Origin of the sequence: Vibrio cholerae, assembly GCF_008369605.1 — a bacterium.
Classification (GTDB): domain Bacteria; phylum Pseudomonadota; class Gammaproteobacteria; order Enterobacterales; family Vibrionaceae; genus Vibrio; species Vibrio cholerae.
Window position 1 is genome coordinate 1,107,231 of record NZ_CP043554.1, and the last position, 57,671, is coordinate 1,164,901.

Genomic DNA, 57,671 nt, shown 5'->3' on the forward strand with positions numbered 1-57,671 from the left:
CGCCTGAGGTAATGGTAAATGCAGGGCTAACACTTGATGGCCATCTAAAATTTATTAACTCTTCAATATTATGCAATGGAGAGCCATCAGAGAGTTTTACTGTTTCCCAATCCGATCATGTGACTTGTGTTCTTAAAGCTGACGGTACACCAGTTGCTACCTTTTATTCCCCGTTCGATTCTAACGCAACAGGACAACCAAGTCGTACCCTAGAATATCTGAAACTAATTGACGCTGAAGAGTATAAATCTAGTTCAACTCGTATTGAAAATATCCAGACTTTGATCAAAGAAATGGGGACTATTCATGGAAATGATCTCGATCTTAGCTTAACGGATACGGCAAATCGTCTTATTTTTAAAAACTACTTAAATAATCAACTTGATCTTGAGCATAATGCTTTTAAAAAGTTGATCCAAGAACGTTTAAGTAATGATGCCCAAACAGACAAACAGCCATCAACACACACTCCAGATGTTGAACCAGCTTTAACTCCTGGAGCGTCTAATGATCTTAGTCAAGCATTTGTTTCTGCGAATGCAGAGCAAAATTTAGAGTACAAACCTAAAGAAATTATTCTAACAACAGGATACTTAGTTGATAGCAAGGAGCGTCCGGTTAATGGAATTGCTTACTTCACTTCTAAAGGGCGAGGCTTGACCGGCTATAAAGATGGCAAATTTATTGGAGATGGCTCATTAGAGTTTTCATGGGGAGATACGATTAACTTCGGTATTGATACTTTTGAATTAGGGAGCACTAGAGGTAATAAAAATAAGATCAAATTACAAGATCTGGGAACTGGTAATGAAAGCAAAAATATCGAAAATCTAGTGATTCGTTTTGCTGAGGTAACAGACCAAGAGATCACTATCACAGATAAAGTGACAGAGGTATTTGCAAAGTATCCGAATGTCATCAACGAGGCAATTTCTCTTTCATTGTCGAGTGAAGATATTCAATTAGATCTAGGTAACGGTCATACTCAAGTGGTTGAAGCTGAATTCGATAAGCAATTTGAATCAGGTTTAGCAGCGGAGATTGACAAAGAATTAGGCAAAAAAGTCGTCACATTCTGGAATTATTTTTCTGAGCCCAAGCAAATAAAGGCGGTTGACTCAGAGGCTCAAAACGTTCAAAAGGATGTTGAGCGTTTATGGGGCGCTACACAACAGGCACAGAGTGAGGGCTGGAAAAAAGTAGAGCGCTTCCATATTTTCCATGATAGTACAAACTTTTATGGAAGTACCGGTAATGCTCGTGCTCAAGCAGCAGTAAACATATCCAATCGCGCATTTCCTGTCCTAATGGCACGGAATGATAAAAACTATTGGCTCGATTTTGGTAAGCCACAAGCTTGGGATGGTAACGGTCTTGCTTACATTACTGAAGCGCCATCAAAAGTTGTTCCAGACAAAGTCGATGGTTCAAATGCGACCTTTAATCTTCCTTTCATCAGCATTGGTGAATTAGGTAAAGGAAAAGTAATGGTCATGGGTAATGCACGGTATAACAGCGTGCTAGTCTGCCCAAATGGCTTTAGTTGGAATGGCAGTGTGAATAACCAAGGTCAGTGCAATGTTTCATCAGATAGTGATGATATGGCTAATTTCTTTGAAAATGCCTTTAAGTATCTGACCGGTAAAAGTGCTGGTACATTCAATGTAGCTACCAATATTCCAGATGTCTATTTTAAGCGTGGAGGACAGGTATTAGGAAGCAAAGCAAGCTACCAAATAGATAAACGTTTTGCTCAAAACACGCAGTATTTAGAGTCCTTTGCTAGCCTTGATCCTAACGATACTCCGCTAGTTATTGTGAATGCATATGGGTATTTAGGTGAGCAAGGTGGGTTAGGGGCATATGATCTGCCAATGCAAGCAAATATTGATGATCCTAAGCTCACACAACAAGATATTTCAGATCTGATTACCTATGTGGAGCGAGGTGGCAGTGTCTTGATGATGGAAACAATCAAAGGTCAAAAAGATTCAGGTGTAGTGTCACGTTTATTGGATGCTGCTGGTATTGCTTTTGGCATTGGGGAAAGTGTTGCGTTAAATGGTAACGGCCCAAATGGAGGCTACCCAGATCGACCTCGTAGTCAACGGCAACAAGGTATTTGGGTACTGGAACGTTATGCAGCCGAAGATAGTAATAATGGAGATAAGCCATCTTTACCTTATGTAATTAAAGATGATGGTAGTGTTGAGTGGAAATACATTGTTGACAACCGTCCCGATGATAAACCCAAGCTAGAAGTAGCTCGTTGGACAGAAGTAGATGAGGAAGGAAATAGCAAAGAGCAATTAGCGTTCATCGATGAAGCAAGCTTCTATAAAGATGGTCAGCTTGATAATGCTGCTCTCACAATTGCTAAAAATCGCATTTTAGATGCATTTAAAGATGCTTCTGGAAAGCGAGTGTATGAAGAATGTAAGAAAAATGACTATCACTATGAAATCAACTGCCTAGAATATCGTCCAGGCAATAAGATTCCTGTTAGTGGTGGATTGTATGTGCCTCATTATACCGAGATGAAATTAGGTGAACATGAAGCAAAAGCGATGGTCAAGGCGGCCAATATTGGTAGTAATATTGAAGCTTTGTATCAACACGAGCGCTATTTTAGAACACGAGGGAAGCAAGGGGCTCGTTTAAATAGCGTGGATATGAATCGCATCTATCAGAATTTATCAGTATGGTTATGGAACGATCTGTCATACACATATGATAAAAATAAAGATGATGAGCTAGGTTTTAAGCGTTTTACAGAGTTTCTTAACTGCTATACAGACGACAAAGCTGATGGAAACACGACTTGTCCAGAAGAGTTGAAACTCGAACTTCAGCAAATGGATATGATTTATGCTGAGGGGGAGTTTGCTGGCTATATGAATCCAAGTTATCCACTGAACTATATGGAAAAACCATTGACTCGTTTGATGCTTGGTCGTTCATTCTGGGATCTGGATATTAAAGTTGATACTCGACAATTTCCGGGAGTAGCATCATCAACATCAAGTTCAGGAGGCACTATTACTCTAGATATGAGTAATAATGTAACAGCTTGGTTTGCTGGTAACCGTCAAGCGACGGGCCAATGGGCACAAGCTCATGTTCCATTTACGGTAAGTGTGAGCGGTGAAAAAGCCCCAGTAACCATTACGGTTGCATTAGCGGATGATTTGACTGGTCGTGAAAAACATGAAGTTGGATTAAAACGTCCACCAAGAATGACCAAGTCATTTGTTATTGGTGGCAATCGCGCAACAAGTGAAACAATCACTGTGCCTTATGGTGGCTTGATTTATGCTCAAGGTGGTGACTCTGAAAGTGTTCAGTTGACCTTTACTGGAACACTGGCTGCCCCATTGTACATGGATGACCGCTGGGTGAACGATATTAATTCGCCGGCCCCAGTGGGGGATATTGTAAGTAAGTCCTTTATTTACACTGCACCTAAGGCAAATCTTCATGCAGAAAACTATCCAGGAGGAGTGGGGCAGTTTGCTAAAGATTTAGATCAGTTCGCATCGGATCTCAACGATTTCTATGCGAGAGACGAAGGTCTTAATGGTCAAGCGAACCGCAAAGTGACAGGGGATGAGAATCCAAATAGCCGCCATCATTTTGTTAATGATGTGGCAATCAGTATTGGTGCAGCGCACTCTGGTTACCCTGTTATGAATAGCAGTTATAATCTGAACAGTAACAATATTAATACTACACCACTGAATGATTGGTTGTTATGGCATGAAGTGGGCCACAACGCCGCAGAGGCTCCATTTGTAGTAGAAGGTGCGACAGAGGTAGTCAATAACTTGCTAGCTCTGTACATGCAAGACCTGCATACCGGAAAAATGACGCGAGTTGAGCAGGATATTCGGGTTGCACCTGAGTTTGTTCAAGCTGAGCATGGCCATGCTTGGGCTGCTGGAGGAGCCGCCGAACGTTTAGTTATGTTCGCGCAACTGAAAGAGTGGGCAGAAAGAGAGTTTAATATTCGTGACTGGTATCAAGGCGATTTACCTAGCTATTATTCTGAGGTTGATGGTGTAAAAGGTTGGAATTTATTCAAGTTGATGCATCGATTAACACGTAATGAAAGTGATGGAATTTTCGATCTCAAGAATAAAAATGTATGTCGCCTACAAGGATTAAATAAGAGTGATCAGCTTATGGTATGTGCTTCTTATGCTGCACAAACTGATTTGACTGACTTCTTTAAAGCATGGAATCCAGGGTCAAAAAGTTTTGTTTATCCAGGAAGTTCACAACCAAGTTATGAGGGAGGGATTACTCAACAAGGTATAGATCTAGTGAAAACACTTGGATTGAAAAAGCCCAAACTGCAACCAGAAGCGATAAATACAATTACGATTAGATAATAACCTTAAAAGCCCAAGCCAAAGCTTGGGCTTTTAAATAGATTAATAGAGGTGAATTCTATGATAGATTTTTTGTATGTAAGTACACTAAAGGGATGCTTGGATGAGTTGCAATATGGATGTTCAGATTTAAATAAAATGGATATAAAAAAGATTACCAATGTGTCTAAATCTATAGACACAAAGGAACTAAAATTTTTATTAAATAGGAAAAAAAAAGCGTTTGATGATAGTCCAGGAATAGTAACAAACAAGCTATTTCCACAACTACCGTTACCTAAAGATGTAATAGGCACATTAGTAAAAATTCAAAACGATGGGTATTTGATCTATCCAATGGATGGATCAACCCCAAAAATACCAGAAGGACAAGTAGATTTTATCATATCCGCTGATGAACCACTGAGAGTATTGTGTTTCGAAAAAAATACTGTATATGAGAGAAAAGAGTTGAGAGATAGAGCTATTGGAGCAATTAATTATGGACATTCATCACTAGCTTTTAAAGAGGACGGGGTCAGTATAGCTACCAATCCTAAATTATCGATGGAAAGAAGAAAGTCCTTATCTACAGAACCTGTACTATTAGCGGGAACAATATTTTTTCCTGATCATGATAATCCAGTTGTCGGAGGAGGGGAGATGCTCTATTGGACTAATGATAGTGGTCATTTTAAACCAACGCTTAAAGAAGTTTTCAACAATAGAATAGGTTTTATTAAAGATATTTTACCTATGGAGAAATTCATTCCATTTGATAGTAGTGAAAAAGAAAATTCTCGAATTGTAAAGAAAAGACTATTTACTATTTAGAGTATTTTAGCTACTCCAAGAGGTTCTTTAAGTTCTTTAAATACTTCTTGGAGTAGTGTAGAAAACTAACTTTTTGTGAGTGATCTATTTAAGTGTGAAGGTAAACAACTCTCATTAAAACGCCAATGTGTTGCTCCTAAGACTGCAACATCATAATATTCATTTGATAGATTTTTAAATTCATCATTGTTAAATATTGACTCTGGTAAAGACTCCATAAAGGAACCTGGTTTATATGGAATTCCAACTTTTTCCGCCACAGCCATAACTTCATGATAGCTATGCATTCCTCCACCAACCAAATACCCTAAGATAGCGGCACAGTATTGTTTCTTTAACTCTGTAGTTTGAAGTTGTCCGAATGCTTCTGCAGCCTGAAATAAGGTTCCCGTCGTACCGGATATACCTGCACCAAATAACAAATTTCTTGTATCTAAGTCATCGTAATAGTCATTAGCTTGAGGATGACTCAGTCTTTTCTCATCACGTATGAACATATCTATTGCGCGTTGTCTGGACTGTACTTTTTCCGGTTGATTTAGATGTGAGTCAGAGGGTAATAAACCAATAGTTTCACAAGGAAGGACTGGAGATTTTTTACGTATTCTTCCTCTGGTCTGAGGATCATCGAACCAGTCTTGTCGAACAGTTTCTGCTAATGAAAGGTATTTTTCTCTTTGCTCACATTCATAAGATAGTAATACCTTTCTTCCGATAGCATCATGTATGGCTAATTTTTGTTCTATTGTCCCAGTTTTAAGAGTCTGAAGAATAGTTTTTAAGACATCTTCCGAATCGATGGATTCTACATTATCCAATGATATACGACCAAAACTGGAACGACCATTCGTCCAAAAATAGTGGCCAATTGTTTTTTTTATGAAATCTGAAAAGACCCTACCGTTTTCGATATGTTTTAATTGAATAAAATTGATAATGCCTGCTGATACATTGTCAACAGCATCTTTTGTGATAGACGGCTCTTTGAGTATTAGAGAAGTAAGCAATGACTGATATTCTTTTTGGCGAGATAAACTAGTCTGACAATCGTATGGCTTTAATCTTACTCCATCAACATTATGGTTGAAGCCGAGATGCTCGCCATAATTTGAATAAATAACTTTTCTTTCATCTGTTATAGCGTATGGAACAAAACATCGTCCATCAGTACAAATTCGATTTATATTCTTTAATACTCTGGAGTGATTTTCAAAGGAAAGTAAAAGAAAGGGCCCTTTCGGGTTTTCGATGTTTTTTATCATTAAACCTGATTGTGGATTTTCATTTTGTGACTGAGAGTTATCAATACGATTATGATGCGAGTGTACAGATTTTAGCATAGATAAATCCTATAAAAAACGACTTCCATGTCGTTAATTAGCCATGTCCATAATAGCGGATATAGGGCGACGACGTTAAAAACACAACATCACTAGGAGATATTATTTCCCGATATTATACTTTTGGAAAATATCAAAAGCTTCTTTGCTTGACAGATAATCATAAAAAGCTGTGGCTTCTTCTGATGCACCTTGCTTTATAGTAACATTGAGATCACGATATATTACACGATCTGGTTCAATTTCAATCATGTCAGCTTTTTCTGTATTAGCATGATACCATTCTGGCCAAGTGATCCACGCATCTGCTTTTTCTTGTTGTTGACTACCTAGGAATGCTTTAGCAGCTGCGCCACTGCCTGATGCTTGATAAACAATTTTCGAACGAAACTTCTCAACATCTTCAAGCTTACCTTTCCTACCAACGATGTCCTCCCAAAGTGCAGTAGCAGACGTTACAGATTTAAGTGTCTGATTATTAACTACAATTTTTTTGACTTCTGGATTGTTAATTAAATCTTCAATTCCATGTATATGTTTAGGGTTACCCTTTTGAACTAAAATGACAGCAGGTCTTAAATAGATAGATTTACTAAGTTTCGACGTAAAGCCGTACTTCTTGAACTCATCTTCTAAGACGGCATAATAGTTTTCAGATGTCCCCCATAGAATATCTGCAGGGCCTGTATTGCAGCTTTTATCTAGTCCTTTCGCACAACTTTCCCAAGTTGTATATGGTCCTGGATTAATATTAATTTTGATGTCTTTAAACCGATCATTTTCTTTAAATTTTTGTACTATTTCATTTAATGCATGGTGAGGGCCGCCAGCACCATATAGATTTATTTCGGCAGAAATGACCGAATGGCTTACTGATAAAGAAAACAAACTAAGAGCTAATAGCTTACCGTTCATCGACTACTCCTATAGCACATATTCAATTCACTGATGAGCGAAGTTTCACTTAGTTTTGATCAAAATCATAGAATAACAAAAGTGAATATTTTTGTAGTTTTGCGTCGAGCATTTCTGCATCTTTTTCTTTGAAATTACCCTTGGCGTCTTTTGTATTCATGTTATTTCAGTTTTTGTCAGGTTGTTGTTCTGTACAATTACACGCGTAAAAATATGTACTTCATTATAGGTGAGAATGTATGCCGATAATATCTAGTATACCATTAAGATATACTTTGGGTATGAGCGTGACTACAAGCACGATTGACAGTTTTGCTAAAGATATAAAATCAATAACACAACAATTAGATGAAGATAAAAATAAAAAATTGATTTCCATGATGGAAAGATACCTCTGTCGTGGGAGAAATGGTATAAAAAAAGAAAAAATTAATAATATTTTATCGAATATTAATAATGGACCCCCCCCAAAAAACGTCTTAGATTCAATCATTTCTGAACATGCAATTCCTTGTTGTCTATCATTGTTGGAAGAGGGCGTGTCTTCAGGAAGGATAAGTAAATTTGAAGGTACACATAGAATTGTCTATATCGATGATGATACTGGGTTCGGTCTGAAAATTTTAAAAAATGACAGCTCATGGTCCAAATGCTTTGCTGCTGATCTCCGACTAAACGAACTTTATCAAGATAAGAGATTTTATTCTGGTAGGTACGCAGCCTTTTCAAACTATAAAATAGTGCATATAGAAGATGACGTTTTTGATGGCAAGTTTATAAAAGCAATTTTCTTCAGGAAAATTCCTGGTTGTGAGCCATTGAGTAGATGGGATCAAATACCACTGTCAATACTCTTGAAATTAGAGTCTATGGGATTCATGCCTTTTGATATAAAACCAGATAACTTTGTTAAAGTTAAAAATGATAATGACCAATACGAGTATGTTCCTATCGATGCTAAGTTAATTGGAAAAATTAATACAGGTAGTTTTAGAACGGTAAGGGTTTTAGAACTACGTGAACAACAAGGTCCATATTGTTATTCAGGGAAATATGTAGATGTTGCACAATGATCTTAAAAGACTTAAAAATCGAGTGAAAAGAATTCGGCAGGAAGTCAAAGATTCTATTGAAATGGATAGGGATATAAGCGTTATTAACCAAAAGCTAGAAAAATTAGATGCGGCCCAAAAACAATATGAAAGAGCTTATGCATTTTGGTTTCAATCTAAAATTTCTAATTCATACACGGTAATACATTAAAAAAAGCCCCTTTTGGGGCTTTTTATTGTCATCCCTAAACCACCGCTTTTAGCGGTGGTGATTGTCCCTAGGGGCTTTTGCCCGAAAATGCGCCCATGTTAGAAGACAAACTCTTATTCACCATAAGTAAGAGGATTCAAATAACATGGGTGACTACAGAAGTTCATCACACGTCTATTGGCGTTGCAAATATCATATCGTTTGGACACCAAAATTTCGTTTTAAGATCTTAAAAGGTAATGTAGCCAAAGAGCTAAATCGTTCGATCTACATTCTTTGTAATATGAAAGATTGTGAAGTTTTGGAACTCAATGTTCAGCCAGATCATGTCCACTTAGTTGCGATAATTCCGCCCAAAGTATCGATTTCGACGTTGATGGGAGTTTTAAAGGGTAGGAGTGCAATTAGGCTATTCAACAAGTTTCGACATATCAGGAAAAAGTTATGGGGAAATCATTTTTGGGCGCGAGGCTATTTTGTGGATACGGTAGGTGTAAATGAAGAAATCATTAGACGGTATGTACGGCATCAAGACAAAAAAGAGCTTGAGCAAGAGCAGCAGTTAGAGTTATTGAGAGACTAACATGTACTAATTCAGACCTGATCTGACAGTTACCCACTTTTCGACTTGGTGCCTGTCAGATTATATCTGGGCTAGATTCTTTTCAGCCCAGATTGATTTCCCATCCTTTAATGTTTCTATCGGCGTTCTGCCACAGCACATTTTTCCTTGATGAGTACGGTGATTGTTGTAGTAGTCCATCCATTCGTCCAGATCTTTCTGCAACTCTTCGATAAAACCATACAGTTTCTTTCTGAATGTCACTTGGTAGAACTCATTCAATATGGTCTTGTGGAAGCGCTCGCAGATACCATTTGTTTGTGGTGACATCGCTTTAGTTTTCGTGTGGTCGATATCATTAATGGCTAGGTAGAGCTGGTAATCGTGCTGTTCAACACGACCACAGTATTCAGTGCCTCGGTCAGTCAAGATTCGCAGCATTGGCAGTTCATGCGCCTCAAAGAACGGTAGAACCTTATCATTCAACATATCCGCTGCTGTGATTGGTGTTTTCGTTGTGTAGAGCTTGGCAAAGGCGACTTTACTGTAGGTATCAACGAAGGTTTGTTGATAGATGCGCCCAACACCTTTCAAGTTGCCAACATAGAACGTGTCTTGAGAGCCGAGATAACCTGGATGCGCTGTTTCTATCTCACCACAAGCCTCATCATCGTGCTTCTTACGCTCAAGAGCCGCGACTTGCTCGTCCGTTAGGATAATACCGTTCTCTGCGACCTGTTTCTCCAGTGCGATAAGACGTTTCTTGAAGTTCTCTAGGTCATTGCGAAGCCAGATTGAGCGTACGCCACTTGGAGAGATAAACACCCCCAGTTTACGTAATTCATTACTCGTTCTAACTTGTCCATGAGCTGGGAAGTCGATGGCGTATTTGATAACGGCTTGCTCAGTTTCACTATCAACACGGTTCTTTAAGTTCGGTGCTCTTCGGCTCTGGTTAATCAGAGCATCAATACCGCCCGTCTCAACCAACTCTTGATAACGGTAGAAAGTATCTCTTGATACCCCCATAACCTTACAGGCTCTAGATACATTACCGAGTTCTTCTGCAAGATTGAGAAGGCCCGCTTTGTGTTTGATGATTGGATTGCTAGTATGAAGCATGAGAGTTACCTCTTTTTGTCTTTGACTAGTGATTAAGCACCTTTAATCAAAGTGGGTAACTCTCTTCTTTTCAAATTGAAGTGTCAGATCTAGTCGGAACTAATACAACTAACAGCGTCGTGGCCCCCTTTTAGGGGGCTTATATTAAAACCGCCTTCTAAGAAGGCGGATTTTTTTATCCCCTCCTACTTGAAGCTGCAGCGGTGTTAGCTACGTTCGTTCACCCCAATCACATAGTTTGCCTATGCTCATGGGGATTCACTTACTTGCCGACTACCTGCAACGCCAAGTTGTTTGGGTATACTCCTATTTTGTAGTAAGTGCTGCCAATTGAGCTTCTAGTTGTGCAACACGGCTTGTCAAACCTAAGTAGCTATATCCTGAAAATCCCATGGCTAAGTTTTCCTTCATGAAACGAGCAATATCTTGCTGCGCGGTATCACCACTTTGAATTGAACTATAAAAAGCAAGACGCAGAGCAATAAATGCCGCTTTGCCGTTTTGTTCTGCAAAACCTTCCATACAAGGCAATTCACTAAACACTTTGAAAGTTGCTGATTTTACATTGCTTGAGAGCAATGCAGACTTTTGTTCAGCAGTCATTACAGAGCGTGCAGCATTAATTGCGCTTTCCAGAATCGCTTCACCTTTTTTCAACTCATTGGTGCCTTTTGCATCAATAGTGCTAAATAGGCGGTTACGACCAGCCTGTAGACGTTTGAGCGCGACATCAATAACAGAGCTTGGTCCGGCTTTGGGGGATTCTGGAGATGCTACGTCAGCGGATTTGTAACAGTCTGGGAACTTCAAGATTTCATCACAAAAAGCCTTGACATATTCTGGTGCTTGTTCAAGTTGACTTTTCAGTGAAGTTGCTTGTGTTGACCCCTTAGTCTGTTCCGCGATGACTTGCATCCAATCGATATCAGCAGCTTTAAATAGATAGTCTGCTAGTGAGTCTGCAAGGGTATTTAATTCCGTTTCACTGAGTTTAGGACTTAAGTTGAACATCTCGTCAGATAGCAGTAGATCATATGCTTCAGGCATTGATGATTCAGCTACTGTCGGTTGAGATACATTCAACGTTTCTGACGACCCCGCTTTACGTAGTCGATCTTTAGAGAACCCAGCAATCTCAGATAATAGTGCACTACGGCCATCAGTAGGTTTGCTAGCAAATGCTGCAGGCAGTGGCGGTGGCACAGGAATATCTGATGTGCTTACTTTTTTTAGTTTAGCTCCATGATTAATGAGTTCCTTCATCAACTTCGAATGGGGATCTGATGCGCTTTTTTCGGTCGAAGATGATTTCGGGGTTGCTCTTAATTTTACACCTTGGCGAATTTCTTCCATTAACTTGGAACGATTATCGCTAGTCTGCGCTACAGACTCCGTTGTGGCTTTTTGTTTAGGTAGTCCTGGAGCCGTAGGAATATTACCAGCGCTAGGAAGTGGCGGTGCTGGTGGGATATTCCCTGGCAGTGGTGGCGCAGGTGGAATTGAGCCATCTTGTTTTACGATTAACTCAGAACTGGATTCGATAGTGACAAAAACAGAGTCATTATCTTCCAAATTGACGGCAGTCAAATCCTCATGAGATGAACTTGATGAAAGCACGTCACTGGTAAGCAATGAGCGTGATGAGCCAAGTTCACTATCACTTTTTGTTAATGAAGATTCACGAACAGTAGTTGTTGCTTGTTCAACAATCTGCTTTTTGCTTACTGTGTGCTCTTTAAGCTCTTGGCTAAAGCGGCGGCATTTCTCAGCAAGAGTGTGAAGCTTCTTACTGAGAGACTTATTGCAAATAGACTTGATTGAGATTTTAAGAGATGAGCGTTGTGCCATGTCACTGGTAGACATGACGTTCGCTTGTTGGGATACGCTAATTTTAAACATAGAGACTCCTCTGTTTAGTTACAGGAGTAGTCTAGCTCGCTGATTTTCTCAAAAGCACCATACTTTTTGTGATATAGGAGAGAAAAATCATGATGTTGGATTTTTGTAAGTAATGGCCCTTGTGAAAAATGTCGAAAGATAGCGAGGATGGTCGGATCACTTTCGGATAAAATGCATTTGACTTTCACGATCTTTCATGAAGCTTTTTATCGTGTTGCAGCTAAAATCAATGTCAACAAAGGAGAGGCGATCTATAGAAGCCTCAAAATTAAAGTAGATTGAAAGAGATATGAGCAACATGATGAAAATAAATAACATTGAGCATAGTAATGTCGGGCTGCAACCCACAACAGAAACGACAAAACCTAACTTAGAAATTCGCGCTATAGAACATACCTCTAAACGGTTCGACTTTAGCTTTCTAAAGTCGAGCAAATCCTACAATGTGCATCGCTTGGAGCAACAACAGTACGAGCGCGAATACCGATTGATCGAAAAAGCCAGCATTTATGGACGTCGCGATGTCTCAAAACAGCTATCGCATGTCAATATTCGTACAACTCCAGCGGCATTTTCACCAACCCCTAATGAGATTGGGACTCACATCTTAGCAAGATTAGGCTCCCAATCTGCGTATTGTGATGAAGGCGTGATCTCAATTAAAGGCTCAACGCTACAAGCTGCGATTGCTGTTAATCGTGACAAGCAAGAGATTGTGCTCGTTTTAAATCGAGATCAAAAAGCAACGGGCATTAAATCTTGGTTAAATAAAGCAACGAAATCACAGAGCGATTACCTATACGCCAGCAATATTGCTCAAGTACTAGTTAAAGTTCGTAATAAATGCTACAGCAGCTACGCGATTACAATTACGGGTGAGCATAAGGAGAGTAAGCTGATTAAGTATGCGTTAGAGTCTGCATTTAAGGTGAAAAGTTAATCGTTCTGCCCCAGTGTTCCGGGCAAATTAGTAAAAAGGTGAATCAGACGACATTCAGTTTGATTCACCTTTTCTCATTAGAGAGGTGAGGAAAGTTGAAGTAATGTGCGCCTATTCAAAACCAGACAGATGAGGGCAAAGATGTTTGATCTAGGTATCCAAGGTATTGATGTAACACAACCGTCAGTAATGGAGAAAACATACAACAGTGTTGGTGAAAGTTTTGAGCAAATACTCGCCACTATTGATTCTATTGAATCTAGTGGTGGTGGTATGTCGGCAGTGGATGCTTTACGTCTACAACAAGAAGTATTCCATTACTCAATATATCAAGAGACGGTTAGCAAGATAGCGGCAAAAGCGGCTAACGCAATCAATGAGGTGATGAAGGCGCAATAAAATGAAAAAACTATTACTTTTGATTTTTGCTCTGATCGTCTCAGGTTGTAGCGAATCTGGGATGACTCAGGTAGCAAAGTTTGAATCGGCAGATCTCTCTAACAAAGTGATCGTGCTGCTGAATAAAAATCAGGTCAACGCTAAGCTAACCCAACTAAAAGATGGGTATGGTGTATTAGTTGATGATGCTCAAGAAATGAAAGCTCGTGAGCTATTGGCGTATTACAACTTTTACTTTGAGCGAGAAGATCTCAATGACTTGCTTGAGTCGAAGTTTGCTAGCTTAAGTAAACTTGAGATGGTTAAAAGTAATTTCTTACAAAGTAGAGAGATCTACAACAAGCTCAGCATTATGCCTAACATCTTGCGAGTTAGCGTTGTCGTTACAGGAGAAAAAGCCAAAAGGATTTCGGTATTAATTTTGAGTCTGAGTGAGATTTCTGCTGAGAACAAAAGTAATATCGAACGTTTTTTGAAAGGGGTCTTAAACGAAGAGGATAAGCTAACCATTAGCTATTTTGTACAGGCGGTGTAAGTTGAAAAGATCTGAAAAATGGTACTTTAAACTTAAGCACCATTGCTTAGCCAAAGAGCGTTTAACGGCCGAGCAGTTTGAGGTACTCACAGGATTAACTCAAACGGAGATCGAGTGTTATTTTAAACAATCAAGTCGACATATTAAAAAGCGCTTACTCCGTTTAGGTAAAGTGGTGCGATATCAAAAAAGTAAACAAGCTGAAATAAGTTCTGATTGGCTAACGCTTCGCCGTGAGTTAGGGCAAAAGCTATGTCTGTATTCTGATGCGATAGGTATACAAAGAGTTACCCAAGAAGCGCATGACCTTGAATATGGTTTAGCACTGCTTGCCTCTATTGATCGTAGGAAAGCGATTATTTGGTCAATTCGTCTGAGAAAGGCAATGCCTGAATTCTCAGTCAAGGTCGCCAGTGTTCCTCGGTTGACACTTTTATTTAATCAGCTTAACAACGATTAAGTAGATAAACATTATAAGAGAGTAATCAAATGAACGAGTTTGAGGTCGAGACACATAAGTTATCTGAAGATTTTTTTGAATTGCTCGAAGGAAAAGTGATTGAAGAGCATATCAATAAAATCAAAAAAGAGAAAAAAATCACAATTGAGATTCTTAAAGAGTTGCTTGATTTGGCTGATTCGCTATACCAAAAATATCAGCTGAAAGAGGCAGAGATTATTTATCTTGCGTATACAGGGCTTTGTCCTTTCGATCATCGTGGACCTGCTAGCTTGGCCTCTATTTATCTAGAACAAGCACAGTTTCAGAAGGCATTGGATATGCTCAATATTGTGAAAACCTATCCAACAGCAGATTTTGATGAAACCTTAGTCAATATGGCATTGTGTCACTATAAGTTAAAGCAATACCTCGAGGCTGCGGCTGTGTTTATTATTATCAAAGCTGAAAAGCTTAATGAATTTAATCAAAAACGTTACGATTTTTTACGTAAACAACTCAATCCTTACTTATAATAGGCTAAGATATGAATGTAAGTATCTATGATTCTCTCTTAAAAAGAGAAAGCATATTAAACAATCCATCTTTAAGTTTGAGCTCAGTATCTACATCGGATATTGATGCTGCTGAAAATGAGTTAGATTCTCTTAGTGAAGATAGTGATTTAATTTTTGTACTTGAAAAACAAAGAGAAGCAGTAAAAGCGGTATCTCCAAGAAATACTGAAACTGATATTAGTAATGCTCTTTTAGGTAGTATCGATGAAGCTGCTTTAGAATTGGAATTACTTAATGCATGGACAGAGGGCGGTGTAAATGTTATAGCTCCAATGCTGGATATGATGCTATCTAATATTACTAATGACGGTAGGATTGAAGGAACGGAAATAGAAGATGTTATACAAATTATTCTAATAGATTTAATGATAAATAACAAAACTGAAGGTATTTCTCAGGATGAAATTGCATGGCTAACTGAGTTTATTGGTAGTGGTGCTCATAAAGATAGGATTGCTGATACAGGGATAACTCAACAAAAACTTATCGATGCGATGAAGAAGGTCTATCAAAAAGGATTAGAGGATGAAAATAGTATTGCCGCGAAAGCCGCTCAGATACTATTTAATACATATGGTCGGGATGTAGAAAATAAAATTTCTGAAGTAATGAATCCAGAAACCTATTGGAGCGATAAAAATGGATTTTATCTAGGTAACGATGGTTACAGTCAGGAAAACGAAATGGGTGATGAGAACTGCACTAGACTCAGTCCAGTTCTGAGGTTAATTGTTTTATCTACTGCAGCTCGTAAAGATAATGATTTAAGCCCAAATGATTGGGATAAAATTTTACAATCCACACCAAAGGAAATCGAAAGAATACTGAATGATAATATTTTTGACTTTATTATTTTGAATACTGGTGATAATAAATGGCAAATATTTAATCCAGAGCAAAGTGGTGGTGCTCATTTTGGCCAGGATCGATGGTGGTTGGATTACATCGGTACAGGGATTGATTTTTCATATCTATCAGAAATATTTGATAAGTTTCCATCAAGGGTTCTTACTGATGATGAACTAAAACAAATAAACCGAATTGGTGATAACGTTAAAATGATAATGCAAACACTGAAATATTGGTTTCAGATTCTTCGGGATGAAAGGGTTGCAATTGCGAGAAATATTTAGTAGTTAATTGGTGTCAATTATGATTGTCCAAAATAATTTTACAAGAAAAATTGATTTAGATTCTGGGTCTTCATTAAGTATAGCTAATGAAGAAGATAGTCTTATTGATAAAGACTATGTTTCTGATTATTCAAATCTATATTCAATTAAACAGGGGCTTGATAATGCAAAATCTGATATTAATCAAGTGATTAGTGATGATTCTAACAAAGAGCAGAGTATTAGTGATGCTCTTTTAGGTTCTATCAATGATGCTGCATTAGAATTAGAGATTCTTAACGGTTGGACTGAAGGAGGAAAAGCAATGTTTTCCTCTATAATTAGTGGAATGTTTGATGAAATCTCAAAAGACGGTATTCAAGGTATTGAATTAGAAGATACTTTGCAGTTGATTATTCTTGAGTTAATGGTTAATTCAGATAAATATGGACTTTCTGAATGGATAAATGATCCAAAAATTAAGCCTTGTATTGAGCACTTATTAGAAAGTATTGGTAGTGGTTCTCATGGCTTACATGAGCATGAGAACCAATGGGATCAGGTAGAAACACTAGCAAAAGCAGCTGGATTCTTATTAAATGAACTTAATAAGAAAGGGCCATTTGATTCAACAACATTATTGGGTAGACTTTTAACTCAATCGGGCTTTGATAATTCTGATGGGATCGAAAAATTATATAATAATATAAATAATAATTATCATCATGGTGATGGTTGGCTAATTTACGATAAAGAACAACAGAATGGTTCCTCAGCAGCTAAAAAGGTAAGTCCTCTGATTGCCATGATGATTATGTCTGATATTCTAAAGATACATCCGGATATTACAAGGGAGGATATGGAAACTTTATTATCCAGAGATATTTCTGGGATTGAAAAAATAATGGCTAATACACTTAAATCACCAGCAAGCATAAAGGAATGGATTAATCGAGATGGTGATAAATGGCAAATTCAAACAGGTGAACACGATAAAGGTGGCCATGGTGGTCAGTTGGATTGGATAGGAAACGGTTTAAACCTAAAAGATCTTGAAAACATTTATAACAACTTCCCTTCACGTGTCTTATCTGATGAAGATATTAAAGAAATCAACCGTATTGGTGATAATGTAAAAATGATCATGCAAACTTTGAAATATTGGTTTCAGATTTTGCGTGACGAACGTGTTGCGATTGCGAGAAACATTTAGTTTCAGGAAAAGTCAGCTTTTTTCATGGGCTGTTATGGTAAGTTTATGAGAAAAGTTGAGAGTAATTTGATTTCCTTGAAATATAAGGACGTTGATAAGGAATAAGATTGGAAGATCAAAAAGAGAAGTTTTATGAGGTATTGAGATCTTTAAATCAACAATGCCTTACTTTAGACGTATTATATCGACGTCGTCGAATTAGTAACCCAGTTAATAAAAGTAAAGAATTCGCGCATCTGCCGAAGTGCGCCACATCTTGTTCAACGTTACAAGATGACTCTAGCGAGGGTGAGTTAAATGTTGTTCTATTTCGCTAGGAATATTCGGTAATCATTAATCGTTAATAGGTAAAGATCATGAAAACATCATTAGTGAATATCGCAGAGAACCAAGAATCTCTGTGGGGTCAAGCTAATAAAGAGATCGAACAAAAGCAGAACCAACCTCAGCAACAAGCTGAAGAGGGTTCTGTTGTACCTGGTCAACCATTGCCAGGCAGTTCGCTATCGTTAAATGACCTTTGGCGTACTATTCGTGAAAGCATGAAGCAAGTTGCGGAATCTGTTTCTGGTGCTGGCCAAGAAAAAGTAGCAACCAAAAAAGGTTTGATTGAGTTACAAAAAGACTCACAAATCGCCATGCTGAACGAGCGTGCTTCTCAACTCGAAGAGCAGAAAAAAGCACAACAAACACAAGGCATTCTTGGCAAAATTGCCATGGCCTTGGGCTTTATTGCCGCGATTATTATGGCTCCTTTTAACCCAGTCATGGCAGCCATCATGATCGGTGGCATGGTTGCAAGCCTCGTTATCCCGAAAATTGCTGACGAAATTATGAAAGCGGCAGGCGTTGATGAAAAAACGCGTGGTATGGTCAAAATGGGGTTAGATATTGCGATTGGCCTTGGCACTATGCTGCTCAGTTTTAACCCAGCTGGTATTGCCTCTTCTGCTGGTAAAGCAATTGCAGGTGGTGCTGCTAAAGCAGCTACGTTGGTGAAGCGCGGTGTCGATGCTGCAAAAACGCTGAAGTCATTTACTGCCATTTCATCAAAAGCGGGAAGCTTAGCTGAGAAGGTTCGTAAAACAGCGCAACCGCTGTTAGATAAGATTCAAGAGTTTGCCAAAGGTGGCCAAATGACGGCTGCACGTATTGGCCAAGCTTCTTCAGTGGGCTCTAACGTAACCTCAGTAGTCAGCACAGGTTATGGTATTAAAACTGCCGATATCTCTAAACAAATGGAAGTCAATCAAGCTAAGCAAGATGAGTTGCAAACACGAATTGAGCAAGTACTAAAAATGCTCGATCAAGCAATGCGCTCCGTTGCTCATTCGTTTGAGTCTCTGATTAAAACAAACGAAGACTACCGTAGCTTTAGCAAAACCATGACTTCAATTCATATGTAAGGAGATAACTATGTCAATTAATGCTGTTAATTCTGTAAATCTAGCGCAACCTATTGTTTCAGAATCTTCTTCTGCTGGTGTCTCTATTGATACTAATCAGTGGAAGGGCTTTGAGAAGTCTGTTGAAAAGATTTCTGAAGGTGGTGTGAGTATGTCTGAGCTGCTGGCTCTACTTGCAGAGATCATTAAAGCTTCTAAAGAGCTTCGTTCTCAAGTGATGAGCAATAAAATTACTGAGGCTAAAGCAACCACAGATCTTGCTGTGCATCTCGCGGCGGATCGTAAGCATGACGCACAAGTGAAATTTGGTATTACCTTGGCGGCGAGTGTGGTCAGCATGGCGATCACATCAGCATCTTCTGTGCGTATGGGGCAAACCAAAACATTGAAAGATAAACACTTGTCTTCAATGTCTGGTGATTCAAACATGCGTGTTGCTGATCTATCGGCTAAAGACATCAATAAGTTTAGCGCTCAGTTGCAACAAAGCCGTACAGCTAAGTACAACACAGTTGCGCAAACTGGCACCATGGCCAACTCCATGGTGGGTAACATCAATGACATGCGAAATGCTGAAGAAGTGAAGCATCAGGAAGAAGGTACTGCAAGCAAGCAACTGAAGGAAAAAGTGGATGCAATGCTTGATGGTTACTTGCAAGACTTAACTCAAGCTGCTGTTAAGTTGAATGAAATTCTGGATGCAATGCAACGGGCAAGTCTGGTTACTAACCGTTAATAGCTTAAAGGAGGAGCGGGTTAGAAACCCGCTCTATTTTTCTTATGCGCAATGTTTCTTTTGTTATGCCATTGAGGGCCGAACGTGTATCTGATGTTTCGAGCCCTAAAAATATTCGCGAAGAAGAGCAAACTAAGCGTGTTCGCGATGTTAAAGAATCGGAAAAACAGGAGAAAAAAAGACATCGGATTTTCCGAATTCGCAAAACGCCGATGACGCCTCAGCAACAGCGTCAATTTGCTAAGTTGCTGAACAGTTATCAACTACGTGCAATGCGTGATTGGTATAGTTTTGCAAGTCAAGTGGATGCTGAGTCACTGAATGATGCTCAGCTATGGATATTACAAGCTGCTAATCAGAGCCAGCATTTGTACCCGAAGTCTGTTCGTAAACAGATTAAAGAATTTTTAAATACGGTAAACATTGACACGGGACAGACTGAAAATCAGCCTGATAGTGAAGCAGTGCAACAATTGGTTGCTTATGAGCACTATTTAGAAGGGTTGATTTCCATGTTGGTTTTGTGTCGACGCTTTGATAAGCGTGAGAAAAAGAATCGAGACAAACTAGGTTATGGTTCATACGACGATGAAGCATTTCAATCTGAAACAGACGACGCTGGATCCCTATCAGATCCTGAAGAGTAAATCGAATCGAATTAGCTGGAATGGTTTATCTGATACCCAACAATATATAGATAAAACAGCCGTCATTGAATGGTTTAGTTTACTTCGTGGTTACTCGGAAGACCTTGTAAAAGCAATTATTGTTGATGGAATTCTGGAAAATGAATTTCATAAGATTACGTTTATATTGAATCTTGTTCAGAGCCCAGAATTTCAATCGATGAGTTCAATGCAAGTTTATCAATTGCTTTACGACTTTGTGTGTAAAACTCCGCAAGGAATCTTGGCTTGGATAGACGAAAAGGACTTTTTAATGAGTCGCGATGTATTAGCTATCTTATCTAGAAATCGTTAAAGGAGTTGTTATGAGTAAGTCATTATTTTCTATACAACCTGCTTATTCTTTGACTAATGAAACTTTTAACAAAGTCAATCTTGTTGCCGGCGCATCATTTGATAACGGGATCATTAGTTTGTCTTTTTGTGGAGGTATTGTACGTGACTTCAAAGATGAAACTTTGATTCAATGTAAATTGCACAGTCTGGACTTAGATATAACATTCTACGTTTATGCGTCAGAGATAGAACGTATAACAGGTATCGAATTCAGTCATTTGGATGAGAAATATCTTGCTTATCTTATCTCTCAGCACTTATTAAAATATGGTATCTCATTTGAGAGAGTGACAGTCGGATGCTTAGATTTTTCTAATCAACCACTTTTAACTAAAGCAATATTAACAGCTGGTAATAATAATTTTGTAATCTTAGTCGATTTGGATAAAAGTCATATAGATAGGGGAGGATTATCGTATCGAAAAAATAAGTTGCCTGGCACATTACGCTTTAAAACATCATTAAATCTTTTTGATACCGTATTAGATACAACCGAAATTGCGTCACTAACAACAGATGATGTTGTTTTGGTTTACCCTAAGTGAAGACAATGAGATTAAATGACATAGAGCAATTTCTTCTTAAGTTAGAGAAGAATGAACAGCTCGTATTTAATGATTGCCCTGATGATAGAATTTTGCCACTCATCCCGTTTTTTCAATTAGTTCATGTGCTGAATTTAGATGAAATAATACGGTTTCTTATTTCACTAGAGCAATCACTGCAAGGGAAACTGGTAAGATCAGAGGGTTATCTAATGATAACGCTGTCTGACGATGTATATGATGAAGAAGAGTTGCGAAGATTAACAATTCAGCTTCTAGAAAAAATGAGGTTTTGATATGCCGCATAATATTTCGCTGAACAATATCACACCAATGACAGCTCCTGCTCAGCAGGAGCTGTCTGATATTTCGCTCCAGACAACCGCGAGCGTATTACCGCGAGTTGAAACTCAGCCGAATATGAGCGAACCAGCACTTCCACAAACGCTCTCGCTCACTGATAGTTGTCTCGAGAATGAGGAAACGTCCTCAAATCAGCAATCTGAAGTGAAAAAAGAGCAGGCGGAGAAAAAGAAAAAAGTCCATAAGAAATCTAACAAATACAGTAACCATACAAAAGCGAAAGGCCACTTAGCCGCGATTGCTGGGGCAACAACACTTGGTGCTGTATTAGCTCCATTTACTGGTGGCTTAAGCCTACTGCCTACGGCTTTTGTTGTCTTATTTGGTAATGCGACTGCACTAGCGATGTACGGTGGTTCTGAATTTGTTCTGGGACAACAAGGAGCTAACAATCAACTAGAGGACAAAAAAGAGCCTGAGGAAAATAAACAACCAGAAGACTTGGTCCCGTTACCTCCAAGACCTATGCCTACTTATGAGTTCCACGGTTTTGATGAAATTGATGGGCGTCGTATTCCGGATGATAACGAACCTGGGGAAAAAGGAGCTGATGGTAAAGGCAATACGTTTAATTATTCTCCGGTATTCAATTTTAATTTAAATTTTGGTGATCTAAACATTAATCAGTTTAATACCCAAAATAACAATCAAAGTAATACGCAATTTAATAATCAAAATAATACTTATAATGTTAATCAGGGAGGCACTAATCCTCAACCAACGTTGATTGAACAAGCTATTGAACGATTTGGTGAGCATCCAGTAATCAGTGTTGTAGAAATTACTAAAGAGACATTGATTCGCGAGTTGCGTGGGCAAGAGCCGATTATAGGATCTGAGCCAGAAATCGATGAGATGGTTGATGCATTAGTTTCATTCCATGAACAAACTAATGAAGCTAAGTTGATTCAAGTAAACTTTGAGGGCGGGCATAAAGCTTATATCGGTGGGATCCCGGAAACGGAAGAGTTGCCTGATGTTCAGCCAGTGAAGGCAGAGGTTGTTGTAGAAAAAGAGAAAAAACAATGGCCTGAAGTTAAGCCCGCTCATCGCTTAATCACCACGTCTGGTAATGCGACTGTTGCGAGTTACTCTGGGTATCAGAATGCAAAAGTTGTTCAACAAGGACATACTATTGGCTATGCCAATGTGGAGAACATTGCTAAAAATCCTCAGGTAGCTTCAACGCTTGAATTCCAGAAGGTCAATGAGAACCAGGATCGTAAACAGTTTGTTGAACACTCTTCTGAACAGAATCATGTTCAACAGGGGGTGGATGGTCAAGTCATCATTGATTCTGCCAATATGCAGAAAGTGACGGGACAGCAAGTTAAAAAGTGGCCAGAAGTTGCTCCTGCACAACGAGTGATCACTAGTGCGGGTAATGCCAAAGTGGATGGTAACCCGGGTTATGCGAATAGCCGTATCGAAGTCAATGGCCAAACCGTTGGTTATGCACGCAGCGAACGAGTAGGAAGCCAGTCTCAACTGGCAGGATATGCCCGTTCTATTGCAACTGACTCACATGGTGTGGAGCAAGGACAGGTAACGACAGAAAACAGATCGACTCAATCCAGTGTGGAGTCCAGCTCAACACAGACGTCAGTCGAGCAAAACTCTGTTACGACTCAAACGTTTGCCGAGAATGGTACTCAAACGGAAGCGGAAACTTCACCAGCGAACGGACACCATACCTTACAAGGTGTTGCCGCAGAGTGGGTGACAGAGGGGGCACAAGTTGAGCATGCACAAACAAACGGTGTCAAAAAGTGGCCAGAAGTGGCGGCTCCACAACGGGTTATCACTAGTGCGGGTAATGCCAAAGTGGATGGTAACCCGGGTTATGCGAATAGCCGTATCGAAGTCAATGGCCAAACCGTTGGTTATGCACGCAGCGAACGAGTAGGAAGCCAGTCTCAACTGGCAGGAGATGCCCGTTCTATTGCAACTGACTCACATGGTGTGGAGCAAGGACAGGTAACGACAGAAAACAGATCGACTCAATCCAGTGTGGAGTCCAGCTCAACACAGACGTCAGTCGAGCAAAACTCTGTTACGACTCAAACATTTGCCGAGAATGGCACTCAAACGGAAGCGGAAACTTCACCAGTGAAAGGGCACCATACCTTACAAGGTGTTGCTGCAGAGCGGTTGACAGAGGGGGCACAAGTTGAGCATGCACAAACAAACGGTGTCAAAAAATGGCCAGAAGTGGCAGCTCCACAACGAGTGATCACCAGTGCGGGTAATGCCAAAGTGGATGGTAACCCGGGTTATGCGAATAGCCGTATCGAAGTCAATGGCCAAACCTTTGGTTACGCACGCAGCGAACGAGTAGGAAGCCAGTCTCAACTGGCAGGAGATGCCCGTTCTATTGCAACTGACTCACATGGTGTGGAGCAAGGACAGGTAACGACTGAAAACAGATCGACTCAATCCAGTGTGGAGTCCAGCTCAACACAGACGTCAGTCGAGCAAAACTCTGTTACGACTCAAACGGTTGCCGAGAATGGCACTCAAACGGAAGCGGAAACTTCACCAGTGAAAGGGCACCATACCTTACAAGGTGTTGCTGCAGAGCGTGTGGCAGAGGGGGCACAAGTTGAGCATGCACAAACAAACGGTGTCAAAAAGTGGCCAGAAGTGGCGGCTCCACAACGGGTTATCACCAGTGCGGGTAATGCCAAAGTGGATGGTAACCCGGGTTATGCGAATAGCCGTATCGAAGTCAATGGCCAAACCGTTGGTTATGCACGCAGCGAACGAGTAGGAAGCCAGTCTCAACTGGCAGGAGATGCCCGTTCTATTGCAACTGACTCACATGGTGTGGAGCAAGGACAGGTAACGACAGAAAACAGATCGACTCAATCCAGTGTAGAGTCCAGCTCAACACAGACGTCAGTCGAGCAAAACTCTGTTACGACTCAAACATTTGCCGAGAATGGCACGCAAACGGAAGCGGAAACTTCACCAGTGAAAGGGCACCATACCTTACAAGGTGTTGCCGCAGAGCGTATGGCAGAGGGGGCGCAAGTTGAGCATGCACAAACAAACGGTGTCAAAAAGTGGCCAGAAGTTGCTCCTGCACAACGAGTGATCACTAGTGCGGGTAATGCCAAAGTGGATGGTAACCCGGGTTATGCGAATAGCCGTATCGAAGTCAATGGCCAAACCGTTGGTTATGCACGCAGCGAACGAGTAGGAAGCCAGTCTCAACTGGCAGGAGATGCCCGTTCTATTGCAACTGACTCACATGGTGTGGAGCAAGGACAGGTAACGACAGAAAACAGATCGACTCAATCCAGTGTAGAGTCCAGCTCAACACAGACGTCAGTCGAGCAAAACTCTGTTACGACTCAAACGTTTGCCGAGAATGGCACGCAAACGGAAGCGGAAACTTCACCAGTGAAAGGGCACCATACCTTACAAGGTGTTGCCGCAGAGCGTATGGCAGAGGGGGCGCAAGTTGAGCATGCACAAGTGAGTGTAACCAACATTCAACCTGAGATTAGTTCGCAGTTTGAAGTTGGTAAAAATGATAGTCAGCAAATTCAAGGTAATGCGGCGAAAGTGTGGCCTGAAGTGGTTCCATCGCAACGTGTAATCACCTCTGCTGGGAACGCTAAAGTCGATGGAAATCCCGGATATCAAAATTCAAAAGTTGATATTGCCGGTTCAACCTATGGTTATCAGCGCGCCGAACGTTTGTCGAGTCAAAACTCACTTTTTGAGGGTGTGAATCTTCCACAAACCCATCAGGAAGCTGAAGGAATTAAATCGGGCTCGACGGACGTAACCAAACTTGTTGATGTTACAGCTCTGCCATCAGCCTCAGAGACAAATCAAAGTGAGCCGAGACGTTTTGTTTCTAAACTGCATATTACGCTGAAAGGTAAGTCTTCCGCGGATAACAATCCGATGAACACTCAAGCTCAGCATGAGACATTACAATCTTGGTCATCTAATTTGGTGAGTCACGCACCAAATATGAAACAGGCTCAAAAAATCGTTGTTCAGCAAGCTCAAAATGACACTGAATTACAACAGAAAGTAGCCAATTTAGAGGCAACGAAGGCTCCGACGATTGTGAGCAATATTACTGGGAAAAAGTGGACAGTTACTATGCCAACGCCTGTTTTAACAACTCAGGGAATGGCGAGCGGTCGAGGTAAAAACTATACCCAAGGATTATTCCACAATATTCGAGATATCAATCTTACCAAGAAGCAACTTGAATCAAGTTTACCCTTGATGGAGATTGCTCAGAAAAGAGATGTTTCAGTTGTAACTATGGGAGAAAGAGTCTTACCAGTTAAGCCAGCAGAAATCAGTAATCTCAAGCTCGCATCATAATGACATAAAGTCAATTTAACTGAAAAAAGACTAAATCAGTGTCGTTCAGATTTAGTCTTTTTTTTTCTTTTGATGGGGTGGAGCGCTGCGGATAAAGTCTGAATAAATTTGAATAGTGAGGTGTACCTTGTATATCGAATTAGATGCGTCGCATAAAGCGATTCCCAAAGTGGGTTTTGTACGTCCACGTCATTCTAACCTGATTAAACGTTCAGAATTAGCGACCTATCAGGAGTCTAAGGCGTTAATAATGGCTTTAGAAGAGAAGGTAAAGGAATATCAAAAGCTACTTGAGGAACAGGTGCTCTTGATGTTGGAGGAAAAAGAACAGCTTTTAAATAGCGTTATAGAGGAGGAGTATCAAAAGCTCGCAAATGCTTGGAAAGAGCAACAGATAGAATGGTTCAAAGTGGCTGAAAACGAACTTGCTCGTCATTTAAAAGAGCAGGAAGAAGCAATCTTAGATGTTAAACGTGAATTAAAACATCAAATTGCTAGTGAAGTTCAAGCACGACTGACCAAACTGACTCAGAGCGAGAAATTAATTTCCCATCTGGTGGAAGTGTTACACAGTGAAATGGATGACGCTTGTAAAGCGCTACAGGTTGAGACTGAGCAGCACGAAGATGGCGTCACGTTGAGTATTGAGAACGAAGACAGAATCATCTCCATAGACAGTAAAACAATCATTGAGGAACTCAAAAGAGGATTAGAATCGATATGATGGCGAAGCTACGTAAATCATCACTATTGTTTAATCCCAGTAGTGTCATGATTGCGTTTTTATTACCGACAATCATTCTAGTGACACTTCCTGGGGTGGTGATCGATTTCTTTTTGATGATCAGTTTTGTCAGCTCTGCACTGTTATTGGTCATCATGCTAGAAAACGATCAGCCTTTGAAAGTAACATTTCTACCTACAATGGTACTTTTGCTGACTACGTTTCGCTTGCTGCTCTCAATTGCAACAACACGAAATATCATTGCAAATGAGGATGTTGGTCAGGTAATCGAAACCGTCGGTCAGTTTGTAATGGGGGGGAATCTGCTCTCTGGGTTACTGATTTTTATCATTATTACTATTGTACAGTTTCTTGTAGTAACCAAAGGTGGGGAACGAGTTGCAGAAGTAGGGGCTCGTTTTTCTCTAGATGCGCTGCCAGGTAAACAAATGACCATTGATGGTGATTTAAAAAGTGGCCTCATTACGGGGGAACAAGCGCAAAAACTACGTGCAGATTTAGGTACAGAAAACAAACTATTTGGCTCACTTGATGGGGCGATGAAATTTGTTAAAGGCGACGCAATCGCAGGTATCTTGATCAGTTTAGTTAACTTGTTTGGCGGAATTTACGTTGGTATTAACCAGTTCGAACTCTCGTTAGCAGACAGTGTTAGCCGCTTTTCGGTGCTAACCGTTGGGGATGGTCTGGTTTCACAAATTCCGAGTTTGTTACTTTCGATGGCTTGTGGTGTGTACTTAACACGCATCAAAGGTTCGGATGAAGAGTCGAGCTCATTTATGGCTCAATTGATGCTACAAATTCGAACCTTCTGGAAAAGTTTGCTAGTGATTGGCGGTATTATCATTGTCTTGGGTATCACTAATCCTAATTTGTTATATGTGTGCTTGCCTCTTGCTGTGCTTTGTGCGGCTTTAGCGATTTGGTTATGGAAAAAAGAGGACAGTAAAGTAGCAACAAGCAGTTTTGAGCCACAAGGTCACGGTTTGTTCGAGTCGTTAAAGTTTGTTTTCCGTGAAGCTCAGTATCAACATTTGATCCAACGAAATGTTGAAAATAAAGAAAAGTCATTATGGGGGCAAGCATTAGGCTCACCAGCTGTTATGGTTGATCCAACATTGGATTGTGATTTGAAGGTGTATATTTCGGATATTGAAATGTACAGCTATAAAAATGCAGAACCAGGTAGCGTGATTGAAATTCTCAATGATGAGCTGTTGGTAGCAAGTAATGATGTGGCAAGTAATCTCAATCACATAGTGAGTTACTTTATACACAATCGATTTATTGAGAAATACAACTTGCAATACAGCAGCAATATTGTTGCAGGGTTAGCTCAGCAAAGTGAAATCATGAAAAGTGAGATTGATTCAGCTGTTGGCTTAAACCGTGTTCATGATGTATTGAAGCAGATGATTCGTTCTCCTGAGTTTTATTTAGACCGTGTGAGTTTTTTTGAGGCTCTGATCTACTGGTCGAGAGTAGAAAGTGATCCCCGTAACTGGTTGACTCGAATCAGAAGTCAGGCTCGCTATGACATCACGGCGAATCTGCTCAACGGTGAAGGTAAATTAAATATCGTCTTACTGACACCAGAGCTGACTGAAGAAATTGCAGGATTTGTTGCTGGAGAATTTGATGATGTAGATCGGCTGATTACAGTACAGTCCACATTACGCAATGAAATAAAGCGGCTACTTGTGCAATACGGCTCAAAACCAGTTGTCGTGGTAAATGAAAATGAACTGAATTATGTCAAGGCATTTTTCCAACAAGTGATGAGTATGACTTATGTATGTAGTCATGCTGATATTGTTAACTCAAATTGCATTGAAAATACGGAGACTATCCATATTTAACGAAGTGCGAGGAGGATATTATGGAAGAATCAACCGAACCCAAGAAATATCCGCCCACTGAAAAAAAACTGCGTGATCTAAAACAGAAAGGACAATTTCCAAAAACAGAATTGGCCGAACCAACTCTAGAGCTGGTCGTTTTTACAATTATTATCATTTTCACCTTGTACTACTTATTTGAGTATTCTGGTGAGTGGTTATCCGCAGTGCTTTATGCTGATATCGATGTCGGTTTGGCAACAGGAGTCGATGTACTCTGGTGGTGTATCGGAGGCTTAGCTCTATTAAAGCTGGTGATGGCGATATTTGAATGGGTGATGATCAATAAAGCGGTGATCAGCACTGAAGCATTGGGGTTGAAAATGGATAAAATAAACCCCGTTAACGGTGCAAAGAATATTTTTGGTGTTGAGGCGATTTCACGATCATTCAGGAAAGTATTGGAGCTGCTATTTCTTCTCTTTCTATTGAAATATGTAGCGGATGTATTGGGTAGTCAGTTGTATCAGTTAAATGAAATCAATAACTATCCATACTTCATTTACTATCTGATGTATTCGATAGGAGCAGCGTCTGCATTCTATTTGGTATATGGAATCTGTGTCGGTACGGTTGATTTCATGGCAGAGAAATATCACTTCTTGCAAAAGAACCGTATGACTTTCACTGAGATGAAAAACGAATTAAAAGAAACCGAAGGCTCACCTGAAATCAAATATGAACGCAAACGCCGAATGCGAGAAGTCATGGAAACTCCAATTACACAAGGGAGAAGACCAACTTTTGCTTTGGCAAACCCAACACATATTTTAGTGCCAATTTGTTATGACCCTAAAATTGAACGGGTACCAGTTGTGTTAAAAATTTGTACTGAATCGTTGGCCTTGGAAGAAAGAAAACGTTTAGAAGCGATGGATATTCCTATTGTTGAGAACATTCCATTAGCTCGAGCTATGTATAGCAAGATGAAGCAGGGTGAGGACTTTCTTCCCAAAGAATTTTTCCGTGATGTCGCTGTAATAATTTCAAATTTAAAAAGGCAGAAAAATGTTAAGAAAAACGCTTCTCGCTAGTGCATGTGGAATGATGTTGCTTTCTGGCTGTAGTAGCCAGATAAAAGATGACAACATAGTGCTCGATCAAGACTGGAAGCCAGATATTTATAACCTGATTATTTCGCATGTCTCGGATGTGGATAATTTAAGATTTTGGGTTCGTAGAACACCAAGCTATGAAGATGGTTACCCACATCAACTGGCCTGTGTTGAAGTCGCACAGCCGTTAGAGCCAAATCGCTTCTATATCGCAAACCTGAACACCTATGGTTTAAATCAGGTATATAACTGTGAAAACGATTACTGGCGTTATGACAACCTAGTGGATCCGTATGCGAGTCGAGCCGTTGACCTCAGTGCATGGGACCCCAACTTAAGCAAGCGTCGTTACACGAATTATCCGGTCAATATGAATACTCATATTGATGGTGTTGATGCTTACTTGTGGGGAGAAGGCCAGTTACGTTTAGTGTTCAGTGACTTATTCCCTGTTAATCAATATCAATTAACGAATAAAGGAGTAAACACACTTTTTGAAGTTATTGATAAGCTGAAATATTTACCTGTCGAAGAACTGACGATTTACGGTATTGCGGACTCATCAGGAACTTATCAAAAAAACCGAGTATTGGCTGACCGTCGTGCTCAATCGGTAAAAACCTTTTTAGTCGAAGAAGGCTTAAGTTATTTACCTATGAAACTTCGCGGAACGGTAGAAAACGGTCTATCAACGGCTCAACAACGAGTCTTACAGCGTCGCTTTGTGATTGAAGTGAGGTTCAAAACAGATGAAAAGTAGAAAGTTTTCACTATTGATCAATGAATTTGCTCAAATGACCAAACAAGGCAGCCTTACTCTAGAGGCAGAGCAAGGTTTGGTTTGCCATTATCAAGGTCGAGATATTCGAATTGAAGATGGGCAAAGAATTGGTCTGACCAATCAGGTTGTTATTGTCGCACCACTGGGCATTAAAGTGACCAGTAAGGTTCAAGGAAAAATTAATGGAACTTTTGCTTTGAGCAAAGATGGTTATCTCACAGAGATGAAATCGCTAGGTTGTTGTTTAATTCGACATATTGCATTGCCCGAACATCCGCGAACTTTATTGGAAGAAGTAAACCAAAGCCTAGTTATCGTAAACCAAATTCTAAAAGAGATTGAAAGCAATGTGGCTGCTTGAATTTTTTAGTGGGTGTGTCAAAGGCGTAACCTTACCCATAGAAAACAAACTCGTTTTAGTCGGGAGCTCAGAAATTAAGGAAGACAATGTTGTTCCTTTAGCTGAATTTTTAACGCCTGAGGAGCGCATTGAACTAGAAGAGCAAGGCAGTACTATTCAAGCCATAGGGTTGGCTAAGAAAAAGCTTACCTTGATGGAGAATAAGATCTATCGCTATCGAGGTTTGACATTTTGCGTTTATCGCCAAGGTAAGCGCAATCCTGCACTAAAGCGTTTTAGACTAAGACAGTTTCAACCTTTATTACTGGTTACTGTCGCTGTCCATCTGTTGTTGGCAATTGGAGGATACACCTTCAATGCCGCAAGACAGAATCAGCAATTTGGAGATTATCTGCAAGCTATAGGTAGTGGCTATATCAAAGATGGTCAGTTGTATACGAGTAAGCTTTCAGAAGTTAGCCAATTACCGGAATACTGGGGGAATTTTATCCATACGATGGGCGGGGAGAATTACCTACGTGCCAGTCAGTTTAATTTAGAGCTTGTCTCTGATTATTCTGGCAAGCCACTGAAAGGTGAAATTACGAGCCTAGCAGATCGTGATCAAATTCGAGTAGAAACCTTTGAATTGGATAACCGAGTAATGGCGGCATTAGGTAAACACGCCATCAGTTTTTACAAACAGGGAGAGCATTGGTTTGTATCCGATCCTGCTCGTGCCAAGCAGGTGTTAATCGACGCTGGCTTAAGCCAAACCGTGGGTACGTTAAAGTCTCGTGCAGATGGAGCGGATTTAATTCCTGATGCTGAATTTCCATACTCGATTTTCTATACCTCTCATTCAGGACGCTATCTTTACGATGAACTGGGTCGATACTGGGAAGGTAGCGAAGTCCCCAAACTGGGTGTGATTCAGGAGATTAGTGAGGATCGGGTCGTATTCTTTGATGGTAAACAAACCAGAGTTTATTTGATTCAAGTTAAAAAATAGGAGTGATGATAATGCAAAACATGACAATAAACAGTGCATACGGAGCGAGCAATCTTGCTTCTACAGATCGTCAGTCAGCAGCGCAGCAGCTAGCAGAGCAATTTCCAATTGTGAAAAAAGCACAAGAAGAAGTAGCGCCTATGCAAACACGTCAAGCCAGTAAAGATCCATTAGATCTGATCGATGAATTGCTGAGTAAGTATCTTGGTGAACAAACCAACCGCGCAGAGGGTATGGCGGATAATATTAAAGTGCGCTCAGATGCGATCGCTGAGATCAGCCGCTTATGGGGCTTGGTGATGCAAAATAACATGAACTTTACAGACCCGAATGATAGTAGTAAGACAACTCCTTTAGGTGATGATGCGAGTGATGCATACCTTACTAAAATTGATGAAATTATTAGAACCCAGTTGAACGATGAACGCGGAATTTCTGCAATTACTGGTAAAAGTCTTGCTGATTCAAAAAATTATCGAGTGTCTTATACTGATCTCCAATCCCTTGATGCGACGGTAACTGCGTTTAACGACACCATTCAGGTTGATATTGATACCGAGCAACAACGTTTCAAAAACGTGATGACAGAGATCTCTTCTGCGCAAGAGGAGATTCGTGATGTCCGCCAAGTGATTGTTCGACTCTCACAAGCAAGTTAACCGGAGGCATAGCTATGAAAGTCGCATTAGATGTGGTGATTGCTCATTGCAATTTAAGCTTGGATGAACTGAATCAATTGAGCAAAGGCAAGATGGTAAAAATTGAAGACTTTGTCCAATCTCAAGTGATGTTGAAAAGTGGTAACGAGTTAGTCGCGACTGGACAACTGATTAAAGTGGATGACCAATACGCAGTGACCGTTGATTTTGTTAATGAGGTGAAAAGCTAAAAGGGGCTAAGCCCCTTTTTATTTTGTTTTTTATATTTTTTTAGGTTTAATTAGCAACTTTTCACGGTTTTATCATCATTTTATTCCGTGATTCAGCAAAATTCGCATCAGGAGTTTGACATGACCGTCTTGATTACCACGGCCATAAGGACAGAGAAGTTCTCTTTTAATCACGATAAATAACGACGAAAAACAGTGAAAAGGGTTCAACGATGTTAAGAAACTACTTACTAGGCAACCAAGTCATTTTCGATACGCTCAAACGTGAAGTGTTAACCACTGACAAAATCATCAGCTTAGGTGGGCGTGAAGCGGCGATATTGAAATTGCTGTGTGAAAATGCCAATACCGTTATTACTAAAGAAGAAATTAACGACAAGGTATGGGGCAAAGTGTTTGTCAGTGAAACCTCACTGACCAAAGCCATTTCAAACTTAAGAAAGTCACTGCAGCTGATTGATGGAGTGATGTGTGAAATCAAAACCATTCCTAAAGAGGGATATATGCTTATTTTGGAAGGAGAAAACTTAGGTCTTATGGTAACGGAAGATGAACCACCACTAGAGGTGAAACGAATCGAATCAAAAGATTTAGCTATGATCAAAGCGCCAGCCGCGAATCATCGCTTTCTGCCTACGCTCTCGAAAACAGAAGAGAATGCTCACTCAGGCTACATTAAACCCAGTTGGCTCCTGTTGGCGGTATTCTCATCTGCACTGATTTCTTCATTTGCAAGTGCAGGCATGGTGTTACTACTCAAGTAAGCATTAAGAAATAAAAAAGCAGAGTCATGTGACTCTGCTTTTTTTGTATGGTATCAGGAGAAGATTGCTACAAAGATTTTATGACTATCTGTGTTAACAGAAACATTGAGCTCTCGTAAAGTTCTTTACTATATTATTTAACCTTCCATTATCCTTGACCATAAACTTTGAGACTAGTGAAGTCAACGTCTAGATGTTGTATCACTCCTCTGGTTTTAGTTTTAAATGATATATCAACTTTCCTAGTTAGACGACTTATATAGATGTAATGGGGGCAATATAGCGGGATACTAGCTAGTTTAAATACAGAGTCTATAAATCCTTGCTGTGCTCCTAATGGCATTGATAATACTCGTTTCATTATCAATAAAATAGTAATGGCTAAATCGTTGAATGGGCGTAGCCTACTACACTTGCCTTGCTTACTTTACTTCCACTCGGCTATCGATTCTTCATCAACCAAATGTTCAGTGAACAATTATTTATCAAGGTTTCATTGTACAGCTTCCAGTTGGTTGTTTGTAATGAGGTTTAGTTAGGCATTAGGTTACGGTAATTAATGGGTGTAGTCAGATCATAACTTTTTAATTTAGTTCCTTCAATTTAAGATTTTAAATGATGAGAGCATAATTGGTTGATAAAAATCGTATATATTATTAATGGTTATAAAAATTCTGGGTGTAATCGAAGTGTTTTTTGTTGGGATGATAGTGATTATTTCTGATTTTTGATGGGTTTAGTGAGGATGAGTTTAGGATTTTATTTGATATGCTTCAGTTGTGGTTGTTTTTATCAGTATTGTTTTTTTGAATGGTGATTTTCTTATTGGTGAATGAGTTAGATGCAGGTGGATAATTCTTTCTTCTCTTTTTTCCGTTTTTTTTCACTAGCTTTTCCTCAGTTAGTGGGGGTATTTTTAGTGTCAGAGATTGTTTTCTAACAATGTCTATTTGACAAATATGTATGATAACACAACTACTATTTATTTAGTATTTACAGAGGAGAATTGATATGAATGCTGTTACTTCTTTAGGTGTTTCTACTTATGCAGCACCAACTGGTTTAACCGAAGATGATGCTCTGAAAACAACAGAAGTTGGTACCGTGTTTGAGTCATTAGTGACTATCGCAGATGCTGCAGTAGAGGACTTTATCAAAGGAAAGGCAAGTGATACTGCTGGGCTTCAACTGTCAGCTGGTGAATCTCTGCAACTCCAACGTTTGATGGGAGACCAGAGTATTACGGTGCAAACGGGTACTGCAACCCTGAAGTCAATTAAAGACTCAATTTCTTCTGCAGCACGTAATATCTAATTACGTTGATTAGATCGCCGGAGCTTGCTCCGGCGTTTATTTCTCTACATGGGAGGGAGCATGGTTGAATTATTAAGTCCTGCCAATGCCTATGCTGGGGTTAACCTTGTCTCCCTGCTGGTGTTGGTGCTGCTTTCTGCAGTGTTTTTTATTTGTTTTACAGGGTTCGTTAAATACTCGATTGTACTGAATATCATCAAAAATGCGGTGGGTACACAGCAAATTCCCCCTGCGATTGTGGTTAACCTACTGGCTGCACTGATGGCGCTCAATGGGGTATGGCCACAGATTCAACCGGGTATTGAGCGAATCAAACCTTACTTTTCACAGCAAGAAAAGCAAGAGTTAAATCAAGAGATTAATAACGATTTACCGAAAAACGTCACCATGTACTCGTTAGTGAGTGAATGGTCGACTTTTTTCCCTGAATTACTAGAACATGCTAAACAGAAAACCGATAAGTTAACTGCAATTATTGAATTACCATTTAACTTTGATAAAGAGCATGACACCTTTAAGTATTTTATTGGAAGCCTGATATACGATCTTTATCAAGGCTTTGAGCTCGGGTTAAAGCTTTATATTGTTTTCGTCAGTATCGACTTTTTAATTGCTGTTATTTTAAGTGGGGTAGGTATGACGATGCTATCACCTACGGTGATATCAACCCCTGTTAAATTGGCCGTGTTTTATTTCTCAGATAGCTGGACGATTCTGTTTAAAGCGCTGGGGTAATTATGCAGCAGATACTGTTTCCCAATTGGTTATTGTTTGCGGGTTTTTATCTTTTTTTACGTGTTTTTAACCCTACACGGCTTTATTTAGATAATACCAGCAGTTTGGCAATCGCCATAATGTTAGCAATTGGATTGGAAAGTGAGCATTTAGCCCAGCCGGCAACATTACTCTGGGTAATGGCGACACTGACGTTTGCTTTTGTTTGCTCGGTACCTTATTGGTTGAGCGGTATGGTAGGTGGTGTATTACAACAAATGCTGCTGCTCAACGAACAGTCAGTGCAAGATCACCGTTTTACTGAAGAATCAGAAGCTTTGGCTAAGTTATGCAGTTTAGTGTTTGTGGCTTATGCACTTGAAAATGGAGCTGTATTTAAACCGCTACTGGATTTAATTGTAAGCCGCCACATGGCACAGCCTGAGATGAGTTTCGCAACGTTATATCAAACCGTGGTGGAACATATGCAGATGATTTTGATCATCACTGGAAAGTACATCATTTTGATGTTGGTTATCACAATGTGCTGTGGTTACTTAGATCTTTTCTTTAAAAAGGCATCACTCTCAATGTTTGTGACGCCAAATATAAAATCGATCGTGATTGTCATCTTATTGAATATTTGGCTATTTCACGATCAGTTCTATGTGTTTAACAAAATGATGCAGAGTTTAGGTTATGACTAATATCAATCCAGTGTATATCAATCCAATGTTGTTAGACGCTCAACAAGAAGCTGATTTTGAGCAAATTCTTGCTGAGCAATCAGGACAAATCGAAACGGATGCTTCTCAAGAGGGAGATGAGGTTATTTATACCGATGATGATATCGCCGATATGATTATTGCCAACGGGGTAATTACTGAGTCTATTCGTCAAATGCGTGAAAACGAACAAAAGTTAAAGGAGATCCTCGATGAAGTTTAGTCGAATTCTGCTTGCACTATGCTGTTTAACCTTTGGAGCGCAGGCAGATGTTTTTATCAAACAGCAAGATATGGATCTGAAACAAGCATTGGATGCTATTGCTAAAGATATGCAGTTAAAGCTGGTCTCTGACATTGATAGCAAAACCAGCTCTCAGCCGATTACTCAAACATTGTCGGGTTCTGGTCCAGTATTGCTGACCAAGCTCTCTAATGTTTTTGATTTTGATTGGTATACCTTTGGCGGCACCCTAACGATTCAATCAGGGCAGCAATATGTTAACTATACCTATAAGCCTAAAAACATCTCACCAGGTCAATTATTGACCGAGATGAAAGGTGCTTTTAAAACCAATGGTACGACCAAAATTAAATTGGTCGAGCGCGGACACTCATTGCTGTTTTCAGGTACACGAAAATTCGTTACCGATGCTATGGGTTATGCCGCTATGGTGGATAAAAACCAATTTTTAGAAAAAGGCAACAACCTCGAGGTTGCGCGTATCGAGTTTAACTATATCTCGGTAATGGATCGAAGCATTGCGACTTATGATGGTCAGGTGAATTTCCCTGGGGCGCAGTCGCTGATTGCGGCCGCGATTACAAATATTGGCCAGTTCACCAATCTTAATGATGAAGAATTAACCTCTCGTGCCTATCGAGTTAAGCTCAGTCAAGGTGAAAAGCAGGCACTCGAAGAGGATGAAAAATCGACAAAAGTACAAGCGTTACCCGGCTCAAATGCATTGTTAGTACGAGGGACTCAGGAAGAAGTGAAATTGGCTAAACGTATTGCTGCACTTATTGATGTTAAGCGTCGCCAATTACTCTTTTCACTGAAGGTGTACGACATTGCTGCTGAGCGCAAGGAGAATCTTGGTATTGATAGCGGCTGGTTAAATGGTAGCCGAGGAATTTACGATATTGTTGTTCCTCCTTTTACCGAAACAACCGACTTCTTGAAGAATTTCCAAGCTCTCTACACTAATGGTATTGCTCGTAGTGTGTATGAGACCAATTTATTGGCGTTGGAAAACCAACAAGGCCAGTTTGGTAAAAAACAAACTGCGACATTAACTCTGATCTCAGACAAAGAAGTAAAAACTGAAAAAATTGAAGCGGATAATAGTTTGTATGTGACTGGCCGTTTGTTGCCATCAGGCCAAGTGCAAGCCCGTATCCAGTATGTTGAAGAGGCATTGGATGATGAAGGTGAGAATAGTGATGGTAGTCAACGTCCTCCTCGAGTTAGTTCACAGTCACTTAACTCTGAGGTTTATATTCAACCAGGACAGACCGTTATCTTAGGTGGCTTTGATAATACGGTTACTCAACAACAGGAGAGTGGTGTTCCTGTTTTATCGAGTATTCCGCTACTTGGTGAGCTGTTTAAATACACCTCAGAAAGCAAACATAAATACAAACGCTATGTATCAATCTCATTTCAGGTGGTTGAATAATGCTCAAATACTTTTTTAAAGTGAAGGAGTCGTATCAAGACACGGTGATCTGCCGTGTCAATATCGATACTTTCGTTGGTCAAGAGTGTTTTGTGCATACCGTAGATGGTGAGCGGATCCGAGGCGAAATTGTCAAAGTGATCGGCCCGCAATTGGAGATAAAGCTTCTTCAACCAGGAGCGGTACAAAGGGGAGGCAAAGTAGAGATTACTCCACGACGTTTTTGTTTCCCTTTGAATGAAGAAGCTTTAGTTGGAAAAGTTATCAACTGCTACGGTGAAACGTTATATGGAGATAGTTACCTAGAGCAACCGGGAGAGTTTATCGATTTACCGATTGCAGTTGAGCCAATTCCATTACAGATGCGAGCTCCAATTGAAACGGTATTTCCGACCAAACTGAAAATCATTGATGGGTTGTTTACTATCGGAGAAGGGCAGCGTTTAGGATTATTTGCTCCTGCTGGTGCTGGTAAAACAACAACCGTCTCTATCATGGCAAACAATATGGATGCGGACGTCGTGATCTTCGCCATGATTGGTGAACGTGCGCGTGAGGTTGTCGAGTTTTTAGAAGGCGAAATCGGTCCCGAGGTGATCAAAAAATCGATCACAATTGTTTCAACTTCTGAAGCGAATCCACTTGAAAAAGTTCGTTCTGGGTTAGTTGCGGTATCGATTGCTCGCCATTACATGGAGCAGGGGAAAAAAGTTGTACTTTATTTTGATTCTTTGACCCGTTTTGCTCGAGCGCAAGCCATGTTAGATGGAACTCCGATTAAGGGAGGGATTCCAATCGGGGTATCTTTGGCATTATCTCGTTTGGTCGAAAGTTGCGGTAACTCAATTAAAGGTTCTGTTACTGGAATTTTTACTGTACTGATCGAAAAAGAGATTGATGATGACCCGATTGCCCATGAAGTGAAGTCTTTAATTGATGGGCACTTGGTCTACTCGACTACGATAGCAGCTACAGGACGTTATCCTGCGATTGATGTACTTAAAAGTAAAAGCCGTTTACAGAATAAGGTGCAAGAAAAACGCTACGTTCGGCTCTCTGAAAAAATTAAAGATATGGTTTATCGCTATTTCAATGTAGAGCTACTCATTCGAGTTGGTGAATATGAAAAAGGCAATGATCTTGAAACTGACGAGGCAATAGAGCTCTATCCTAAAATTATCGAATTCTTGAAACAAGGCTTTGAAGGTGTTGAATATGAAGAAACCCTCCAAGAAATGGAAAGAATTTGGACAAATTATTGAAATAGTCGATATTAGGATAGAAAAACAAGCAAGGAAGCTTGATAAATTACAAAAAAAAAGGATGGAAATCAGAAGTGAGCTGCTTAAAAAGTGGGATCATATTGAGTGGCTGCAAAACGAGTTACAAACAATCAATATGAAAAATGAGCATGATAGCCTTAAACGATTATTTATGCGTCGTGAGGGGTTACGTTCTCAAATAGAGTCTACATTTTATGATGCTTCGGTCATCAAGCAAGACTTAGATGAAGTGATGTTTGAAATTCAGCAAACTCAATTAGAGAAAAAAAACCTAGAGAAAAGGAAAGATCGGTTAACTGAAATGAGAGAACAGTTGATGTATGAATAGCATTAATAATTCTGTATCACCATTAACCTTAGATACAATAGAAGATAACCTTGATAAGGTACCATCTAAACAATCATGTGATGATAGTGATTTTTCAAAAATTCTTAATCAAGTGAGTAAAGTAGATGGTGAAGTTGTTGAGAGTAGCTTTGAACTTGAAGAGGACGATGAGGAGGAAAGTGATGCAGAATTATTAGAAAAAACACGAAGTATAGAGTTCGTTGAAGGAAGAGGAATGTTGAATTTTTTATTTCGTCATCCATCAAGAAATTCATACATAAAAACGATAGGCAAGAAAGTTGATTTAATAAAGAGTAATGATAATTCATTACAATATCAGCAAGCAAATTATAATTTCAGTTGGAGAAAATTTGAGATAGAAGGGCTGAAAGTTAAGATAGATTCATACGATATTGAATTTAAAATCTTCAGTGCATTTCACTTTATAGATGCCAATTTAGCCGGCAGACTAGAAAGAAGTTGTGCTTCTCTGAGAGTTGAAGCCACTTATTTTAATAATAAATTTAAAGAATATATTAAGATAGAAGATTATAAACAACACACTAACTTTTCTAAAGTCGGTTTAGATAAGTTTGATCTGTCGGCTAATTACTTTAATCAATTGGAAGGCTTGAATAGATATCGTGTTTATTATAAGAAAAAATATTATATTTTTGAGTTTGACAATGGAAGATTAGTTAATCTTATAAGAGGTGATGATGACGGTTCTTGATGTTACAGCAGCAAGCTTAAATATTCTAACTGATGCAATCATTATTTTCTCTGTTGGCTTTGTTATTACAGGCGTCTTGGTCGGTCTGCTACAGACAGTGTTTAGTATCCAAGATCCTGGGTTACCCATGGCGGCTAAGTTAGTTGTTTTTATGGTGCTACTAACCCAGTTTGGTGGCAGTATTTATGAGCAATTTCATCTATTATTCAGAGAGTTATAATTTGAGGAGACATTATGAAGACACTACGAGAAATCGTCTATAAAACGCTTGTTGATCATTTTAATGTATCACCAAATCTATTATCACGAATTGAAAATAATGAACCTATTAGCATTGAACTAGTAGGAGGAGAGGAAATTTTTATTCATTTGAATGAGTACGTGTTACAGAGTTTTATTGAGATTCCCCTAAAAGATAGTCGTAATTTACGTTACAAAGCACCTAAGATTATGGAGATATTACAAGAAGATCCAGATATGTTTATGAATATACAGAAAGATAAAGTTGTCTTAGTCACCGAAATTGATAAAAAGTTACATAGTATCGAAAAGGAACTATCAACTAAGCTAACAATTTTTAATAAAATGGCAGCGGAAATTAAGCTATAATTAATATTTATGAAGCGTTAAAATCTGTCCATCATAAAAGAATAAGGCAATAACAATATACTCGTCAGATAAATAAAGTATTTTAATATTATTTAAGTTGTCTATAAGGTTTTGGGTAGAGTTTGGCTTGGTATATGGTTTCATATCGGCTTCACTTGTGCCTGTATACACATCAATATTATCAAATACAAGATAATATTGATGTGTATTTTCTTTTAAAATGTTACCACTCCCTTTCACTTTGTAGTAATTTTTATTTTCATTGACACCTACTTCTCGAACAATGATGATGGATGAAAATGTTTGACCTTTAATCGATACAGTGATGTTTACATCATGTTGATATTTGCTATCAGTAGTTTCATATTTATAACTAGTTTCATAGAAATATGTTGGTTGGAATAGCGTTGTATAAGAAATTATCATTAACATAATTATCGAAATAATGGTTATTGCTGAATGCCATTTTTTAAATTTTGATTTCATTTATTATATGCTCACGAATTTTCTTATAGTCTTTGGTGCCTGCAGTAAAGATAATACGGTTTTTACTCTTCCCGTTTTTCTCTATAAAGCTATAAGATACTGTTTCTTTATTTAGCATAATATAGAGTCTTTCTGGGGATATTCTCTCAGCTGATAAGGAATGAATTAATTCGACACCTAATTGTTCAGAATATTGAAAGTCATCAGAATAGATATAAATATAGTCTTGTTGATAACTCAGAATTGGATAGATTTCTTTATCTATTGCCACAGTGGTAATAGGATATATTTTATAAGTAGAATAGATTATAAATAATAGCTGTACCAATATGCTTAAAAATAAAATATATTTTTTGCCAAAAGACTCTTTCTTAGTTTCTTGCTGAAGGTTTGAGATTTGATTTTTATCAAAATCTTGAATGAGCGTGACGAATTTACTTTCTATAAGATACCCTTTTTTAGCTATAGTTTTTATATGTTTCTGACTTTTTCCATCATCATTTAAATAAGCTCTGATATTACGTACTGCTTGAGTAAGAGAGCTATCGGTGACAAACTTCCCTGGCCAACCTTTTTTAATGAGCGTTTCCTTGTCAATGAGCTTCCCTGCTTGTTCACACAAAGCAAGAAGTACAAGATGTTCATGAGTACCAAGTTTTATCTGCTCTCGAGAGATCGAATCGGTCAAAAAGGGTGAGTCAGATGAGAGGATTTTTTGATCAATTTTATACATTTTTGAGATCAATTCAGATGTCCCCTTTGTTGTGTGGCTTTATAGCTCTGCCTTAACTAGGGTTTAATCCTATCATAATAAAATTTCTATCTCGAACATAAATTATCAAACAAATAATTTACAAACGTAATGACTTGAAACTGAGTGTAATTTTCTTCAGAAGTTTTCAGTATGACTCATTTGAGTGAGGATAGACCATGATTCATCATTAAGTGCTAACCTTATTGAGGAGTTAAATATGAACATCAATAATATATCAAGTATAAGTACAACTTATACCGTGGGTGAAGCTCAAACTGATCCTAATCATGGTAAACTGGATGTAAAGAGTGTTAAGCAAGGAGCAGATGTACTCCCTACGGTCTCTCGCAAAACAAGTTTTTTGTCAAAGATCAAGTCATCGCCGAATGGCTACAAAGAAAAAAGTCCAGAACTTGTTAAAGAGAAAGCTAGCCAAGAACGGCAACAAAGAAGTCGGTTATCATCCATAGAAAGTGCTTGTGCAAAATCATTCGATGACTTACCTGATGATATTAAGGTTAGTGGAATGAAACAGCACTTTTTAAGCTACGCTGCATCTATTATGGATCGTGAGTTTTCATTAATTTGTTCTCAGTCTGAGAATGGAAAGCAATCAGTTGAAGAACATAAAAGCGCAATTCGTATAGATCTGATTAAGTGGCTTTCCTTTGATCTCTCAAATAAAGATCCAAAAGAGATCTGGGCATCAAGTGCCAATAAAAGCCATATTGAAAACGGCTTAAGAAATACAGTGGACTCTTTGAAGTCACCTGGTTTGGAACGAGCGACTAAAGAAGAACGCCGTAAGGCACAGCAATTTGATTATCAAGCTTTGACAGATGTAAGCAATAAATTACTGGATAAATTTAACCAGCTTTCTGATACACCATTGAGAAGTTCAGATAATCAAGTTATCTCAAGTCGTTCTGTAGAAAGACAAGTGTATAAATTGTTAGATAAATATATTGGAAACTAAAGATAAATTATAACTTATTTTCAATAATAGGAAGGTAATTATGTTTAAGATTACATTACAACCTCAAAACTTGACAAAAGTCTGCCATGCAGCAAAAAGTTCGGTACAACGATCATTTCACTTAGATTCCAACATTAAAAATGTGAAGAATTGTAGTGATCGTATACAAGATACTCAAACAACAGCACAAAACGTTCCATCTATTGTAGAACGTCTAAAAAATGAAGTTCAAAAGTTTGAAAATCAGCGTTCTAATGCAAACCGTTACGGCATGGAAGTGTTATATTACTGTGGTAAATTTGAGAGTCAATATCGTAACTGATTTCCTTTTTGATTAAAAATGGCCAAGTTTACTTGGCCATTTTTAATTTTAGAGATTTCTATTTAAAATTTTGAGCATTAGATAGCCATTCTGAAAAAGTAATAAGTGGTAATTTGTATATCATAGTGACTATATTTAATAATAATCGCCTACTTGAGGCCGTAGAAGTATTGACTACATTAAGATTCAAGTAGCTATATATTCAAAATCTACACAAGGATTAATACTATCTATGAAAGTATTACAGAGAACTTGCAACTACATTAGATCTAATTTGAACCAATCAATATCTAGACTAAATGTAGCTCATATTAGAAATGTAAAAAATGAGAGACCGATAAGCATTTCAGTCAATGCTGAGGCTAACTTTTTTGAGGGAGTATCAATATTAAATAAACCTAGAACTAGGGTGTCTAATATGAGACAACTATTACCGTTAGAGTCATTTGAGCGTATATCCAAAGCATATGAGTCTAAAGATGTTCGATTGGTTGCGAGAGATAGTGCATTCTTAGGTCTACAAAGAGCTATCAGAAGTGAAAGACTTGAGCTTGATAACTTCAAATCTAATTTTCCTTACTTAACCGTTGCTAATGGTTCTCTTCGCACTATTGTAACTGGGCTAAAAGGTATTGTTGAATTTGATGATGGACAGATGAAAGATATCGCAAAAGAAATATTGGATACCCAAATATGTGGGGTACCATTTTCTCAGTTTGGAACATGCTCTGGATCAGCTAGAGATCTTGTCGACAACGCATCATATCAACAAGAAAAAATAATTATTAAGCATCTTAATGAACTATTTGAAAAAGTAGCACTTCACCTTGTTGGTGCTGAAGTTTAGTAAAATTATATGAAATCAATGCTGTAATTCTTGATAAGAAGGATTTTTAGTTTAGCATAGACAATATCATTGTGTTTGAATAGAACTGTCATATATAAAAACATGATGAAAGAGAATCTCTAAGCTGATCTTTATATTGAAATTAAATATACTGCTATTAATTATTGTAAGTGAATTTTTCATGGCATTTTATTTTAGGAGTTATAAGTGAAACGAATCATTTTATTTTTTCTTAGCCTGATTAGTTATTGTGCTTATTCAAACACGTATATTGGAATTGAATATGGTTATGGAGCTGTTAACCATGACTATAAGGTGAATTATATCCAAGATGGTGTTTCCTTAGATCCGGATATTAGTAATGGTAAAGTTTCACTATTCGGTGGGTATCAATTTACAGAACAATTTTCACTAGAATTCGGATATTCATTCTTTAAGTTTGAAGACGATTACTCTAGAACAATCGGAACTATTTCTGATTCGGGAAGGGATTATATTCATGAAAGGGAGTGGGATGCAAGAGTAAATGCGGATCAATTCTATATAGCACCTGCATTTTCTTTTTATTTTGATGGCCAAAAAAAATGGAAGGCTAATATCAAAACAGGAGTTACTTATACACAGTACCATTCTAAGTCAATGAGTTATGATCAGTATGAGTACATTCTAAATGATGATATTGAATTTATGATAAATCGGCATTCAAATGAAAGGAAAAACAATGAAATTGGCTTTCTAATTGGTACTGGAGTTGATTATAATATTTATGACAATCTATGGTTAGGCTTGAGTATTAGTTATCAGATAGATGAATTTTCTGATTCGACATTAGCTGGGATTTCTGCCTACTACCGTTTCTAATTTTATACATATACTATTAGTTTAGGTCTATTATTAATTGTACTAACTCAGACTGGATCTGACACTTAAATTTGAAAAGATGAGAGTTACCCACTTTGATTAAAGGTGCTTAATCCGAAATTAAAGACAATAAGAGGTAACTCTCATTCTTTATACTAGAAATCTATCATCAAACAAAAAGCAGGTGAATGAAAATGGCATCATTTTAGCGGATGAGCAGATCGCAGCTTTAGAGCGTAAAAAACATGATGACGAAGCCTGTGGCGAGATAGAGACGGCGCATCCTTGCTACTTTGGTTATCACGACACGTTCTATGTTGGCAACTTGAAAGGTGTTGGGCGCATCTATTAACAAACCTCCGTTGATACCTACAGTAAAGTCGCCTTTGCCAAGCTCTACACAACGAAAACACCAATCGCCGTAACAGATATGTTGAATGATAAGGTTCTACCGTCCTTTGAGGCGCATGAACTGCCAATGTTGCGAATCTTGACTGAGCGAGGCTCTGAATACTGTAGCCCGTGTTGAGCAGCACGATTACCAGCTATATCTAGCCATTAAAATGATATCGACCACACGAAAACTAAAGGGATTCCACCACAAACAAATGATATCTGCGAAAGCTTCCACCAGACCATATTGAATGAGTCCTACCAAGTGATATTCAGAGAGAAACTCTATGCTTCGCTTGAGGAGTTAAAAAAGATCTAGACGAATAGATGAACTCCTACAACAATCATCGTACTCATGTGCGTAGCAGAACGCCCATAAAAAATAGTGGGTTTGGGAAATCAATCTGGGCTGAAAAGAATCTAGCCCAGATATAATTTGATAGGCACCGACCTCAAACGACGCTGCCTTACAATACGCACTAGATTTCACTTTTTAATCTTTCACTAAGCGCAAATATCCAGCACCAGCGACACTGTAGCTTCCATAGCTAGATTTTTCGATATGCTCACTCCACCAGCTCATAAGCTTTCGACGAGAGTCTAAATAGTCGGTGCGGTTGTATGCTTTGCGTATTTGGTTTTTGTCAGTATGAGCCAATGCGGCTTCAATGACATCAGGTTCAAAGCCCTGTTCATTAAGAGTGGTACTTGCCAAAGCACGAAGACCGTGCGCGGTCGTTCTATCCTTAAATCCCATTCTGCTAAGTGCTTTATTAGCGGTTTCAGAATCGGTGGGTACCTTTGGATTACGGCTAGATGGGAAAATGAACTCTCTATGACCACTGATAGGCTTAATTGCTTCAAGAATAGCCAATGTTTGTGCTGTCAGTGGGACTACGTGCTCACGGTTCATCTTCATTCGCTCTTTAGGGATAATCCAAAGCTTATTAACCATGTCGATTTCTTCCCAACGAGCACCAGAGGCTTCGTTAGGCCGAACCATGGTGTGAAGTTGCCATTCAATTAAAAATCGTGTCACATGCTGGATATTTGCTGTAGCAACGGTGCGTATAAGATCATGCATTTCATGTGGTTGCAGGGCTTTCATGTGCACCACTTTGTGTTTTTTAAACACATCACGGATGCCAGCTAATGGGTTAGCATGAATGACACCGCTATTTACCGCATAGTTCATGATTTCATTCATAAGTTGGGCGGTGCGTTTTACAGTTTCTAGTAATCCTTGAGACTCTATTGGCCTTAATGCAGCGATGGCAATCGGCGCAGTAAGTTTACTAACGGGTATCGAGCCCAATTTGGGAAAGGCATAAAGTTCAAGTTTTCGCCAATTCCCTTCCAGTGTCTTCTCTTTTATTTGCCCTTCCTTTGTAGCCTTCCATTGCTCAGCGACAAACTTGAACGTAGCATTTTGTTCAGTAATGGTTTTTGCTTTTTGTTCTTCTTTAGCGAGTTGAGGGTCAATACCATCCGCTAACTGCTTGCGAGCCTCAAGGGCTTTCTCTCGAGCTTCCGCCAAAGACATATCGGGATAGGTACCAAATGAAAGATAAGTAATCTTATCTTGTCCTGGCCGTTTATAACGGAATTGCCATGAGCGAGAATTACTTGGACGTACGCAAAAGTAGAGATTGCCGCCATCAGATAAACGATAAAGCTTATCCTTAGGTTTTGCGGTTTGAATTTGCCTTGCGGTTAGATTATTTGCCATTTCAATCCCTCAAGTAATACCTGGCTAGAGCATGAGGACTCCAAAAATTAGGTATTACTTTTGGCTAATAACTACTTAATTTACATTAAGTTACAGCCTGCTTTGGTGGGCGGTTTGACCATAAAGTAATACCTGGATTGGTGCTCAAAAGTAATACTAGCACTAGAGTGGGTAGCTGGGTATTACTTTAGGTATTACGAAAAGCGAACGCTTTTATGACATCTTGTGGAATATTACTGAATAGTAACTATTTGATTTTCATGAATTTCAGATAAGAAAAAAGACGTCCTAGGACGTCTTTAAACTTGAATGTGGCGGTGAGTGAGAGATTCGAACTCTCGATACGTTGCCGTATACACACTTTCCAGGCGTGCTCCTTCAGCCACTCGGACAACTCACCGAATCGTTAACCGCTTGGCTAACGAGGCGCTAATTTAATGATTCTACTGTGGATGGTCAAGCAGAAATCCGAAAAAAACTCGCGCATTGAGTGCGTTTGCTTACAAAGTAGCTGAAGTGTGCAAAATCACAACAATTGTGCTGGGTTTTCTCGAATAATAAGGCTCCTTGCGGAGCCTTATTGGTTGGGAAGGGTGAGATTAACCGCCTGATTATACTTTGGCGACTTTCACTCTAAACAGCACGGCATAGAAGAGCGGGATCACGACTAAGGTCAGAATGGTGGCAAACAGCAAACCAAACATAATGGTGACCGCCATACTCTTAAAGAATGGGTCTACCAGAAGTGGAGCCACACCTAAAATCGTGGTGAATGCGCCGAGCAGAACCGGGCGTGCACGGCTCACCGCCGCATCAATGATTGCGAAATAAGCTTCTTTACCTTCGCGAATTTCCGCATCCGCTTGGTCAACCAACACAATCGCGTTTTTCACCATCATACCAATCAAGCTTAAAAAGCCGAGGATCGCCATAAACTCGAACGGAGTTTGAAAGGCGATAAGGCCAATGGTGACACCCACGACGGCAAAGGGGGCGGTCATCCAGATCACGAGTGGCTGACGCAGCGCGTTAAACATAAATACCACCGCGAGAATCATCGCCGCAAAGCCGTATGGTGCGGAGAGCGCCAAACCTTCATTGGCGTCTTTCGAGGCTTTGTATTCACCGTACCAAATCAGCTCATAACCTGCCGGCAGTTCAATCTGCTCGATTTTTTCGCGCACATTATTGAACGCATCGGCCGTCATCACACCCGGCGCTGGGTCAGCTTGTACCAAGATGGTCGGCATGCGGTTGATGCGGCGCAGTAAGGCATCTTGATAGACAGTATCGACCGAGTCCACCAGTTGGCTCACCGGAACGTAACGGCCAGCTTGCGCGCTGAACACTTCACTGTTTTCAATCGCACGTTCGTGGTGGCGTTCATTTTCTGGTGCGCGAACTATCAACGGGATCAAGTCATTGCCTTCGCGATACACTCCAACATTACGGCCATTGAGCGTTTGCGCGATCGCGGCGCTGATTTCTTGTGTGGTTAAGCCAAGGCGCTGTGCTTCTTGCGCGGAATACACAGGTTGCAATACCGGCACTTGTTGACGCCAGTCATCTTGTACCGCAATCAGGTTCGGGTCGTTATGCATAATGGCTTTGGCTTGTTCGGCCAATTGGCGTAGCACGTGGCTGTCTGGGCCTTTGAAACCGGCTTCAATTTTCTTACCGCCGCCGCGACCGAGCATAAACTTCCACACCTTGATTGAGGCATCAGGGTATTTGGCATCCAGCTCATTTTGCAGCTCGCCTACTAATGGGGCAATTTTGGTGTAGTCATCAATATCAATCAGCAGTTGGCCGTAACTTGGGTTACGCGCCTCGGGTGAGTAGGTCAGCATAAAACGCAGGCCACCACCGCCGATGAAACTGGTGATATTGGTAATACCGTCTTTTTGCGCCACGTCTTTCTCAATGCTGGCGACAACCTGTTCGGTGCGGCGAATATCCGAGCCTTGTGGCAAGTACACATCCACCACAAATTGTGGTCGTTGCGACTCTGGCATAAAGCCCGGCGGAATAAACTGAGCTCCCCACACCGCAGCCACTAAGGTGCCGAGTAGCATCGCACAGCTGACCACGCGGTGGCTTAACACCCATTGCAATACGGCTTTATAACCCGTCACCAATTTAGACGGTTTCGCCTCTTTGGTGGGAGCTTTAACGCGTAGAAAGTCATGGCACAGCATGGGGGTGACGGTCACCGCAAACACCCAACTCAAAAACATCGAGTAGAGGATCACCCAAAATAGCGAGCCGGCATATTCGCCCATATCGGAAGGGGAGAGGCCAATTGCGCTGAAGGCAAAAATACCCACCACCGTACCGCCCAGCAGTGGCCATTTTGTGGCATTGACCACTTCAGAAACCACTTGCTGTTTATCCGCGTTCGGATCTTGTTGAAAACGCACGAGTACGCCATCAGTGACCACAATCGCGTTATCCACCAACATGCCGAGGGCGATGATGAGCGCGCCGAGCGAAATCCGCTGCATGGCGATGTCATCAATCAGCATCACACATAAGGTACCGGCAACAGTAAGCAGCAAAACAAAACCGATAATGACGCCTGAGCGTACGCCCATGAACAGCAGGAGCACGACAAACACGATGGCGACAGCGGCAATCAGGTTATCGATAAAATTGGCCACCGAAGCGCGCACCGAGTCAGACTGCATCGAAATCACATGCAGATCCATGCCCAGTGGGCGCTGGCTTTCAAGTTCTGCCAAGCGTGCTTTGACGGCATCGCCCATCTCGACCACGTTACCGCCGGTGACGTTGGAGATACCAAAGCCAATTGCACGCTGACCGTTATAGCGCATCAGCATCGATGTTGGCTCGGTGTAGCCACGGCTGATGTTGGCAATATCACCTAGGCGTACCACCGCATTGTTGCTACCGACCGCCACTTGCAAATTAGTGAGGTCAGCCAAGGAGCTGATGTTGGATTTAGGGATCACCGGAATGCGCATTTGCTGAGCATCGACGCTGCCTGCAACGGTGACTAGGCTCTGCTTTTGTAGCACTTGCAATACGCGTTCAACCGAAAGGCCAAATTCCGCCATGCGTTCGCTGGACATCTCGATAAAGATTGCTTCTTGCTGCTCGGCCAGCGTAGCGGCTTTGGCCACACCCGGCACCAGAACCAGTTCACGGCGTAGCGTATCGACGTAGTCTTGCAGCTGTTTGTCGCTAAAGCCTTCCCCGGTAACTGCGTAAAACAGCGCGTACACGTCAGAGAAGTCATCGTTAACGATTGAAGCGCCGGCACCGGGAGGCAGTTGGCGCTGCGCATCCGCGACTTTGCGGCGTAATTTGTCCCATACCTGCTGCAACTGCGCGGAGGATTGGGCAAATTCGAGTTTGATTTCTACCGTCACTTCAGAGCGGCCTTGCATCGAAACCGATTTGACTTCTTTTAGCTCTTGCAGCGCTTGCACCGCACCTTCGATGACATCGGTCACTTCATCGGAAACTTCTTGCGCGGTGGCACCCGGATAAGGCGTCACAATCACCGCTTGGCGAATCACAAACTCAGGGTCTTCAAAACGACCCAATTTGAGGTAGCTGATGTAGCCGCCAATCAAGGTCAGGGCTATCAGCACCCAAACGCTGGTGCGTTTGGCAAGGGTATAACGTGCAATATCCATTATTGGGCTCCGTTGTTATCCGTGTAGGGACGAACGGTCATGCCTTCGCGTACGCTCGAAACACCGGCGATAATAACCTGCTCACCCGGTTTGAGATGCTGAGTGATCACCACGCGATCTTTGTAGGTAGTTCCGATGTCGACGTAACGTTTTTCCGCTTGGTCTTGCGCATTGACTACCCACACAAATTGTTTGCCTTGGTTATCTGGCACTAGGGCGGTCAGTGGTAGGGTGATGAGCGTGTTTTCATCGGCTGGTTTGTCGGCAACCGGGATCACTTTAGCTGACATGCCGGGCATCACGCGAAAGCCTTTCAAATCTTCAAAACCAAGCACTACAGAGTAGGTTTGTGAATCCGAACTTGGCTGAGTGGAGTAGGTACGCAGCTTTAAATCAAATTGCTGATTGGGAATCGCGCTTAACTCGGCGATCGCGCGGGTATTGCGCACACCTGAGAGCATGACACGATGCGGGATCTCAATCGCCACTTCCAAATCATTCAGATCTTGCAAAATCATGATCACTTGATTGGCCTGCACTTGAGCAAAATTCTCGATGGTTTTTTCACTGATGACGCCATCAAACGGGGCGGTGATTTGGGTGTACTCCAGTTTGCGTTTGGCCTCTTCAACGCGGTTTTTGGCAAGGTCGTAGCGATTGGTGACTTTATCCAGCTCGGCTTTAGAAATGGCTTGGGTTTTCTCAAAAATGGCTTTGGCGCGGCTGTACTCTTGTTCGGTATTTTTTAGCTCAAGTTGCGCAGCTTCCAGCGCCGTTTTGGCATCTCGTGAGTCGAGGCTCGCCAGTAATTGGCCTTTTTTCACTTGGTCGCCTTCTTTTACCGCGATATCCGTTAAGCGGCCACTGATGCGAAAAGCAAGATCAGCGCGCTGAGCGGCGCGCACTACGCCATTAAACGTGAGATCGGAAGCGCGTTGACTTGCGACAATCTCGGTTAATGCGGATTTGACCACGGGAGCGGGGGCGCTGACTTGTGGTGCTTCGCCGCAGCCTGCCAACAACAAAGCCGAGGCGATCACCGCGCTAAGCAAGGAGCGCTTTGCAGCCATTGAACGAGTAAAAGAAGGATTCATAGTGTGTTGCTCCTCAATTTCACAATTGGGAAAGGGGAGTCTGTACGAATCCCCATGCCTTTGACGTTTTATACCTGCAACTTCAAATCGGCAGGCACTTTGACCACCATGTGGTTAACTTGTCGCGCATCATACCTTGAGTAATGACAAAAAGTAAACTTTCGGGTGTACATTTGTGTTGGGATTTTTATTCTATCGATAACCTGATTGTCTGCTCAGCGAGTTACCAATTGGGTTTCGATCTGAGTTGAAAGTTGATCTACACCCGCAGAGAGTGCTTCAACCAGAGCGGGGTAACCCGTATCTTTGAGCGGCACCTGAAAACTAAACTCTTGGTTTAACATGCTTTCTCCTTTTGGGTTGAGCAGTTCCCAATTGCCAGCCACTTCGGCATTGCCCGTGTAGACACCATTAAATCGCTGCAATCTTACCTGCAGTTTCCAGTGCTCTTGCTGGATGGATGAAGCATTCAAAGGTGCAGGCCAGTAGCGAGATTGCTTACGGCGCAGATCATTGGTGATACGCTGTGTCAGTTGTGGGCTAAGCCGCTGTGCCCACTGGTTTTGTCTGGCTTGGATCACTTGCGTTTCCGACTGACGATAAACAATCCCTTGCGTATCCAGATAAGCCGCCAATTCTACGGGTTGAACCACCAGCAAAGGCAATGTTTTGGGTTGGATATGCTCGCTAAGTTCTGGGTTGTTTGGCAGTAAATAAAAACTGACTTTGGGCTGTGGCGTTCCTCCGCAGCCGACCAACAGTGTGGTTAACATCATTAATAACCATGGTTTCATTCTTGCTTTCCTTTCGCGGGAATCGGATCTGCTGTATTACTTTCACCAAAAATCAATGCATTAGGTTTTTCATTAATGGTGCGCAGCACAGGTTTAAATTCGGCCATCACTTGGTTGAGTTCTCTTAACGTGGTTTCAAGCTCACGATACACCGTCGACTCAGGACCAAAACCACCTAGGGTCGTTTCCAGTTGTTTTAGGCTCGCTTGAATATCCGCTGGCAGATTTTGTGTCTCTTGTTTTTTGAGAATGCGTTCTGCCGAAGCCAACAGCGCTTCTGAGGTTTTTAACGTGCTGTTGAGTGATGCCAAAGTATCATCCATAGGCAATCCGTTGAGCTTTCTCAGGAGTTCGGTGACTTGTTTTTGCACTTCTGCAAATTCGCCTTGTTTGGTCGGAAACATCGGGTACCCATCAAATTGGGTGAGGGGATCGGCTGGCTCATCAGGGAAGTAATCGGTATCGATATACAGCGCGCCAGTCACTAAGTTTCCTGTTTTTAAGGAGGCTTTTAAGCCCTTGGCAAACTCATCTTGCATACGCTTTTTCAAGTTGGGGAGATCGGTTGTGCCAAAGTTATCATAGAGACGTCCGAGCTCGATTCTGACCAAAACAGGAATGCGTTTGATATTGATGTAGATATTGGAGCTTTCTGTCTTGAGTGGAATTTTAGTCACCGTCCCGATTCTTAAACCGCGATATTCAACGGGAGCTAAAGGTTTGAGTCCGCGTACCGATTCATCAAACATCATCACAAACTCGATGTAGTCACCGTACATACCTTCACGGATCTGTTTCACATCGTCAAACAGGAGGAATTCGGTCATTTGCTGGGTAATTTGTTGCCCCGAATCGTCTTCTTGTAGCTGGCCAAAGGTGACTCCGCCTTTGAGTAGGCTTTCTATCGACCCTAAGCTGAACTCAAGCCCTTCGGCATTCAGTTGAAGGTTGAGCCCCGAATTGAGCCAGAAAAAGGAGCGTGTATTCACTAATTTATCGTAAGGGGCAAAGATAAAAAGTTGGTATTGAGCCTTTTTGCTTTCCACATCAAACAGGGTGCTTTCCACGCGGCCAACCGTGAATCCTTCGTACATAACGGGATCGCCGACACTCAGTTTCCCTGCCTCTTTATTGGTCAGAATCAGGCGTAACCCTTTGGCATCAGGCGGTGCAATAGGGGGTAAGTCGAGCACAGAAAATTCATCTTGAAACGTTTTGGATTGGCCAGGCTGCAGTTGGATATAAGCGCCAGAAAGTAGGGTGTCGAGTCCGGAAATCCCTTCTTTACCAATCCGAGGTTTCACAACCCACAAAAGCGAATCTTCACGAAGCATACGATCAGCATCTTTCACCATTTGCGCGGTGGCAATGATGTGTCGGTAATCGTCGCTGAGCTTAATGTCGGTAATCACCCCGACATTGACATTGAGCGCTTTAATTTGGGTTTTCCCCACTTCAAGCCCATCTGCCGTCGGCAGAACGAGAGTGATTTTCGGCCCGGTGCTATTGACGTACTGAAATAGCATCCACAGTCCCATCGCAAGCGCCAGAATAGGAATGATCCAAATCGCAGAGAGCTGCTTTTGCGCACTCACTTCAGCGTTAACTTGAGGTTCATCACTCATAGAAGTTTCTCAATTCATTGTTGTTGGTGAGATACGGGTGGCTCTTGCCACAAGATTCGCGAGTCAAAAACCATAGCGGAGAGCATGGTTAAAATGACTACCGCTGCAAAAGAGAGCGCGGCAGGGCCGGGATAAATCGCCATCAGATTATGCAGTTGAACTAACGCGACCAAGATAGCGACGACGAAAATATCAATCATTGACCAGCGGCCAATGAATTCGGTCACACGATAAAGTTTGAGCCGCTTTAGGTTCTGCTGTTCTGGAAATACGTTGAGCTTTCCGGCTTGCCAGTAGAGCCAACCGAGCGCAAACATTTTGGCCATAGGGATAAAAATACTGGCTACGAAAATCACCATCGCTACCGGATAAGAGCCGAGCTGCCACAGTACAAGCACACCTTGCATAATGGTTGAGCCTTCTGATTTGCCAAGGCTTACGGTATACATCATCGGATAAAGATTGGCCGGAATATAAAAAATGATGGCAGCCAGCAACAGTGCCCAAGCCCACTGCAAATTCAACTGTGGATGGTAAGCATGCAATCGACTTCCGCAGCGCACGCATTTCGGATGTTTGGCGGATGTAATGGGATTGATTTGCTGGCAGGAGTGGCAATTCATGTGATTGTGCGTGCAATGAGTGTGCCCAGACGCGACGCCCTGAGGGATACGTGCAGGAATAAAATGTTGCCACAACCAGAAGCGATCAACCGATGACACGGTTTTTACCATTAAGGCCGAAAAGCAGCAGAATGCCCAAAAAGAGTTGCCCATAGAAACGTCTGCAAGAGAGGCGATTTTAATGAGGCTAACCAATACTCCAATCAAAAAGACATCCACCATCAACCAAGGCTGTACTTTAAACAGCAGATTGCACAGATGTTTGGTGAGCCAGAGTTCTGATGTTGAGGGCAATGCTTTTTTGGCCCGTAGCGCTTTCACATAAAGAAAGAGAATGATCACCAGATACAGGGCGGGCAGTAAGATGACCGTCGAAAACAGTAAAATAGCGAGTAAAACGTTTTGAAACTCTTCAAGCATTTTAGCCGCATTCAATAGCGTAATTTCTTGAGTCAGTCCTTGTACGCTAAATGACATAAAAGGGAAAGAGAGGCTCAGCATCAGCAAAATCAGACTGCCTATCGCGAGAGCGATAGTGGTCTGATACGGATGTTTTTGAATTTGTGTGAGCGTATGCCCGCAGCGTGGGCAATGAGCAATGTGCCCTTGGCTTAACTTAGGTAAGCTCGACACGAGCCCACATTCGTCACAACAGATTAAATGATGGTTGCCGTTTCTATCCGTAGCCATGGGTTTTATTCGTAGATTGTCTTCTGCGCAACAATTCTACACAGTTAATAACAAAGAGATAGCCTCACCAGAAAGCATTTTCGCTGAGGCTTGATGAATAATCACTTTGCTAGCCGTGTCATTGATTGTCAGTTTACCTGCCATTTCAAAGCGATCATATCGATACTGTTATTACCGGTAAACTCACTGGTGTACTTTCAAGAAAGTCGGACTTATAGTGATAGCGGATGATATTGATAACCGATGAAGTTGAGGAAATCGTGGTATGAAACTCAGTGAGCAAAAGCGGTTGGCGCTGATTGAAGCAGCGAAAGAAGAGTTTACCCAGTTTGGATTCCATGCAGCGAATATGGATCGCGTTTGTGAACGTGCAGGTACCTCAAAACGCACCTTGTATCGCCACTTTACCAGTAAAGAGTTGCTCTTTATTGAAGTGATCAATCTTCTGGTGGCACAGCCGCACAAGGTTGGTTTTGAGTATCAATCTACCCGTTCTCTTGCGGATCAGTTGCACGACTACTTTGCGGCAAAAATTGACCTACTGTATCGAACGATTGGCCTTGATGTGCTGCGGATGATTGTGGGGGAATTTGTGCGCGATCCAGCCTTAACGCAGCAATATCTCGCATTGATGGGGACTCAAGATACGGCGCTGACTGCGTGGCTGCAAGCTGCCATTAAGGATGGAAAACTGATTGAGAAAGAAGTGGCTCCTATGGCGACAACCTTGATGAATCTCTTTCATGGTCAGTTTTTATGGCCGCAGTTGCTGGCCGCGGTGGAGCTGCCTGATGCCAAACAGCAGCAAATCATGATGGATGAAATCATTCGTGTGTTTGTGCTGAGCTACGGTGTATCCTCTCCAAGTCATTTGAGTATAGAACTAAAGCCTTAGAGGCTAACGGATCACTGATGAGGAGTCTTGCCATGTTACCGACCGATTTTCCATTTTTTCACCAAAGCGCCTTTATTAATGGGCAGTGGATTTTAGGTGAGCCACAGGCAAGGCAAACGGTAACCAATCCGTTTGATGGCTCCCTCATTGGCTCTGTTCCTTTATTGAGTGCGGCTCAGGTGCAAGAAGCGATTGCAGGTGCGCAGGCGGCGCAAATTTTATGGCGCCAGCAACCCGCTGAAAATAAAGCCAAAATTTTGCGCCGTTGGTATGAGCTTATTGAACAGCATCATGCATCATTGGCGAAGTTATTAACCATTGAACAAGGTAAACCGCTGGCGGAAGCCCAAGGGGAAATTCACTACGCCGCGAGCTTTGTGGAATGGTACGCTGAAGAAGCCAAACGCGCTTATGGCGAGCTGATCCCATCCCATAAACCTGATGCGCGAATTATGGTTTCACGTCAGCCTATTGGCGTTGTTGCCGCGATTACGCCTTGGAATTTCCCCGCCGCCATGATTACCCGTAAATGCGCCCCTGCCTTTGCAGCTGGTTGCGCTGTGGTTTTAAAACCAGCGCCGGATACGCCGTTCACGGCTTTAGCTTTGGCCGATCTTGCGCAGCAAGCGGGAATCCCTGATGGTTTATTGCAAGTGGTGACGGGCGATGCGATTGAAATCGGGCGTGTACTGACGGAAAGCAAAACGGTACGCAAGCTCTCATTTACTGGCTCAACCGGGGTTGGCAAGCTTTTGATGGCACAATCGGCCAATAACGTGAAAAAACTCTCGCTTGAGCTGGGAGGAAATGCGCCGTTTATTGTGTTCGAAGATGCGGACATTAATGCCGCGATTGATGGTGTGATGGTGGCGAAATTTCGTAATGCTGGACAAACTTGCGTGTGCGCTAACCGGATTTATGTCCATGACGCGGTATACGATCAATTTGCTGCCAAGTTGGTGGATCGGGTCAGCAGACTCAACGTCGGTTATGGTTTGGATGCAGGTGTAAACATCGGTCCACTGATCAATGATGCCGCGGTTGCTAAAGTCACATCACATATAGTGGATGCCCAAAGCAAAGGAGCGAAAGTGATGTTTGG

55 protein-coding genes, 1 tRNA gene and 2 pseudogenes (2 of these 58 cut by a window edge) are annotated in these 57,671 nt (G+C 40.9%); 44 read left to right on the plus strand and 14 right to left on the minus strand.

Annotated features, from left to right (window positions below; all coding sequences use genetic code 11):
- Together F0316_RS05290 and F0316_RS05295 are read left to right on the plus strand one after the other, a co-directional pair.
- Nucleotides 1-4,391 carry the 3' portion of an SslE/AcfD family lipoprotein zinc metalloprotease gene (locus tag F0316_RS05290; protein WP_114808637.1) on the plus strand. The gene continues 133 nt to the left of window position 1, outside the view, so only the last 4,391 of its 4,524 coding nucleotides appear in the window; its start codon lies beyond the left edge, outside the window; it ends in the stop codon at nt 4,389-4,391.
- A gap of 60 nt (nt 4,392-4,451) precedes the next feature.
- A complete protein-coding gene (locus tag F0316_RS05295; protein WP_000564893.1) occupies nt 4,452-5,204 on the plus strand; it encodes a hypothetical protein in 753 nt (250 codons plus the stop codon).
- A 65-nt stretch (nt 5,205-5,269) separates the two neighbouring features.
- Here the strand turns inward: F0316_RS05295 and F0316_RS05300 are convergent, their stop codons facing one another.
- The gene (locus F0316_RS05300) at nt 5,270-6,544 is read right to left on the minus strand and encodes a hypothetical protein (protein WP_149560265.1); all 1,275 of its coding nucleotides are present in this window, start codon (nt 6,542-6,544) and stop codon (nt 5,270-5,272) included.
- Between the two features lie 102 nt (nt 6,545-6,646).
- Nucleotides 6,647-7,459 (minus strand): substrate-binding domain-containing protein, encoded by an 813-nt coding sequence (locus F0316_RS05305; RefSeq protein ID WP_001013532.1) that lies wholly within the window; start codon nt 7,457-7,459, stop codon nt 6,647-6,649.
- 239 nt (nt 7,460-7,698) lie between these two features.
- Here F0316_RS05305 and F0316_RS05310 point away from each other — a divergent pair, with 239 nt between their 5' ends.
- The 3 genes from F0316_RS05310 to tnpA all read left to right on the plus strand — a co-directional run bounded on the left by F0316_RS05310 (nt 7,699) and on the right by tnpA (nt 9,305).
- On the plus strand, nt 7,699-8,532 hold the full coding sequence (locus F0316_RS05310; protein ID WP_149560266.1) for a hypothetical protein: 834 nt from the start codon (nt 7,699-7,701) through the stop codon (nt 8,530-8,532).
- Nucleotides 8,519-8,722, plus strand: a complete 204-nt coding sequence (locus tag F0316_RS05315) for a hypothetical protein (RefSeq protein ID WP_000903014.1) — start codon at nt 8,519-8,521, stop codon at nt 8,720-8,722. Before F0316_RS05310 ends, F0316_RS05315 begins: the two co-directional genes overlap by 14 nt.
- 145 nt (nt 8,723-8,867) lie before the next feature.
- Nucleotides 8,868-9,305, plus strand: a complete 438-nt coding sequence (gene tnpA, locus F0316_RS05325) for an IS200/IS605-like element IS1004 family transposase (RefSeq protein ID WP_000503167.1) — start codon at nt 8,868-8,870, stop codon at nt 9,303-9,305.
- A 60-nt stretch (nt 9,306-9,365) separates the two neighbouring features.
- On the opposite strand, the gene F0316_RS05330 is transcribed toward tnpA, so the two are convergent.
- Together F0316_RS05330 and F0316_RS05335 are read right to left on the minus strand one after the other, a co-directional pair.
- Nucleotides 9,366-10,406 (minus strand): IS481-like element ISVvu4 family transposase, encoded by a 1,041-nt coding sequence (locus F0316_RS05330; protein ID WP_057569038.1) that lies wholly within the window; start codon nt 10,404-10,406, stop codon nt 9,366-9,368.
- A 306-nt stretch (nt 10,407-10,712) separates the two neighbouring features.
- Complete coding sequence (locus F0316_RS05335) at nt 10,713-12,305, minus strand: WH2 domain-containing protein (protein WP_149560267.1); 1,593 nt, start codon at nt 12,303-12,305, stop codon at nt 10,713-10,715.
- 289 nt (nt 12,306-12,594) lie between these two features.
- On the opposite strand from F0316_RS05335, the gene F0316_RS05340 reads away from it, so the two are divergent.
- The 22 genes from F0316_RS05340 to F0316_RS05455 all read left to right on the plus strand — a co-directional run bounded on the left by F0316_RS05340 (nt 12,595) and on the right by F0316_RS05455 (nt 33,430).
- Nucleotides 12,595-13,245, plus strand: a complete 651-nt coding sequence (locus F0316_RS05340) for a hypothetical protein (protein ID WP_172625964.1) — start codon at nt 12,595-12,597, stop codon at nt 13,243-13,245.
- Between the two features lie 141 nt (nt 13,246-13,386).
- A complete protein-coding gene (locus F0316_RS05345; RefSeq protein ID WP_000459889.1) occupies nt 13,387-13,644 on the plus strand; it encodes a hypothetical protein in 258 nt (85 codons plus the stop codon).
- 1 nt (nt 13,645) lies between these two features.
- Nucleotides 13,646-14,179, plus strand: coding sequence for a type III secretion protein (locus tag F0316_RS05350; RefSeq protein WP_000734971.1), 534 nt, complete (start codon nt 13,646-13,648; stop codon nt 14,177-14,179).
- Between the two features lies 1 nt (nt 14,180).
- Nucleotides 14,181-14,639 (plus strand): hypothetical protein, encoded by a 459-nt coding sequence (locus F0316_RS05355; RefSeq protein WP_000830400.1) that lies wholly within the window; start codon nt 14,181-14,183, stop codon nt 14,637-14,639.
- A gap of 29 nt (nt 14,640-14,668) precedes the next feature.
- Nucleotides 14,669-15,154: a hypothetical protein gene (locus tag F0316_RS05360; RefSeq protein WP_001001655.1), complete on the plus strand. Its 486-nt coding sequence runs from the start codon at nt 14,669-14,671 to the stop codon at nt 15,152-15,154.
- A gap of 11 nt (nt 15,155-15,165) precedes the next feature.
- Nucleotides 15,166-16,329 carry a molecular chaperone gene (locus tag F0316_RS05365; RefSeq protein WP_149560268.1) on the plus strand — a complete coding sequence of 388 codons (1,164 nt, stop codon included), beginning with the start codon at nt 15,166-15,168 and terminating at the stop codon, nt 16,327-16,329.
- 19 nt (nt 16,330-16,348) lie between these two features.
- A complete protein-coding gene (locus tag F0316_RS05370; protein ID WP_149560269.1) occupies nt 16,349-17,521 on the plus strand; it encodes a molecular chaperone in 1,173 nt (390 codons plus the stop codon).
- Between the two features lie 356 nt (nt 17,522-17,877).
- Nucleotides 17,878-18,927, plus strand: a complete 1,050-nt coding sequence (gene vopB2, locus F0316_RS05380; protein ID WP_000858304.1) for a type III secretion system translocator protein VopB2 — start codon at nt 17,878-17,880, stop codon at nt 18,925-18,927.
- Nucleotides 18,928-18,937: 10 nt separating this feature from the next.
- Entirely contained in the window at nt 18,938-19,663 is a 726-nt protein-coding gene (locus F0316_RS05385) for a hypothetical protein (protein WP_000026208.1), read from the plus strand.
- 44 nt (nt 19,664-19,707) lie between these two features.
- Nucleotides 19,708-20,310: a hypothetical protein gene (locus tag F0316_RS05390; RefSeq protein ID WP_001246761.1), complete on the plus strand. Its 603-nt coding sequence runs from the start codon at nt 19,708-19,710 to the stop codon at nt 20,308-20,310.
- Nucleotides 20,252-20,644, plus strand: a complete 393-nt coding sequence (locus F0316_RS05395) for a hypothetical protein (RefSeq protein WP_000680188.1) — start codon at nt 20,252-20,254, stop codon at nt 20,642-20,644. The genes F0316_RS05390 and F0316_RS05395 overlap by 59 nt, the downstream gene beginning before the upstream one ends.
- A 10-nt stretch (nt 20,645-20,654) precedes the next feature.
- Complete coding sequence (locus F0316_RS05400; RefSeq protein WP_000045694.1) at nt 20,655-21,230, plus strand: hypothetical protein; 576 nt, start codon at nt 20,655-20,657, stop codon at nt 21,228-21,230.
- A 297-nt stretch (nt 21,231-21,527) separates the two neighbouring features.
- The gene (locus F0316_RS19975; protein WP_149560271.1) at nt 21,528-25,946 is read left to right on the plus strand and encodes a hypothetical protein; all 4,419 of its coding nucleotides are present in this window, start codon (nt 21,528-21,530) and stop codon (nt 25,944-25,946) included.
- A gap of 127 nt (nt 25,947-26,073) precedes the next feature.
- The gene (locus F0316_RS05415) at nt 26,074-26,670 is read left to right on the plus strand and encodes a hypothetical protein (RefSeq protein ID WP_001906197.1); all 597 of its coding nucleotides are present in this window, start codon (nt 26,074-26,076) and stop codon (nt 26,668-26,670) included.
- Nucleotides 26,667-28,550: an FHIPEP family type III secretion protein gene (locus tag F0316_RS05420; protein WP_000968071.1), complete on the plus strand. Its 1,884-nt coding sequence runs from the start codon at nt 26,667-26,669 to the stop codon at nt 28,548-28,550. Before F0316_RS05415 ends, F0316_RS05420 begins: the two co-directional genes overlap by 4 nt.
- A 20-nt stretch (nt 28,551-28,570) precedes the next feature.
- On the plus strand, nt 28,571-29,623 hold the full coding sequence (locus F0316_RS05425) for an EscU/YscU/HrcU family type III secretion system export apparatus switch protein (protein ID WP_149560272.1): 1,053 nt from the start codon (nt 28,571-28,573) through the stop codon (nt 29,621-29,623).
- Complete coding sequence (locus tag F0316_RS05430; protein WP_001906198.1) at nt 29,598-30,404, plus strand: OmpA family protein; 807 nt, start codon at nt 29,598-29,600, stop codon at nt 30,402-30,404. Before F0316_RS05425 ends, F0316_RS05430 begins: the two co-directional genes overlap by 26 nt.
- On the plus strand, nt 30,394-30,786 hold the full coding sequence (locus F0316_RS05435) for a VPA1352 family putative T3SS effector (RefSeq protein WP_000842251.1): 393 nt from the start codon (nt 30,394-30,396) through the stop codon (nt 30,784-30,786). Before F0316_RS05430 ends, F0316_RS05435 begins: the two co-directional genes overlap by 11 nt.
- The gene (locus F0316_RS05440; protein ID WP_149560273.1) at nt 30,764-31,777 is read left to right on the plus strand and encodes a VPA1351 family putative T3SS effector; all 1,014 of its coding nucleotides are present in this window, start codon (nt 30,764-30,766) and stop codon (nt 31,775-31,777) included. Before F0316_RS05435 ends, F0316_RS05440 begins: the two co-directional genes overlap by 23 nt.
- Before the next feature lie 5 nt (nt 31,778-31,782).
- On the plus strand, nt 31,783-32,436 hold the full coding sequence (locus tag F0316_RS05445) for a VPA1350 family putative T3SS effector (RefSeq protein ID WP_100067899.1): 654 nt from the start codon (nt 31,783-31,785) through the stop codon (nt 32,434-32,436).
- Nucleotides 32,437-32,450: 14 nt separating this feature from the next.
- Entirely contained in the window at nt 32,451-32,666 is a 216-nt protein-coding gene (locus F0316_RS05450; protein ID WP_000861356.1) for a FliM/FliN family flagellar motor C-terminal domain-containing protein, read from the plus strand.
- Between the two features lie 212 nt (nt 32,667-32,878).
- Nucleotides 32,879-33,430 carry a winged helix-turn-helix domain-containing protein gene (locus tag F0316_RS05455; RefSeq protein WP_000945833.1) on the plus strand — a complete coding sequence of 184 codons (552 nt, stop codon included), beginning with the start codon at nt 32,879-32,881 and terminating at the stop codon, nt 33,428-33,430.
- 151 nt (nt 33,431-33,581) lie between these two features.
- Here the strand turns inward: F0316_RS05455 and F0316_RS19980 are convergent.
- A pseudogene (locus F0316_RS19980) lies at nt 33,582-33,934 on the minus strand (transposase); the annotation flags it as partial.
- Between the two features lie 507 nt (nt 33,935-34,441).
- On the opposite strand from F0316_RS19980, the gene F0316_RS05465 reads away from it, so the two are divergent.
- The 10 genes from F0316_RS05465 to F0316_RS05510 all read left to right on the plus strand — a co-directional run bounded on the left by F0316_RS05465 (nt 34,442) and on the right by F0316_RS05510 (nt 40,818).
- A complete protein-coding gene (locus F0316_RS05465) occupies nt 34,442-34,744 on the plus strand; it encodes a hypothetical protein (RefSeq protein ID WP_053033559.1) in 303 nt (100 codons plus the stop codon).
- Nucleotides 34,745-34,804: 60 nt separating this feature from the next.
- Nucleotides 34,805-35,479: a flagellar type III secretion system pore protein FliP gene (locus F0316_RS05470; RefSeq protein ID WP_000229918.1), complete on the plus strand. Its 675-nt coding sequence runs from the start codon at nt 34,805-34,807 to the stop codon at nt 35,477-35,479.
- Between the two features lie 2 nt (nt 35,480-35,481).
- Nucleotides 35,482-36,165 carry a hypothetical protein gene (locus F0316_RS05475; protein ID WP_001186128.1) on the plus strand — a complete coding sequence of 228 codons (684 nt, stop codon included), beginning with the start codon at nt 35,482-35,484 and terminating at the stop codon, nt 36,163-36,165.
- A complete protein-coding gene (locus F0316_RS05480; protein ID WP_000181845.1) occupies nt 36,158-36,406 on the plus strand; it encodes a VPA1340 family putative T3SS effector in 249 nt (82 codons plus the stop codon). Before F0316_RS05475 ends, F0316_RS05480 begins: the two co-directional genes overlap by 8 nt.
- A complete protein-coding gene (locus F0316_RS05485) occupies nt 36,396-37,865 on the plus strand; it encodes a secretin N-terminal domain-containing protein (RefSeq protein WP_044126729.1) in 1,470 nt (489 codons plus the stop codon). The genes F0316_RS05480 and F0316_RS05485 overlap by 11 nt, the downstream gene beginning before the upstream one ends.
- A complete protein-coding gene (vscN2, locus tag F0316_RS05490; protein ID WP_000922351.1) occupies nt 37,865-39,127 on the plus strand; it encodes a type III secretion system ATPase VscN2 in 1,263 nt (420 codons plus the stop codon). Before F0316_RS05485 ends, vscN2 begins: the two co-directional genes overlap by 1 nt.
- 79 nt (nt 39,128-39,206) lie before the next feature.
- Nucleotides 39,207-39,476, plus strand: coding sequence for a VPA1337 family putative T3SS effector (locus F0316_RS05495; RefSeq protein ID WP_088124547.1), 270 nt, complete (start codon nt 39,207-39,209; stop codon nt 39,474-39,476).
- The gene (locus F0316_RS05500) at nt 39,469-40,209 is read left to right on the plus strand and encodes a hypothetical protein (protein ID WP_113592448.1); all 741 of its coding nucleotides are present in this window, start codon (nt 39,469-39,471) and stop codon (nt 40,207-40,209) included. Before F0316_RS05495 ends, F0316_RS05500 begins: the two co-directional genes overlap by 8 nt.
- The gene (locus F0316_RS05505; protein WP_000217070.1) at nt 40,196-40,429 is read left to right on the plus strand and encodes a flagellar biosynthetic protein FliQ; all 234 of its coding nucleotides are present in this window, start codon (nt 40,196-40,198) and stop codon (nt 40,427-40,429) included. The genes F0316_RS05500 and F0316_RS05505 overlap by 14 nt, the downstream gene beginning before the upstream one ends.
- Nucleotides 40,430-40,443: 14 nt before the next feature.
- A complete protein-coding gene (locus F0316_RS05510; protein WP_000854879.1) occupies nt 40,444-40,818 on the plus strand; it encodes a hypothetical protein in 375 nt (124 codons plus the stop codon).
- Here the strand turns inward: F0316_RS05510 and F0316_RS05515 are convergent, their stop codons facing one another.
- Complete coding sequence (locus F0316_RS05515; RefSeq protein WP_000836880.1) at nt 40,819-41,304, minus strand: hypothetical protein; 486 nt, start codon at nt 41,302-41,304, stop codon at nt 40,819-40,821. It lies immediately after the preceding gene.
- On the minus strand, nt 41,288-42,037 hold the full coding sequence (locus F0316_RS05520; RefSeq protein WP_017686480.1) for a winged helix-turn-helix domain-containing protein: 750 nt from the start codon (nt 42,035-42,037) through the stop codon (nt 41,288-41,290). The genes F0316_RS05515 and F0316_RS05520 overlap by 17 nt, the downstream gene beginning before the upstream one ends.
- Nucleotides 42,038-42,275: 238 nt before the next feature.
- On the opposite strand from F0316_RS05520, the gene F0316_RS05525 reads away from it, so the two are divergent.
- From F0316_RS05525 to F0316_RS05545, 5 genes and pseudogenes are all read left to right on the plus strand, one after another.
- Nucleotides 42,276-43,034: a hypothetical protein gene (locus F0316_RS05525; protein WP_001024704.1), complete on the plus strand. Its 759-nt coding sequence runs from the start codon at nt 42,276-42,278 to the stop codon at nt 43,032-43,034.
- A 40-nt stretch (nt 43,035-43,074) separates the two neighbouring features.
- On the plus strand, nt 43,075-43,356 hold the full coding sequence (locus F0316_RS05530; RefSeq protein ID WP_000472891.1) for a hypothetical protein: 282 nt from the start codon (nt 43,075-43,077) through the stop codon (nt 43,354-43,356).
- A gap of 418 nt (nt 43,357-43,774) precedes the next feature.
- Nucleotides 43,775-44,203: a hypothetical protein gene (locus tag F0316_RS05535; protein ID WP_230612626.1), complete on the plus strand. Its 429-nt coding sequence runs from the start codon at nt 43,775-43,777 to the stop codon at nt 44,201-44,203.
- A gap of 207 nt (nt 44,204-44,410) precedes the next feature.
- Nucleotides 44,411-45,064 (plus strand): AcfA family outer membrane beta-barrel protein, encoded by a 654-nt coding sequence (locus F0316_RS05540; RefSeq protein WP_000821245.1) that lies wholly within the window; start codon nt 44,411-44,413, stop codon nt 45,062-45,064.
- 151 nt (nt 45,065-45,215) lie between these two features.
- Nucleotides 45,216-45,892, plus strand: a pseudogene (locus F0316_RS05545) (integrase core domain-containing protein); the annotation flags it as partial.
- A gap of 58 nt (nt 45,893-45,950) precedes the next feature.
- Here F0316_RS05545 and F0316_RS05550 read toward each other — a convergent pair.
- From F0316_RS05550 to F0316_RS05580, 7 genes are all read right to left on the minus strand, one after another.
- On the minus strand, nt 45,951-47,186 hold the full coding sequence (locus F0316_RS05550) for a tyrosine-type recombinase/integrase (protein ID WP_000002766.1): 1,236 nt from the start codon (nt 47,184-47,186) through the stop codon (nt 45,951-45,953).
- 312 nt (nt 47,187-47,498) lie between these two features.
- Nucleotides 47,499-47,586 (minus strand) — tRNA-Ser (locus tag F0316_RS05555).
- 211 nt (nt 47,587-47,797) lie between these two features.
- On the minus strand, nt 47,798-50,848 hold the full coding sequence (gene vexD, locus F0316_RS05560) for an efflux RND transporter permease subunit VexD (protein WP_149560275.1): 3,051 nt from the start codon (nt 50,846-50,848) through the stop codon (nt 47,798-47,800).
- Complete coding sequence (vexC, locus tag F0316_RS05565; protein WP_149560276.1) at nt 50,848-51,942, minus strand: multidrug efflux RND transporter periplasmic adaptor subunit VexC; 1,095 nt, start codon at nt 51,940-51,942, stop codon at nt 50,848-50,850. Before vexC ends, vexD begins: the two co-directional genes overlap by 1 nt.
- Nucleotides 51,943-52,157: 215 nt before the next feature.
- Nucleotides 52,158-52,736, minus strand: coding sequence for a PqiC family protein (locus F0316_RS05570; protein WP_000805968.1), 579 nt, complete (start codon nt 52,734-52,736; stop codon nt 52,158-52,160).
- On the minus strand, nt 52,733-54,361 hold the full coding sequence (pqiB, locus tag F0316_RS05575; RefSeq protein WP_149560277.1) for an intermembrane transport protein PqiB: 1,629 nt from the start codon (nt 54,359-54,361) through the stop codon (nt 52,733-52,735). The genes F0316_RS05570 and pqiB overlap by 4 nt, the downstream gene beginning before the upstream one ends.
- 14 nt (nt 54,362-54,375) lie before the next feature.
- A complete protein-coding gene (locus F0316_RS05580; RefSeq protein WP_149560278.1) occupies nt 54,376-55,674 on the minus strand; it encodes a paraquat-inducible protein A in 1,299 nt (432 codons plus the stop codon).
- Between the two features lie 265 nt (nt 55,675-55,939).
- Between F0316_RS05580 and breR the strand changes: the two genes are divergently transcribed.
- Nucleotides 55,940-56,569 (plus strand): bile response transcriptional repressor BreR, encoded by a 630-nt coding sequence (breR, locus tag F0316_RS05585; protein WP_000777169.1) that lies wholly within the window; start codon nt 55,940-55,942, stop codon nt 56,567-56,569.
- 32 nt (nt 56,570-56,601) lie between these two features.
- Nucleotides 56,602-57,671: the 5' portion of an NAD-dependent succinate-semialdehyde dehydrogenase gene (locus F0316_RS05590; protein WP_172625965.1), read on the plus strand. It continues 382 nt past the right edge of the window; only the first 1,070 of its 1,452 coding nucleotides appear in the window; its start codon is at nt 56,602-56,604; the stop codon falls past the right edge of the window.

Coding starts and splice junctions, on each gene's coding strand:
- F0316_RS05315 (WP_000903014.1), top strand. CDS start 8,519: ATGTTGCACAATGATCTTAAAAGACTTAAAAATCGAGTGAAAAGAATT.
- F0316_RS05305 (WP_001013532.1), bottom strand. CDS start 7,459: ATGAACGGTAAGCTATTAGCTCTTAGTTTGTTTTCTTTATCAGTAAGC.
- vscN2 (WP_000922351.1), top strand. CDS start 37,865: ATGCTCAAATACTTTTTTAAAGTGAAGGAGTCGTATCAAGACACGGTG.
- F0316_RS05480 (WP_000181845.1), top strand. CDS start 36,158: ATGACTAATATCAATCCAGTGTATATCAATCCAATGTTGTTAGACGCT.
- F0316_RS05345 (WP_000459889.1), top strand. CDS start 13,387: ATGTTTGATCTAGGTATCCAAGGTATTGATGTAACACAACCGTCAGTA.
- F0316_RS05550 (WP_000002766.1), bottom strand. CDS start 47,186: ATGGCAAATAATCTAACCGCAAGGCAAATTCAAACCGCAAAACCTAAG.
- F0316_RS05360 (WP_001001655.1), top strand. CDS start 14,669: ATGAACGAGTTTGAGGTCGAGACACATAAGTTATCTGAAGATTTTTTT.
- F0316_RS05420 (WP_000968071.1), top strand. CDS start 26,667: ATGATGGCGAAGCTACGTAAATCATCACTATTGTTTAATCCCAGTAGT.
- F0316_RS05310 (WP_149560266.1), top strand. CDS start 7,699: ATGCCGATAATATCTAGTATACCATTAAGATATACTTTGGGTATGAGC.
- pqiB (WP_149560277.1), bottom strand. CDS start 54,361: ATGAGTGATGAACCTCAAGTTAACGCTGAAGTGAGTGCGCAAAAGCAG.
- F0316_RS05450 (WP_000861356.1), top strand. CDS start 32,451: ATGAAAGTCGCATTAGATGTGGTGATTGCTCATTGCAATTTAAGCTTG.
- F0316_RS05525 (WP_001024704.1), top strand. CDS start 42,276: ATGAACATCAATAATATATCAAGTATAAGTACAACTTATACCGTGGGT.
- F0316_RS05385 (WP_000026208.1), top strand. CDS start 18,938: ATGTCAATTAATGCTGTTAATTCTGTAAATCTAGCGCAACCTATTGTT.
- F0316_RS05520 (WP_017686480.1), bottom strand. CDS start 42,037: ATGTATAAAATTGATCAAAAAATCCTCTCATCTGACTCACCCTTTTTG.
- F0316_RS05485 (WP_044126729.1), top strand. CDS start 36,396: ATGAAGTTTAGTCGAATTCTGCTTGCACTATGCTGTTTAACCTTTGGA.
- tnpA (WP_000503167.1), top strand. CDS start 8,868: ATGGGTGACTACAGAAGTTCATCACACGTCTATTGGCGTTGCAAATAT.
- F0316_RS05500 (WP_113592448.1), top strand. CDS start 39,469: ATGAATAGCATTAATAATTCTGTATCACCATTAACCTTAGATACAATA.
- F0316_RS05465 (WP_053033559.1), top strand. CDS start 34,442: ATGAATGCTGTTACTTCTTTAGGTGTTTCTACTTATGCAGCACCAACT.
- F0316_RS05365 (WP_149560268.1), top strand. CDS start 15,166: ATGAATGTAAGTATCTATGATTCTCTCTTAAAAAGAGAAAGCATATTA.
- F0316_RS05425 (WP_149560272.1), top strand. CDS start 28,571: ATGGAAGAATCAACCGAACCCAAGAAATATCCGCCCACTGAAAAAAAA.
- F0316_RS05395 (WP_000680188.1), top strand. CDS start 20,252: ATGAAGCATTTCAATCTGAAACAGACGACGCTGGATCCCTATCAGATC.
- F0316_RS05470 (WP_000229918.1), top strand. CDS start 34,805: ATGGTTGAATTATTAAGTCCTGCCAATGCCTATGCTGGGGTTAACCTT.
- F0316_RS05445 (WP_100067899.1), top strand. CDS start 31,783: ATGATAATGCAAAACATGACAATAAACAGTGCATACGGAGCGAGCAAT.
- F0316_RS05580 (WP_149560278.1), bottom strand. CDS start 55,674: ATGGCTACGGATAGAAACGGCAACCATCATTTAATCTGTTGTGACGAA.
- F0316_RS05300 (WP_149560265.1), bottom strand. CDS start 6,544: ATGCTAAAATCTGTACACTCGCATCATAATCGTATTGATAACTCTCAG.
- vopB2 (WP_000858304.1), top strand. CDS start 17,878: ATGAAAACATCATTAGTGAATATCGCAGAGAACCAAGAATCTCTGTGG.
- breR (WP_000777169.1), top strand. CDS start 55,940: ATGAAACTCAGTGAGCAAAAGCGGTTGGCGCTGATTGAAGCAGCGAAA.
- F0316_RS05510 (WP_000854879.1), top strand. CDS start 40,444: ATGAAGACACTACGAGAAATCGTCTATAAAACGCTTGTTGATCATTTT.
- vexC (WP_149560276.1), bottom strand. CDS start 51,942: ATGAATCCTTCTTTTACTCGTTCAATGGCTGCAAAGCGCTCCTTGCTT.
- F0316_RS05515 (WP_000836880.1), bottom strand. CDS start 41,304: ATGAAATCAAAATTTAAAAAATGGCATTCAGCAATAACCATTATTTCG.
- F0316_RS05570 (WP_000805968.1), bottom strand. CDS start 52,736: ATGAAACCATGGTTATTAATGATGTTAACCACACTGTTGGTCGGCTGC.
- vexD (WP_149560275.1), bottom strand. CDS start 50,848: ATGGATATTGCACGTTATACCCTTGCCAAACGCACCAGCGTTTGGGTG.
- F0316_RS05475 (WP_001186128.1), top strand. CDS start 35,482: ATGCAGCAGATACTGTTTCCCAATTGGTTATTGTTTGCGGGTTTTTAT.
- F0316_RS05340 (WP_172625964.1), top strand. CDS start 12,595: ATGAGCAACATGATGAAAATAAATAACATTGAGCATAGTAATGTCGGG.
- F0316_RS05435 (WP_000842251.1), top strand. CDS start 30,394: ATGAAAAGTAGAAAGTTTTCACTATTGATCAATGAATTTGCTCAAATG.
- F0316_RS05390 (WP_001246761.1), top strand. CDS start 19,708: ATGCGCAATGTTTCTTTTGTTATGCCATTGAGGGCCGAACGTGTATCT.
- F0316_RS05400 (WP_000045694.1), top strand. CDS start 20,655: ATGAGTAAGTCATTATTTTCTATACAACCTGCTTATTCTTTGACTAAT.
- F0316_RS05350 (WP_000734971.1), top strand. CDS start 13,646: ATGAAAAAACTATTACTTTTGATTTTTGCTCTGATCGTCTCAGGTTGT.
- F0316_RS05370 (WP_149560269.1), top strand. CDS start 16,349: ATGATTGTCCAAAATAATTTTACAAGAAAAATTGATTTAGATTCTGGG.
- F0316_RS05430 (WP_001906198.1), top strand. CDS start 29,598: ATGTTAAGAAAAACGCTTCTCGCTAGTGCATGTGGAATGATGTTGCTT.
- F0316_RS05335 (WP_149560267.1), bottom strand. CDS start 12,305: ATGTTTAAAATTAGCGTATCCCAACAAGCGAACGTCATGTCTACCAGT.
- F0316_RS05535 (WP_230612626.1), top strand. CDS start 43,775: ATGAGACAACTATTACCGTTAGAGTCATTTGAGCGTATATCCAAAGCA.
- F0316_RS05455 (WP_000945833.1), top strand. CDS start 32,879: ATGTTAAGAAACTACTTACTAGGCAACCAAGTCATTTTCGATACGCTC.
- F0316_RS05530 (WP_000472891.1), top strand. CDS start 43,075: ATGTTTAAGATTACATTACAACCTCAAAACTTGACAAAAGTCTGCCAT.
- F0316_RS05330 (WP_057569038.1), bottom strand. CDS start 10,406: ATGCTTCATACTAGCAATCCAATCATCAAACACAAAGCGGGCCTTCTC.
- F0316_RS05295 (WP_000564893.1), top strand. CDS start 4,452: ATGATAGATTTTTTGTATGTAAGTACACTAAAGGGATGCTTGGATGAG.
- F0316_RS05505 (WP_000217070.1), top strand. CDS start 40,196: ATGACGGTTCTTGATGTTACAGCAGCAAGCTTAAATATTCTAACTGAT.
- F0316_RS19975 (WP_149560271.1), top strand. CDS start 21,528: ATGCCGCATAATATTTCGCTGAACAATATCACACCAATGACAGCTCCT.